This window comes from Rhodoferax sp. TH121 (genome assembly GCF_002251855.1).
Taxonomy (GTDB): domain Bacteria; phylum Pseudomonadota; class Gammaproteobacteria; order Burkholderiales; family Burkholderiaceae_C; genus Allorhodoferax.
Genome location: NZ_NOXW01000014.1, coordinates 1 through 55213 on the forward strand (window position 1 = coordinate 1; position 55213 = coordinate 55213).

Here is a 55213-nt window from a genome sequence, read left to right on the forward strand (position 1 = left end):
TTGACGTGCGGCTTGGTACGTGTGAATTTTTCCTTACCCATATATTGCTCCGAAAAGTAATGAGTTCAAACAATCAAAATTCGCACCACCGCTATCACCAACATGCCAGCGGCAACGCTTTAAAAATGGTGCCCTTTGCGGGAATCGGACCCGCGACCTCTCCCTTACCAAGGGAGTGCTCTACCACTGAGCCAAAAGGGCAAAAGTTTGTCGCAGACAAACTTTGAAAATCTGCTTCACATGCCAACAACAAACGAGTTCTTGGAGCGGGGTAGGAGAATCGAACTCCTCGCTTTAGCTTGGAAGGCTAAGGTATTACCACTATACGAACCCCGCATGGGCTCATTCCAAAAATTAGTTCGTCACTGGTGGAGAGGGCTGGATTCGAACCAGCGTACTCGTAAGAGGGCAGATTTACAGTCTGCTGCCATTAACCACTCGGCCACCTCTCCTTCGGTGAACCCCGGATTATGCCACTTTAATTAGCCTTCGTCATGAACTTCCTCAGAAATTTCATTTTTCTGAGCCCACGAGCTGGTCGCGCCAGTCCCGCGCCCGTGAGAAATGCCCACAGCCGATGAAGGGAGCGGGTGGGCGCAAGGCCGACAGCGGTGACGGATGGTTGGCCACGAGCACCAGATGGCGACTGGCATCGATCAGGGCCCGCTTGCTTTGGGCGTGGGCGCCCCAGAGCATGAAGACCGCAGGCTGGGCCTCCTGCGAGACCTGTCGGATCACTGCATCGGTCAGCACCTCCCAGCCTTTGCCAGAGTGGCTGGCGGGCTGCCCCTCCTCCACGGTAAGACAGGTGTTGAGCAACAGGACGCCCTTTTGGGCCCACTTCACCAGGCTTCCGCCGGGTTGGGGGAACGCCGGCGGTGGCGTACCTAGGTCGCGATGCAGCTCCTTGAAGATATTGCGCAAGGAGGGCGGAAAGGCCACACCGGGCGCCACCGAGAAGGCCAAGCCTTCGGCCTGGCCACGCCCGTGGTAAGGGTCCTGCCCCAGGATGACCACGCGCACCTCTTCGGGCGGGGTGAGCTGCAGCGCCCGCAAGGGCTGCGGCGGGAAGATGACAGCGCCCGCCTCCAGCCGCTGCCCCAGGAAGGCCAGCAAGCCCTGTCCCGCGTCAGAGGCAAAGAAATGGTCTGTCAGCCCCTGCCAGCCTGGCGCCACAGACCAGGCGGCGGGATCGGCGCCCTGTAGCTGGTCAGCCATAAGTCAAGCACCGAACAGTGCTTCCAACGCCTCGCCCGGCTCGGGCGCACGCATGAAGGCCTCGCCCACCAGGAAGGCATTGACACCGGCCGCCCCCATGCGCAGCACGTCGTCGCGCGTGTGAATGCCGCTTTCGGTCACCAGCAAGCGGTCCGCGGGCACCATGGCTTTCAGGGCCAGCGTAGTGTCCAGCGAAACCTCGAAGGTCTTGAGGTTGCGGTTGTTGATGCCGATCAGCGGCGTTTTCAGCTTGAGGGCACGCTCCAGCTCGGGCTGGTCGTGCACTTCCACCAGCACCGCCATGTCCAGGCTGCGGGCTATAGCTTCAAACTCCTTCATCTGCGCGTCATCCAGGCAGGCGGCGATGAGCAGGATCGCATCGGCGCCCATGGCGCGGGACTCGTAGATTTGGTAGACGTCGACCATGAAGTCCTTCCGCAGCACCGGCAGCTGGCAGCTGGCGCGGGCCTGCTTCAGGTAGTCGATTTCGCCCTGGAAAAACTGCACATCGGTCAGCACCGAAAGGCAAGCCGCGCCGTATTCGGCGTAACTTTGCGCAATGTCGGCGGGAATGAAATCGGCGCGCAACACACCCTTGGACGGGCTGGCTTTCTTGACCTCGGCGATGACAGCCGGCTTGCCAGCTGCCACTTTGGCGCGCAGGGCACCCACAAAGTCTCGCGTGAGTACGCGAGATTCGGCGTCAGCGCGTACTACCTCCAGCGATTTGCGCTTGCGGGCGGCAGCTACCTCCTGGTGCTTGACCGCCACGATCTTGTCGAGAATGTCGCTCATCTTGGTTCCTTTCAGGCCAGGCGTGCCGACAGGGCCACCAGCGCGTCGAGCTTGGCTTTCGCCGCTCCTGATTCAATAGCTGCTCGCGCAAGCGCGATACCGGCTTCCATGGTTCTTGCCACATTGGCGGCGTACAACGCCACGCCGGCGTTGAGGATCACGATGTCCTTGGCCGGGCCACTCTGGTTGTTCAGCACATCCAGCAGCATGGCGCGCGAGTCTTCCGCGGTTTCCACCTTCAGGGCGCGGTTGCTGGCCATGACCATGCCGAAGTCTTCGGGGTGGATTTCATACTCGCGAACCTCACCGTCCTTTAATTCGCCCACCAGCGTGCCAGCGCCCAAGCTCACCTCGTCCATGCCATCACGGCCATAGACCACCAGCGCGTGCTCGGCGCCAAGGCGTTGCAGCGCACGCACCTGGATGCCCACCAAGTCAGCATGGAAGACGCCCATGAGGATGTTGGGCGCACCAGCGGGGTTGGTCAGCGGGCCGAGGATGTTGAAGATGGTGCGCACGCCCATCTCCTTGCGCACCGGTGCCACGTTTTTCATGGCGGGGTGGTGGTTGGGCGCGAACATGAAACCAATGCCCTGCTCCGCGATGCACTGGGCGATCTGGGCGGGCTTGAGGTTGATGTTCAGGCCCAGGGCTTCGAGCACATCGGCGCTGCCGCTCTTGCTGCTGACACTGCGCCCGCCATGCTTGCTGACCTTGGCGCCTGCGGCGGCAGCCACAAACATGCTGCAGGTGGAGATGTTGAAGGTGTGCGAGCCATCACCGCCGGTACCCACAATATCCACGAGGTTGGTTTTGTCGACCACGTCCACCTTGGTGGAGAACTCGCGCATGACCTGCGCGGCGGCGGTGATCTCGCCGATGGTCTCTTTTTTGACGCGCAGCCCGGTAATGAGGGCCGCCATCATGACGGGCGTCATCTCGCCGGACATGATCTGGCGCATCAGGTGCAGCATCTCGTCGTGGAAGATTTCGCGGTGCTCAATGGTGCGCTGCAGGGCTTCCTGCGGGGTGATTTTGACGGTCTGGGGCATGTCCATGTCTCCTTAAGCCTTGGGCGCTGCGGTCAGCGCCAGTTTGATTCCGAATCCTACAAACATCGCGCCGGCGATGCGGTCCAGCCAGTGCATGCTCTTTTGCACCACACCGGCACGGCCCGCCAGCCAGGCCGCGGCTACGGCCCAGCCCAGGTTCACCCACAGGCCATTGAAGTTGAACAGCAGGCCAAGCAGCAAAAAGGCCAGCGGCTTGTGCTCCACCATGGGCGCGATGAACTGCGGCACAAAGGCCAAAAAGAACAGCGCCACCTTGGGGTTCAGCGCATTGGTCCAGAAACCACGCAGGAAGATGACTTTATAGTCAATCGCGCCACTAGCACTCGTGGAATCTGCGCGAACAGCTCCTAATTGGATAGCAGATTCCGCCTTGGCCAAGAGCAGACGTATGCCCACATAGACTAGGTAAGCCGCGCCCGCCCATTTGAGCAGGGTGAAGGCGGTGGCCGAGGCAGCCATCAGCGCGCTGACGCCTACGGCCGCTGCAATGATGTGCACAAAGCAGCCCGCCGTGATGCCCAACGCCGCCACCATCCCGGCCCGCGCACCGCTGCGCAAGGCGCTGCTCACGATGTAGAGCACGTCCGGCCCGGGCGTGAGGTTGAGCAGCACACCGGCCGCGATGAAGAGAAGTAGCTGATCGAGTGGCATGGCTACGCCTCAGTACACCGCCGCACCGCGGGGCCCCGCGGTGGCGCTGGCCGGCGCCGCGCTGCCAAAGAAGGCGCGGATGCAAGCCAGCGCATGGTCAATGCCGGCCGCGTCCACATCCAGGTGCGTGACAAAACGCAGGCCAATGAGGCCCGTGGCAAGCACGCCGTGCGATTTGAGGTGCGCCAGCAGGTCCGGGCCGTGGCCATCGGCCACATCCACAAACACGATGTTGGTCTGCGCAGAACGCACGGTCAGGCCCGCAATGCCCTGCAAGCCCTGCGCCAGGCGTTGGGCCAGGGCGTGGTCATCGGCCAGGCGCTCCACATGGTGGTCCAGCGCGTAGTTGGCCGCCGCGGCCAACAGACCGACCTGGCGCATGCCGCCACCCGCCATCTTGCGGATGCGATGGGCACGGGCGATCAACTCCTTGCTGCCGCACAGCACTGAGCCCACGGGTGCGCCCATTCCCTTGCTGAAGCAGACGGACACACTGTCAAAGTAACTGGCAATGCGCTTGGCGGCAGCCAGCCCGCTTTCGCCGTCCTGGCGGGATGCGATCGCGGCGTTGAAAAGGCGGGCGCCGTCCAAATGCACCGCCAAGCCTTTTTCACGGGCCAGCGCACTGGCCTGCTGCAAGTAGCTCTCCGGCATGGGGTGGCCGTTCCAGGTGTTTTCCAGGCACAGCAGGCGGGTGCGGGCAAAGTGGCAGTCGTCGGGCTTGATGGCGGCGGCAATATCCGCCAGCGCCATCTGTCCACTCGCGTCCTGTAGCAGCGGCTGGGGCTGCACGCTGCCCAGCACTGCGGCGCCACCACCTTCGTAGCGGTAGGTGTGGGCCAGCTGGCCGACGATGTACTCGTCGCCTCTGCCGCAGTGGGCCAGGATGGCGCAGAGGTTGCTCTGCGTGCCCGTGGGCATGAAGAGCGCCGCCTCGAAGCCCAGCAGCGCGGCCAGCCGCTCCTGCAAGGCGTTCACCGTGGGGTCGTCGCCAAACACGTCGTCGCCCAGCGGGGCGGCGGCCATGGCGGCGCGCATGCCCGCGGTGGGCTGGGTGACAGTGTCACTGCGCAGATCAATGATTTTGGTCATATTGGCACTTAGCCCCCGTATTTGTTGCGCGAGCAGCTATCAAAAGCATAGTGATGCATCGCCAGCCTCACTGCAAAAAGTTTTTCAGCATGGCATGGCCGTGCTCAGTGAGGATGCTTTCCGGGTGGAACTGCACGCCCTCCATGCGCACCGCGTGGGCCAGGCCCGTGTGGCGCACGCCCATGATCTCGCCGTCGTCGGTCCACGCGGTGACCGCCAGCTCCTTGGGGCAGGTGGCGCGCTCAATCGCCAGCGAGTGGTAGCGGTTCACGGTGAACTTTTCGGGCAGGCCGGCGAACACGCCTTCTTGCGCCGTGGTGATAACACTGGTCTTGCCATGCATCAGCTCCTGCGCGCGGATGATCTTGCCGCCCAGCGCAGCGCCAATGCTTTGGTGGCCCAGGCAGACGCCCAGGATCGGCAGCTTGCCCATGAAGTGTTGAATGGCGGGCACCGAAATGCCCGCCTCATTAGGCGAGCAAGGGCCGGGGGAGATCACCAGACGGTCGGCGCCACGTGCGGCAATGCATTCCAGCGTGATTTCGTCGTTGCGGAACACTTCCACCTCCGCGCCCAGCTCTCCAAAGTACTGGACGATGTTGAACGTGAAGCTGTCGTAGTTGTCGATCATCACGAGTTTCATAGTGCCCCCACGCTTGTCACGGTGTGTACTGCGCTGCCCCCCACGGGGGCGCTCGCGCCTTGGAACGGTCCGGCGTCGCTCATGCTGCTGCTCCTTCACGCAACCGGGCAAACTCCCGGTGCTCAAATGCAATGGATGCGTCCATCAGGGCGCGGTAGGTGGCTTCCAGCACATCAGGCTGGCCGCCCAGCTCAGTAGCGATGCGGCGTACGCGGGCGGCGATGAACTCGATGCGGTCCTGGTCATGCACCTTGGTCACATCCTGTTTGATGCGGGCCGCCTGGCTCATATAGTGGGTGCGCTCCACCAGCAGCGCGGTGATGCGTGTGTCCAGCGCGTCGATGTGGCTGCGCACCTCGGTCATGGTCTCGCAGTGTTGGGCTTGGGGCAGTGTGTGGTGTATGGCGCTCATTGCAGGCCCTCCTCCACCAGCTCGGCCGCGCGCAGGAGCGCACGCGCCTTGGCCTCGGTTTCTTTCCACTCCAGCTCGGGCACGCTGTCGGCCACCACCCCTGCCGCCGCCTGCACATACAGCGTCTGATCCTTGATGATGCCGGTACGGATGGCAATCGCCACATCCATGTCACCCGCGTAACTGAGGTAGCCGCAGGCGCCGCCGTAGATGCCGCGCTTGATGGGCTCCAGCTGGTCAATCAGCTCCATGGCGTGCACCTTGGGCGCACCGGTCAGTGTGCCGGCCGGAAAAGTGGCCTTGAGCACGTCCATGCTGGTCATGCCCTCGTTCAGGGTGCCTTCCACATTGCTCACGATGTGCATCACATGGCTGTAGCGTTCCACGATGAAGGCGTCGGTCACCTTGACCGAGCCGATCTGCGCGATGCGGCCAATGTCGTTGCGCGCTAGGTCGATCAGCATCACGTGCTCGGCGCGCTCTTTGGGGTCGTTGATCAGCTCCACCTCGGCGGCCTTGTCCAGCTCTGGCGTGGCGCCGCGTGGGCGGGTGCCGGCCAGGGGGCGGATGGTGACCTTGGTGCCGGGCTTGTCGCCCGTGGTGATTTGCTCTTGGCGCACCAGGATCTCTGGCGACGCGCCCACTACGTGGAAGTCACCAAAGTTGTAGAAGTACATGTACGGGCTGGGGTTCAGTGTGCGCAGCGCGCGGTACAGGCTCAAGGGCGACGCGGTGTAACGCTTTTTGATTCGCTGGCCCACTTGCACCTGCATGAAGTCGCCCCCGGCAATCAGCTCCTTGGCGCGCTCCACGGCGGCGATGTAGTCGGCCTTGGCAAAGTCGCGCTGGGCTTCAAAGCTTTGTGAAGGCTTGATCTCCGGCGCACTCACGGCCTGCGCCAGCTTGGCCTTCAGCTGCGCCAGTCGGGCCTGGCCTGAGACATAGGCGCCGGGTGTGTCCGGGTCCACGTAGACCATCAAGTGCAGCTTGCCGGACAGGTTGTCGATCACTGCCAGCTCCTCGCACTGCAGCAGCAGGATGTCGGGCGTGCCCAGCTCGTCGGGCGGGCAGGTGTTTTGCAGCTTTTTCTCGATGTAGCGCACCGCGTCGTAGCCAAAGTACCCCGCCAAGCCGCCGCAGAAACGCGGCATGCCGGGCTGCAGCGCCACCTTGAAGCGCTGCTGGTACTGGGCCATGAAGTCCAGGGGGTTGAGGGTGGAGGTTTCCACCACTACACCGTCCGTCACCACCTCGGTGCGGGCTGCGGCGCCGAATCCGCTGGCGCGCAGCAAGGTGCGTGCGGGTAGGCCGATGAAGCTGTAACGCCCGAAACGCTCGCCGCCCACCACGGATTCCAGCAAAAAGCTGTGGGCAGCGGGTTCGGCACTGCCCGGGGCACAGGCCAGCTTGAGGTAGAGGGAGAGCGGCGTTTCCAGGTCAGCAAAGGCCTGGGTGCTCAGGGGGATGCGGTTGTAGCCTTGCGCCTGCAGGGCTTGGAACTCGGATTCGGTCATGGGGGCGGAGCCTCTCAAATCACACTGTCATTTGGTTGCTGACAGCATTAGCTGCAGCCACAAAGGGTGCGCGCAATAGATCGGAGGGGAATCCGTGCCACTTGACCGCGCAAAGCTCATAAACCGTGCGCGTTGCCCACCCTAAAAGGCGGCCGGCAGGTGTTAGAGCCCAGGCACAACAGACAAGGTACGCCAGGGCCAGGCTCCCCGGTCGCTGAGACCCATTCTGCTGATGTGGTGGATAAACATGCGGCCAGTGTAGCAAACCCGACAGCTTGATTGGAAAGCAGACAAATTCACGTCACCCGCAGAAACCCTGATGTACATTGGGAATGGCCGTTGCAAAATCTCGTTACACAAAAAAAGAACGATCGTTCTATTAAGGATTTTCTTCATGACACTCAAGCGTTTCTGGGCTGCTGCCCTGTCCGTGACACTGTTTGCCAGCCCCATGGCCCAAGCGGCCACCCAAGAGATCCATGGGGTGAAGGTTGAGGACAGTGTCACTGTAAGCGGCACCAAACTGATGCTCAATGGCGCAGGTACGCGTTACAAAGGTCCATTCAAAGTGTACGTGGGCGACCTCTACACCAGCAAAAAAGTGAACTCGCTGGAAGAGTTGATGGCGGCCCCCGGCCCCAAACGCCTAACCATGACGTTTTTGCGCGAAATTGAAGCGGGCCCCTTTGGCAAGCTGCTGACGCGCGGCGTGGAAGACAACGTACCCAAAAACGAAATGTCCAAGCTGATACCAGGCCTGCTGCGAATGGGCGACATCTTCACCGTCAACAAAGTATTGCTGCCCGGCGATGTGATCACCCTAGACTGGATTCCCGGCACCGGCATGGTGGTGACCGCCAAGGGCAAAGTGCAAGGCGAGCCTTTCAAAGAACCCGAGTTTTACAAGGCCATCATGTCCATCTGGTTTGGCCCCGTCCCCGCAGACTTCAAACTCAAGGACGCATTGCTGGGTCAAAAGTAAGCCCCCTGCCCCATCCCCGAAAGGCCTGCAGCCGCCACGCTGCAGGCCTTTTTTGGTTTTTTGCACAGATGCCCCCATTCGGGGGATGACAAGCCTTCTTCCAGCCTGTAGTCTGGGCACCAAGTGAGCTTTTTGACAGTGACACCACCTGGAGACTGCGCAATGAAACTCAGCCTGAAGCTGCCCCTGGCATTTGCGATCGCCCTAACCTTGCTGTTTGTGGGGGGGATGTTCGGCATCAGCACCCTCAACAGCGCCGTGCGGACCTACCAAAACGACGTATTGGGCCACGTGGTCGCCAACAAAAAAGCAGCCGACATTGCAGGCCACTTTTCCACAGCGATCCAGGAATGGAAAAACGTGCTCTTACGCGGCAAAGAGCCCAAAGATCTGGACCGGTACTGGACTGCCCACCAAGCAGAGATGAAGGCTGTAACCCAAGGCCTGCAAGAGCTCAACAGCATGCTGGAGCCCGGCCCCTCCAAAGACACGGCGACCAAGCTCACCACGGCCATGCAGTCCGCAGCCCAGGGCTATGAGGCAGCACTGCAAGCCTACAAGGCCGCCGATGCCGATTACGTCGCAGGCGACAAGGCCGCGCGTGGCAAAGACCGGGATGCCGTCGCCTTTTTGGGAGAACTGCGCAAGCAACTTTCGGAACAAGAACGCCTGGCCTCTGAGGGCGCCAGTGCTGTGGCGGCCCGCGGCAGCCAGCTGGCCTATGGCGTCATGGTGCTGGTAACCCTGGCCGGGCTGGTGGGGAGCATTTTTCTGAGCCGGCAAATTGTGCGGCCACTGAATGAGGCCGTAACGGTAGCGGACCGTGTTGCCGGGGGTGATCTGACCGCCCAGTTGCAGACCCAGGGGCGTGACGAAGTGGCCGCACTGATGCGCTCGCTGCAATCGATGCAAAACAGCCTGTCCACCCTTGTGATCAAAGTGCGCGAAGGTTCCCAGGGCGTGGCGTTGGCAAGCTCCGAAATTGCCCAAGGCAACCATGACCTGTCGGCACGCACCGAGCAGCAGGCCAGCGCACTGGAAGAAGCCGCTGCCAGCATGGAGGAACTCGGCTCGGCCGTGAGTCACAGCGCCGACAACGCACGCCAGGCCAGCCAAATGGCGGCCAGCGCCTCCACCGTGGCACAGCAGGGTGGCGAGGTGGTGGCCCAAGTGGTGCACACCATGAAGGACATCAATGAGTCTTCCAGCCGGATTTCCGAAATCATCAGCGTGATTGACGGCATTGCGTTTCAAACCAACATCCTGGCGCTCAACGCGGCGGTGGAAGCGGCACGGGCCGGCGAGCAGGGCCGCGGTTTTGCCGTGGTGGCCTCTGAGGTGCGGGCGCTGGCCGGGCGCAGCGCCGAGGCTGCCAAAGAGATCAAGAGTCTGATCGGCGCCAGTGTGGCGCGTGTCGAGCACGGCACCACCCTGGTGGACCAGGCAGGCAGCACCATGGGCGAGGTGGTGAGCGCTATCCGCCGGGTCACCGACATGGTGGGTGAAATCAGCGCCGCCAGCACTGAGCAAAACACGGGAGTCGCTCAGGTCAGCGAAGCCGTCTCTCAGATCGACCAAGCCACCCAACAGAACGCAGCACTGGTGGAGCAGATGGCCGCAGCAGCCAGCGCACTCAAGCAGCAAGCCCAAGACTTGGTGTCGCTGGTGGCCGTCTTCAAAGTGGATGCCGGCCGCCCCACTCTGCTGGCCGCTTAGGCGGCCTACATCCGCTGCGCGGGCCTCAGTCCGCCCAGTGCAAGGCGTTCAGCGTGTCGGTGTACGCATCAGCGTCCACCGCCGCAATCGGTTCGCCGTGGTTGTAGCCATAACTCACCAGCAACACCGGACAGCCAGCCGCGCGTGCCGCCTGGGCGTCGTTGCTGGAGTCGCCCACCATCAGCGTGCGCGCGGGCACCGTGCCCAGCAGGGTGCAGGCAAGCAGCAAGGGCATGGGATCTGGCTTCTTGCGCGCCACCGCATCACCGCCCACCACGTGTAAGAAGAAACCGTCCAGCCCCTTGTGTCGCAGCAAGGTATTGGCAAAGGCCGTGGGCTTGTTGGTGACACAGACCAGGCGCAGGCCCGCCGCCTGCCATTGCTGCAGGCCCTCACGGGCGCCGGGGTAGACGGCGGAAAAGTCGCCATTGATGGCCTGGTAGTGGACCTGGTAGCGAGCCCAAGCTTGCTCGTAAAGTGCTACTGAATTTGTAGCTGTTTGCGCGGCATCTACATGGGCTAGAAGGCTTTTTATCAAGTTCTCCGAGCCTTTTCCCACCATGCGCTCCACCAAGGGGTGGGTGACGGTGAAGTCGGCAAAAGGCTTGGGGAGGTCGCGCAGCATGCGCTGCAGGGCCTCGACAAAATCACCCAAGGTGTCGACCAGGGTACCGTCCAGGTCCACGATCGCGGCGTCGAACTGGCGCAGAGGCCAGGGCATCAGAGTCACAAGGGTTCCTTTTCTTCTTGGAGAGGGGATGCCTGGGCAGGAACGCCACCGGACCGTATCCAGGCCACCAGCGCCTGGGCATCCAGGGGGCGACTGAACCAGTAGCCCTGGCCACGTTCGCAGCCCATGGCCAACATCAGGGCCGCCTGTTCGGGCGTCTCGATACCTTCCGCCACCGTGCCCAAGCCCAGCGCGCGTGCCATGCGCAAGGTTGCATCAATCAAGACGCGGTGGTATTCACTCTGGCCTGCCTGGCTCACAAACGACCGGTCCATCTTCACCGTGTCCACAGGCAGCTCGTGCAGGCAGGACAGCGAGGAATAGCCGGTACCAAAGTCATCGAGCGCAAGCCCCACACCCAGCGCGCGGATATCGCGCAAAGTCTGCTGCACGGCCTGGTCCTGTGCGGCCAGACTCTCGGTCACTTCCAGCACCAACTGCTGGGGCGCCATGTTGTGGGCGCGCACCGCTTCCAATATGTCGGCCACCAGCCTTGGCTGGCGCAGCTGCGCGCGCGACAGGTTGACGGCCACGCTGGGCGGCGCCAAGGCGCCGAGTTGTTGCTGCAACTGCTCAAAGGTGGTGCATGCCTGCTGCAGCACAAACTGGCCCACCGCATCAATCAGGCCGCAGGCCTCGGCCACGGGGATGAAATCCACCGGAGACACCAAACCACGCTGGGGGTGCTGCCAGCGCACCAGCGCCTCCACCCCCCGCAAGGTATGGCTGTCCAACTGCACCACGGGTTGGTAGACCACAAACATCTCCCCCAGCGTGAGCGCTTGGCGCAGGTCGTTCTCCAGCGAGACCGACGCGTTCACGCGCTGGCGCATCGCAGGGTCGAACATGGCATATCGTGCGCGGCCGCTACGTTTGGCCTCGTACATGGCGATATCCGCATCGCGCAGCACCGCGTCAGCGTCCAGTTCGGCGTGGGTACTGGTCACAATGCCGATGCTCACAGTGGAGCTGACGCGATGCCCCTCTACCTGGTAAGGCGCTGCCAGCACATCGAGCAGGCGGCTGGCTACGATCTCGGCATCCAGGTCCCCCCGGATGTCATCCAGCAAAACTACAAATTCGTCCCCGCCAATACGGGCCGCCATCTGGGCAAAGTCACTGGTGTGCACAAAGCTGTCGCCAGGGCGCAGGCTGTCTTGCAGGCGCCGCGCAATCTGGCGCAGCAGCGCATCGCCCACCGTGTGGCCCAGGGTGTCGTTGACCTGCTTGAAGCGGTCAAAGTCCATGAACAGCACCGCAAAGTTGTAGCCCGGCTGGACCTGACGCCTGTCAATGGCCAAACGAATCTTTTCCTGCACCACGGCCCGGTTGGGCAGCTCGGTCAGCCCGTCAGTGCGCGCGGCCACCCGCAGTTGCTGCTCCATCGCCTTCTGGGCATTCACGTCCATGGCCACACCGGCCATGCGCAGGGCGCGCCCCTGCCCATCGCGGTCGGCCACATTGCCGGTGAACAACATCCATACCCAGCGCCCGGCTCGGTGCCGGGCCCGTACAGACAACCGGTGCGGCGTATCCGAATCGCGCAAGTGCTGGCGCAAAGACTCCTGCCAGTGCGGCTGATCGTCCGGATGAATCAGCGCGAACCAGGTGGCAGCGGCCATGTCCAGCTCGCCGGGCTGGTAACCCAAGGTGGCCAAAAACCGGTCATTGCACTGGATGGTGTCGGCCACCATATCCCAATGCCAAATGCCCAGACCTGCGCCATCCACGGCCAAACGCAACACCTGTTGCTGGGCGCGCACTTCGGTCATGTCGGTGGCCACCAACACCCAACCGTTCAGGGTGCCGTCCTCGTCGCTGATGGGCTGCATGTCAACCAAGACCCAGCCCAGCTCGGCGGTACGGGTGGCGATGCGGATCTCGCGTTTGATGCCTTTGCTCTGGCGCAACGCCGCGTAGAACTCGGCAAAACGCACGGGATCTGCACTGCGCGCCTTCAACAGGGTGCCGATGCGCCGTCCCTGGGCCTTGGCCTGGGAATAGCTGGTCAGCCGGCTGAATGCCGCATTCACCCAAACAACCCGGTGAGCCCCATCCGTGATGGCAATCGCATTCGAGCTGAGCTCGGCCACCAGGGCCAGCCGTTTCATGTGGTCCGCCTGGCGGGCCAAGGTTTCGTACTGGCGGCGCACCGCCCTGGCAGTGGGCTCCACCACGGCGAAAGCCAGTACCCCGCCCAAAACCAAAATGCCCCCCAAGACCCCCCAAATCGTGGACACCACGCGACGGCTGCGGCGCAACACATCGGCGCCACTCTCCTGCACCAGCGCATGGGCGGAAAATTCAGCCCGTGTGATCGCTGCGTGTACGTCCTGCAGGTGGCGGGCCAAAGGCGTTCCGGCTGCGTCCCGCGGAACCTGCTCCAAGCGGGCCCACATGCCATCCCGGCTACCCTGCCAGTCCCGCAATGCTGCCAACACCTCGGGCGCGACAAAAGGCTCACGTTCCGCCTGTTGCTGCATCAACGCATCGAAGCGGGCAGCTTCGTCACGAGAGCGTTGCAAGGCTGCCGCAAGCGCTTCCTGCCCTGCGGGATCCGCGCCCTGGTGCTGCTGCAGCGCCGCAGTCACTACGCCGAGGCGCTGGGTCAACACTCGTTGCTCGCCCATCGACTGGAGTATTTCGATATCCAGCTGGCGAATATCCTGCCAATGCTGGGACAACCACGCCCGCATGCCACCCAGGACCACCAGCAGCAGCAAGACGCCATACATCGCCAGGCGCACCCGCACGTGCGCGTTGCGCCCCTCCACGCCGGACACCGCAAACCAATCGCCCAAAAAATTGGCCTTGTGTGGCTTCACATCCTTGGTGCTCACTGCGTCAGGCGCCACATGGAAGTCAGGCAGCCAATGCCAGGCGCATGGCGTCGATCACAGCCTTGTAATCGGGCTTGCCGAAGATGGCGCTGCCCGCCACAAAGGTGTCGGCGCCCGCGTCGGCCACGCGGCGGATGTTGTCAGTCTTGATGCCGCCGTCCACCTCCAGGCGGATGTCTTTGCCGCAGGCATCGATACGCTTGCGGACATCTTCGATCTTGCGCAGCGCCGAATCGATGAAACTCTGGCCACCGAAACCGGGGTTCACACTCATGATGAGGATGAGGTCGATGTCGTCGATCACCCAGTCCAGCACGTCCAGTGGCTCGGCGGGGTTAAACACCAGGCCGGCCTTGACACCCTTGCTTTTGATGGCCTGGATGCTGCGGTGCACATGACCCGAAGCGTCAGGGTGGAAGCTGATGTAATCGGCCCCCGCCTCGGCAAAGCTGGCAGCCAGGGCATCCACTGGCGAAATCATCAGATGCACGTCAATCGGCACCACCACACCGGCCGCCGTCTTGGCGTGCGGCTTCAAGGCGCTGCAAATCATGGGGCCGAAGGTCAGGTTGGGCACGTAATGGTTGTCCATCACGTCGAAGTGGATCCAGTCCGAACCCGCGTCAATGACGGCTTTGACCTCTTCCCCCAGGCGGGCGAAGTCGGCAGACAGGATGGAGGGGGCGATGCGGTACGTCATGGCAGGGGCTTGGAATGGGTGTTGACAGGGGCATTATTTTCGCAGGTAGCATTGGCCCATGGCCAAATACGAATTTCTGGTGGAAGTCAGCCCCCAGTACCTGCCCGACCAATCGGCACCCGCTGACGACCTGTATGTGTTCGCGTACACCATCACCATCACCAACACGGGGGACGTGCCAGCGCAGCTGATTGCACGCACCTGGAACGTCAACGATGCCAATGGCCACACCGAAAAGGTCAAGGGCCTGGGCGTGGTCGGCCAACAGCCCCTGCTCAAGCCCGGCCAGGCCTTTGAATACACCAGCGGAACCCGCCTGCGCACGCCCACCGGCACCATGCACGGCAGCTTTTTCTGCGTGGCTGAAGACGGCGAAAAATTCGACGCCGACATCCCCATGTTTGTGCTGGATGCCTTGAGCGATGCGGGTGGCTCCCGCACCTTGCACTGATGGCCACGCCCGCGGTGCCCAGCGACATCGCCACGCTGCTGGAGACACTGAACCCCGAGGCCGGGCTGGTGGAGCGCCATGTCTGGCTGATCGGCCTGCTGGAATGGATTCGTGGCAACCAGGGCGCACCTGCCGCCGCCGTGGCACGGGTAGACCTGCTGCTGGATCTGCTGGACGCCCGCCCGCAAACGGCCCAGAAGCTGCAAGCATGGTGGCGTGCCCTGCTACACACGGTGGACGGCAGCACGCTGCTCTCGGACTATGGCTTTGGCTCACGCAATGCCTTTGTCAGCGAGCTGGTGGACCGCCTGCACCACAAGCTGTTGCCGGCCACACCCGAGACGGCGGACGCCTCCGAGTTGTTTGGCCTGGTGCTGGACGATGCCCACGACGCGCAATGGCTGGCGGCGCTGCCCACCACCACCCTGCAGCGCCTGGCCAAGCTGCTGAGCTTGCCTGCCGTAGGCCCGAAGGCCGCGCAACACCCCGGCCTGACCCACTGGCACAGCACCCTGCTGGACGCCATGACCTTTTGCACCAGCCAGATCCGCGCCGCCGGTTTCTCACCGGAAATCCGCTTGCGCATGAGCCACCCGGCGCGTGAAGCCAGCCCCTTCCACCGCCTGGCGGCCGATCTGGACGCCGTGCGCGACGCTTGGCTGGCCGGACAGGACACACAGGCTGCGGTGCACCAGTTCCGCAGCCAGCTCGAAGCCTGCCGCCACGCCGCCGCATCGGTCTACACCCACCTGGACGCGCACGGCATCTCGGTGGACCTGGTGTTTCGCCTGCGCCAGCTGCGCGAGCGCGTGCTGCGCGTGCGCGCCCTGCTGGACTGTTTGCTGGACGACGACAGCCACCGCGCCAGCGCGCGCCTGCTTTCCCACCTGGCCAGCGTGAGCCAGGAGCAGCGCAGCATTGGCGCGCTGGTGGCCTCCAACTCCTCGCTCTTGGCCGCCAAGGTGGCTGAGCGCAGCAGTGAGACCGGCGAGCACTACATCACCCGCACCCGCGCCGAGTACCGCACCATGCTGGCCAACGCCGCGGGAGGGGGCGCACTGACTGCGCTCACCACCGCCATGAAGTTCGGCATCATGGCGCTGGGTCTGTCGGCCTTCTGGGGCGGCTTTTGGGCGGGGGTGTCATATGCAGTGAGCTTTGTGCTGATCCAGCTGCTGCACTTCACCTTGGCCACCAAACAACCCGCCATGACGGCACCAGCCATGGCCGCCAAGCTCAAGGACATTGCCGATGCGCAGGCGCTGGGCGCCTTTGTGGACGAAGTCACCCACCTGGTGCGCTCGCAGGTAGCCGCCGTCATTGGCAACGTGGCGGTGGTGTTTCCGGTAGCCATCGCCTTGTCGGCCGCCATGGTCCTGGCGCTGGGCGCCCCCATGATCAGTGAGGACCGCGCCCATTACGTGCTGCAATCGCTCACGCTGACTGGTCCCTCGCTGCTGTTTGCGGCCTTCACGGGGGTACTGCTGTTCTCCAGCAGCATCATTGCGGGATGGGTGGAAAACTGGTTTGTGCTGCACCGGCTGGACTCCGCCATCCGCCACAACCCGCGCATCACCGCATGGCTGGGGCTGGCCCGGGCCGACCGCTGGGCCCTGTTCATGCGGCGCAATATCTCGGGCCTGGCCGCCAACATCTCGCTGGGTTTCATGCTCGGCCTAGTGCCCCCCATCCTGGCCTTTCTGGGCCCGGCGCTGGACGTGCGCCACGTCACCCTGTCGGCCGGCCAGCTGGGGGCAGCCTGCGCCGCCCTGGGCTGGGAGGTCGTGAAGAACCCCGCCCTGTGGTGGGCCGCAGCCAGCATTCCCTTCATCGGCATGCTCAATGTGGGCGTGAGTTTTTACCTCGCCTTCCGCGTGGCGCTGCAAGCTCACAACGTGTCGGGTGTGGGGCGCTCGCGTATCCAGGGCGCCGTCTGGGCGCGCCTGCGCCAGGCCCCCGGCAGCTTCTTTTGGCCCGCCCGCGACAGCGGGGCCTGAGGCACCATGGCCGGGCTGGGCGAGTTTGAGCTGATTGCACGTTACTTCCAGCGCCCACAGCGGCCACTGGACGATGGCGTGGCGCTGGGCGTGGGTGATGACTGCGCCCTGCTGCAGCCCACGCCGGGCATGCAATGGGCCGTGAGCAGCGACATGCTGATCAGTGGCCGCCACTTCTTTGCCGACGTGGACCCGCGCACCCTTGGCCACAAGGCCCTGGCCGTGAACCTGAGCGACCTGGCCGCCTGCGGCGCCCGCCCGCGCGCTTTCACGCTGGCCTTGGCCCTGCCCGAGGCACGCGCAGAGTGGCTGCAGCCCTTTGCCGAAGGCCTGTTCGCGCTGGCCGATGCCCATGGCTGCGCGCTGATAGGCGGCGACACCACACGCGGCCCACTCAACATCTGCATCACCGTGATGGGCGAAGTCCCGCCCGGCCAGGCCCTGCTGCGCAGCGGCGCCCAGGTGGGCGACGATGTGTACGTGAGCGGCACGCTGGGCGATGCCGCGCTGGCGCTGCAGTGCCTGCAAGGCAAGGCCCACTTGCCACCTGCTCTGCTGACTGCAGCCCGGCAGCGGCTGGAGCAGCCCACGCCGCGCGTGGCCCTGGGTCTGGCGCTGTGTGGTGTAGCCACGGCGGCAGCCGATGTGAGCGACGGCCTGCTGGGCGACCTGGGCCACATCCTCACCCAAAGCGGCGTAGGCGCCACTGTGGAGGCTGAAATCGCTATTAAATTAATAGCTGCCTGCGCAGACAATACGGGCTCAAAAGGCCAATTTGATACAAAAATACCCGATGCACTGGCTTTGCAGTGTGTGCTGGCTGGCGGGGACGATTACGAGCTGGTCTTCACTGCGCCGCCCGCACGGGCAGCGGCAGTACAGGCAGCAGCACAGGCCAGCGGCACCCCGGTCACCCGCATCGGCCGCACCGAGGCGGCTGGCGGTGTGCGCGTGGTGGATGGCAATGGTGCCCAGCTGCCCGGCCCCTGGGCCAGCTTTGACCACTTTGCTGCCCCACCCTGAGCCATGGCGGCGAACAGCTACATCTTGCAACGCCTGCGCAAACTCGGGCTCAGCGACGTCGTGGCCGCGCATACGGCCACCCAAGTGAAAGTGCAGTCTTTGGATGCGGGACGCAAAATCTGGGGAAAGGGCGGCGAGGTGAGCCACTGGCACTACCTCATCAACGGCCTGGTGTCGGCCTCCATCTCCACCACCAACTCTGAATCCACGCCCCTGTCCATCTATGGCAAGGGCGCCTGGTTTGGCGAGCAGTCCATCATCAACCGAAAGCCCAGCTTTGCGGACTACGTGTGCCTCACTCCCACCGAGGTGCTCACCCTGCCAGCCGCCACTTTTGACACGCTGTTTGTGCAGGAACCGCACTTTGCGCGCTATGTGGCCAAGCTCATGGCCTGGCGGGTACAAAAGACCTCGGAAACGCTGACGCTCATGAAGCTGGGCAACCCCTGCCTGCGCGTGGTGATGGGGCTGGCCCAATTCGCCGAGGCCCTGGCCTACAAGTCCGACCGGCCGCCCACCATCGGCTTTGGCGAAGGGGTGGAGATTCCCATCGCCCAGACCACACTGGCCTCGCTCTGCGGTGTATCACGCACCTTGTTCTCGGAATACGTGCAGCAGCTGGCCCAGCACGGTTGGCTCAAAATTTCGTACGGCAAGCTGGAAATCCTGAACATCGGCACCTGGCACGCCTTTGCCCGCAGCCAACGCGAGAACAGCGTGAGCCACCTCAATGCCAGCATTGGCGAGCTGCTGCAGATGTTGCGCGACCTGGAAGCTGCGTGACACAACGCGTGGCGTCGCTGCGTGGCTTCAGCCCAGGCTGCTGAGCACCTGGCGGGCACGCACATTGAGCTGGTGGCAGGGCGCACTGTCGGGGCTGCCCAGAAAATACCCCTGCGCCCAGTTGACCCCCAGGTGGGCCACGGCGCGCAATGCGGCCTCAGACTCCACCGCCTTGGCCACCAGCAAGCTGTCGTGTTTGCGCGTCAGGCGCACCAAGCTCTCGACGGTCCTGGCCTGTTCGGGTTCGGCTGCCAGGTTCTGGGTCCAACGCGGGGCCAGTTTCAGCACATTGGGCAGCACCTTGGCCCAAGCCTGCATGCCGCGGTCCGAAGGCTTGAAGTCATCCAGCGCCACGACCACCCCGGCCGCGCGCAGGGGCTTGAGCGCCGCCACCAGGAGGTCCAGATCGGGCAGCAGTCCGTAGTCGGTCACGTCCAGACCCACGCGGCGCGCAGGCACCGCGTGTTTGCGCATGCGCTCTAGCAGCAAACCGCTCAGGTCCGAGGCGTGTAGCTGGATCAGCGTGGCCGCGCTCAGGTTCACAAACAGCTGGCCGCGCGGCCCTTGGGCCACCCACAACTCAAACGCCTGCTCGGCGCAGGCCAGCTCAAAATTCTTCTGGCAACGCTCTTCCTGCGAGGCCTGCAGCATGCGCTCTACCGTCAGGTTGGGCAGCGCCAGGGGCGCCCGGGCCAGTGCCTCATGTCCGACGATGACGCCGCTGCGGACATCGACCAAGGGTTGAAATACCGCACGCAGCGCGCGCCCCGCCAGCAAGGGCATGACGCGGGCCGGTGGTGTGGCGCGGCGCCGGTGCCACCAGGCGCGCAGGGTGTGGTGCAAAGACATGCGGGCATTGCATCCGAGCGACCAGATTGGCGCAAACCGAACCGTCCACCGCTGAACAATTAGGATAAGGGGCATGAGCGCCCTGTCCCTGACCCGCGAAAAGATCTACCGCACCGTGGCCCGCCAGTTGCATGGTGTGGTGCCCTGCTGGATCTGCGGCGAGCACGTGGCCCATGCCGATGCCACGTTGGAACACATCGTTCCGCGCAGCGAGGGCGGCAGCAGCCACCAGGAGAATCTGGCCATCAGCCACGACTTTTGCAACAACCAGCGCCATATCCACGGCACCACGCCCGAGAGCAAACGCCCGGCGCGCTCGGCCACACCCTGACGAAGCGCTGGTTTTGTAGGCGCCAGCCCTGTCAATCGAACCAGCGCATCCCCACCAGCTTTTGCAGGCCGGAGTCGGCTGCGCTTAGGTCGCCAGGCCGCGAAGGGGGCTCGGGCGGGGTCCATTTTTCGGCCAGCACATTGCGGGCGCGCAGGTTCAGCGTGTCCACCGCAGCGGGCGCCGGAAAGCCCAAAAAGTGCCCCTGCGCCAAATGCACCCCCGCATCCCGCACGATGCGCAGATCCTCCGCATCTTCCACGGCCTTGGCCACCAGGCTGGCGCCAGTTTTGAAGGCCAGGTTGGAGAGTGTGCGCAGCACCTTAGCCTTGTCCGGGTCGTTCTGCAAATCCTGGGTCATGCGGCTGTCGAGCTTCACCACCGAGGGCTTGAGGCGCAACCACAAATCCAGGCTGCGTCGCGAGGCCTTCACATCGTCCAGCGCGATGGCACACCCTAGTGCCTGCAGGGCTGTGGTGCAGCGCTCCAGTGCGTTGAATTCCTTGAGCTTGCGGTGCTGGGTGACTTCAACCACCACCCGCTTGGCGGGCACTCGGTGCACCAAAAACAGGCCTTCCAGACGCTTGAAGGATTTGGGCTCGCTGAGTGCCACCAGCGTGTGGGCGCTGAGATTGAGATAGATGCGACCAGCCGTATGCGGGTAGCCCCAGCTCTGCAACGCGCGCCCCATGCAAGCCAGTTCCAGCTCCATCTGCATCTGCGCCAATTGGGCGGCGTCCAGCAGCGCCTGGGGTGTTTCCATGTCGCTGTCCTTCTGGCCGCGCACCAAGGCCTCATGCCCATCGATGGCTCCGCTTTGCAGGGCAATGATGGGCTGGTACAGCGTCTCCAGTGCCCCCTGCTCCAGCACGGCCTGCAGCGGGTGGGGCGGCGTTTTGGCAGGCCAGCGCTTCAAGAGGCGTTGGACCAGGGAAACATCAGACATACATCGACCTCGGGCACTGAACAAAAAAAGGGGGAACGGCAAGCGTTGGGGAGCTTGGCCCAATTTACGCCCAAATTCCCAGCGGCGCCATCCCAAATTGTTCCCGTTTGCGCACGCCGGGCGGGCAAGCCCGTCTACCCACCGCTGCCCTGCAGGTGGGCGATGGCCTCTGGCGGCGCCGCCAAACGCAAATAATCGGCCAGGGTTTTGCCGGGTTCGTCGGCAAAGCGGGCGGCTGCATCTTGTAACAATTCAAGCCGCGCGATGCGGTCCAGCCGAAAGCTGCGGAAGTCTTGCCGCGCCTCGCACCAGGCCGCCAAGGTCCAGACCTTGCCCCAATAAAAGCAACCCAGCGGGCGCAGGGTGCGTTGGCTGGGCCGGTCAGCCGCGTCGCGGTAGACCACCCGCACTTTGCAGTGCATTTGTGCGGCTTCGCGCAGGGTTTGCAGCGTGGCTTGCACAGCAGACTCCAAGCCCACGGGTGGCGCGTACACCGCCATGCTTTGCGCTGCCACCCGTGCCGCTACGGGCAGCACCGACACAATCTTGCCCAGCGCCACCTGCGCGTTATGCGCCAGCACCGGGTCCTGCCAAACTTGGGCCATACGCACCGATGCCACCAGCGCACGCGCCTCGTCTGCGGTGAACATCAGCGGCGGCAGGTCAAAGCCCTGGCCCAGGCGGTAGCCCACGCCGGCCGCACCCTCGATGGGGACGCCTTGGTGCTGCAGGTCGGCCACATCGCGGTAGACGGTGCGCTGCGACACCTCCAACCGCCGCGCCAGAAACGCCGCCGTGGTGAGGCGGCGCCCACGGATGAGCTGGACGATCTGGAACAGGCGGTCGGCGCGACGCATACGATTTATAAGTGTTTTAGACCTCTAGCACTCATGATACTTGCGCAGGTAGCTATAAAAATAATAGCAACTACACCGACACATAGGCAGTATCCAGGTCCAGCGCCACCCTATCGGCCTGCATGGCGGTAGCAATCAGCGCCATGTCGTGGTCACTGACGGTGAACAGACCGAAGCGGAATTTGGCGCCCCAGCGGGTGCGGTCCTCCACAAACTCCAGCGCGTCCAGCAAGGGCAGGATAGATGCCTCCTGCGACTGCCGGTACGCCACATCCCTCCTGTACGGCACGAAGCCGTCACCCATATTGAAAGCGTAGGGATGTCCCGGCTGCACCACGCCAATGGACACAAAGGCCTGCAACCTGTCCTTGCCACCCATGGTGAGGGTGGGGCTGTAGTAGGCCACGCGGTCACCGGGAGCCACGCGCCGCAGCGGCGCGCACTTGCCGTGGCACACCTGCATATAGCCCTGCTCGGGCACGGCGCTGCCCAGGCGGGCGTGCGCCGCGCAGGCCACAGCAATCCAATTGTTGCGGGGACGCATGGCGGTTTATGCCAGCGCGTGCAGGCCAACGCGGTTGCCATCCAGGTCGGTGATGTGGGCAAAAAAGCCCATGCCCGGCGGCAGTGCTGTGCGCGGCTGGGCAATTTTTCCGCCCTGCTCCAGCACGCGCTGCAGCGCGGCATCCAGCGACGGCGTGGCATTCAGATAGACCAGCGTGCCGGCGCGCGAGACCTTGGGGGCTGACGGCCCCATCATCAGTGCGCCCCCTGTGCCGTCGGCCTCGTTGTCATAGGCAAACACTGCGCCCTGGCTGGGGCCCATGGCCTCGCGGCGCATGGGGCGCACCAGCACGGCTTCGTAAAAGGCCTGGGCGGCGTCCAGTTGGGTGGTTGGAATTTCGAACCAGCTGATGGCGTTTTTCATACGGAGCTCCTTGTTGCGTTGAAGAAGTCCGTATCGTGCTGCCCCCCTCCTGACAACGGAGTGTCAGGAGGGTGCGCGGGTGCCAGCCGCCGAGCCGAGCTACGGCGCTGCAGACGGCGGCGAGGCCAGACTGCTCGACTCCTCCATCGCATTCGCACGGCCACCCGGCGCCAGCACCGAGTGCGCTCGTTTCGAATGCACCAGCGGGTAGAACATTTCCACAAACCAGCGCTCCTTGCCGTGCAACAGGTCGTCCTGCAAGCCCACCTGGGGCGCATAACGGCGCGTGATCTTGGCCGAACCAAACAGCAGATCCCACACAAACAGCAGGTTGCCAAAGTTGCCCTTGTAGTGACCCACACCATCGGCATTGCTGAGCGCGTGGTGCGCCCAGTGCGTGGCAGGCGTGGAAAACACGCGCTCCACCACCCAAGCCACAGGGTGCAACCAGCGGTGGCGGTACAGCGGCGCGTCCCAGGGAACGCTGCAGTGCGCGCCCATGATGACCGTGAGCTTGACCACCACATAGACGAGGTAGACGTTGGCAAAACCCAGGTAGATCAGCAGGCCCGACACCCACAAGCCCGGCATCATGGCGTAGTAGAAAAAGTTGTTGCGGTAGGTGATGCGGATGCTCATGTAGTGCGCCGTGTGGTGGGCACGGTGCAACGGCCACAGCAGCGGCGTATGTGAAAGCCGGTGCCACCAGTACTGCGTCATGTCGTCGCCCACCAGCAAAATGGCCACCATGGCCCAGACCGGCAGGTTTGCCCAGGCGCCGCGGTACTCCGGCAGCAGCCAGGCACCCAGCGTGCCAGTGATGAAAAAGATCAGCGGCTGCAGCAGGCCCACCAGGGCCAGAAACATGGCGGCTTCCAGCTTGGTGTCGTCAGGCGTGGCATGGTGGTCTAGGTGGCGGCCCGAGCGCCACTCCAACAGGGCAAAGCCCAGAATGATGCCGATCAGCACCAGGTTTTGAATTGCGTTCATCGCGTCTGTCTCCAGCGGGTTGTGGTTTTCTGCCCATTGTTGGGGCCCACACGGATTGAGTCCAATGCAATTACGCGGTAATTTCAATGCATCCACTGCATTGCGAGCTAACCTATGGACATCAAACGACTGACCCACCTGGTGGTGCTGGCCGACAAGCGCAACTTTGCGCGTGCGGCCGAAGCCTTGGCCCTGAGCCAGCCTGCGCTCACGCGCAGCATCCAGTCCGCAGAGGCCGAGCTAGACATGCGACTGTTTGACCGCGGCACCCTGGCGGTGACGCCCACGCCGGCAGGCGAATTTGTGCTGGAGCGCGCACGCCGCTTGGTATTTGAGAGCCGTTGCCTCAAGCGCGACGTGGCGCTGTACCGCGAACGCAAGCTGGGCGACACCGCGTTCGGCGTAGGGCCCTACCCGGGCGCCACCTTTATCCCGCCGCTGTTGGGTGCCATACGCGCGGAGTTTCCCGACATCCATCTGCGGGTACGCACCGGCAACTGGGAACTGCTGGCGCACGACCTGCGCGCCGAGACGCTGGAATTCTTCGTGGCCGACACACGCGACCTGCCGGCCGACCCGGACCTGGTGGTGCGCCCGCTGGCGCAGCTTCACGCGGGTTTTTTTGTGCGGGCCGCCCACCCGTTGGCCGCCACGCCCGCTACTACTCTGGCCGAGATGTGGCGGCACGGGGTGCTGAGTGTGCGGGTACCCGCGACCGTGCAGCAATTGCTGGCGCCGCTTCTGGGCCTGCCGGAGGGCACATTGCCGCCGCAGGCGCTGGAGTGTGATGACGTGCCCACGCTGCTGCAGGTGGCGCTGGCCAGCGACAGCGTGCTGGCCGCACCAAGGGACGCGGTAGTCACCGCACTGGCTGCGGGCACTCTGGTGCCGCTGACGGTGGCCGGGCTGCCGCCGCTGTTCAGCGAGATGGGCGTAGTCACCCTGCGCGGGCGAACGCCCTCGCCCATGGCCGATCTGCTTATGCGGCGCCTGCCAGGGCTGAGCGCACAGGCGTAACAGTGGCCAGGCCGCGCGCCCGCGCCGCCTGCGTGTGGCCGCCATAGCCCCAGTCGGTGGCGGGTACCTCGCGCACCATGACGTAGCTGGCAGGTTCCAGCCCCTGGCCTTCGCCCAGCTGGTGCTCCAGCTCGGCAAACGCGGTCGCAATGAAGGCGGACTTCTGCTCGGCCGTGTTGGTGCCCTGGGTGATGCTGATCTCCAACAAGGCAGTAGGGCGCTGCACATCGGTGCCGCCCACATGCCAGCGCGCGGCGGGCACATCGTCAATCACCACGGCCGTCACTTCGGCACGCTTGCCCAGTTGTTCCTGGGTGATGCGCGTGAGCGCCTCGGCCAGCGCGCGATAACGCGAGGGGTTTTGCAGGGGCGAGATTTTGAGTTGCAAGGTGGGCATGGTCAGACTTTCGTAGCGGTGATGGTCGAGGCGTGGTTGCGACGGGCCAAGCGGGCTTGCAGGCGACTGGCGCTGCGCTGGGCAAGGTCTTGGCTGCGCTGCCAGACGGCATCGGCACAGCGCCAGAAATCGTCTATCGCCTCACGGCGCAGGCGCTGCGCTTCACGTTTGGCCTGGTCGTGCAACTGGGCAAGTGCTGTTGATTCGGGAGCGGGGGGAAACATGGTGGACTCCATTCAGTGCTTGTTGGTCTGAACTTTATTGATGCAACCCATCTCTGGAAACCGCAAAAAACTCATATTGGTTTTGCAGTATTTGCAAAACCAAACACAACCACCGCACAATGGAGCATGCAATTCCACCTTGACGACATCGCCCTGTTCACGCGAATTGCCCAGCTGGGCACGCTGTCTGCCGCCGCGCGCGAACGCAATGTGCCAGTGAGCCAGGTCACCCGCGCGCTGACCCGGCTGGAAGCCGCTTGCGGCGTGCGCCTGTTGCATCGAAGCACCCACGGTCTGAGCTTGACCGACGAGGGCGACACACTGCTCTCCTACGGACAGCGCTTGCTGGACACCACCGCCGAGTTGGACAGTGAACTCAGCGGGAAGCTCAGCGGCCCCAGCGGTTGGGTACGCATCAGCGTCAGCCCGCTGATGGCCGAATGCGTGATTGCGCCCAACCTAACGGGGCTGTACCAGCGCTGGCCCTTGCTGCACCTGGACATCAATGCCGACGACCGCATGGCCGACATGGCGCGCGACGGCATCGACATTGCAATCCGCACCGGCACACCGGCCAGCGACACGCTGGTGGCGCGGCAAATTGGCGAATACGGCCGCACGTTGTACGCCGCCCCCAGCTACTTGGCGCGCTGCGGCACACCACAGCACCCGGACGACCTGGCCTGCCACCACTTGATTGCCAACAGTGCCAGCCCCGGTCTCAACCGCTGGAGCCGCATCGGCAAGCCCGACCTGCAGATCCAGGGCCAAACACGCGCCGACAACACCGCCCTGCTGCTGAGCTTGGTGGTGCACGGTGTGGGCATTTCGCGCCTGCATGACCTGATGGCTGCGCCCTGGGTGCGACAAGGTGCGCTCGTGCCCATCCTTCAAGACCACTTTGCGAGTCCCCGCATTCCTATCTATGCGGTGATGCTGCAGGAGCGCCACCGCCTTCCCAAGATCCGGGCCTGCATTGACTACTGGTCCGAGTGTCTGTCCAAGTTGGCGCAGCCCGCGCCCCAGCCGGGGGCATAGCGCGACGCCAAGCCGCCGTTCACTCACCACACTGGTGCGCACATCTTGTATACCAGTGGCACGCTTCGTGCTGCTCCGGATGCCGTATGGCCAACGCATCCGACATCAGCACCCGCATCATCGAAGCCGTCATGGCACAAAAGCTCGCGCCTGGCGCACGCTTGGGCGAGCAACAGCTGGCCATGCTGTTCGACTGCAGCCGCACCATAGTCCGCGAGGCACTGACCCGCCTGGCGGCGCGCGGCATTGTGACCGTCAGCAGCCGGCGCGGCTGGTATGTGATTGAGCCCTCGCTGAGCGAAGCGCGCGAGGCTTTTGAGGCCCGCCGCGTGATCGAGATGGGCCTGATCCGCTGCACCACCGAGGTGAGCAAGGCTGCCATCAAGAAACTCAAGGCCCATATCAAGACCGAGCAGGCCGCCGTCAAGGGCACGGACGTGGGGCTGCGTAGTTATCTGTTGGGCGACTTCCATGTGTGCCTGGCTGAATGCCTGGGCAACAGCCTTCTGGCTGACACGCTGCGCGACTTCACCGCACGCACCACACTGATTGCCATGCTCTACCAATCCACCCACGACGCGGCGCACTCATGTGCAGAGCATGGCCGCATCGTCGAGGCGCTCGAAGCTTCCGACTGGGTGCTGGCAGAGCAACTCATGCAGGCCCATATCGGCCATGTTCAGGATGCACTCCGCCTGCAGACGGCCAGCGGCGATCCACTGGCCGAACTGCGCCAAGCGCTAAGCCCGGTGGGCGACAGCACCAAAACCAAAGTTCGTTTGGCACATGACTTGCATACAAGTCTTGGCGACAAATCTCCCAAAGACCCCTCAACCTACCTTGGAGCCCTGCTATGACCTTCCCCTTGAACAAACGCACTTTCGCCCTGGCGCTGGCCACCGGTGCCTTGCTGGCCGCTTCCGGCGTGCAAGCACAAACCGCGCTGGACGACATCCTGAAAGCCAAGGTGCTCAAAGTCGCGGTACAGACCGACTCCGCGCCTTACGGCTTTGTGGGCACAGACCTCAAGCCCATCGGCCTGGACATTGACATGGCCAATCTCATTGGCAAAAAGCTGGGGGTGCCCGTGGAGCTGGTGGTGGTGGTGAGTGCCAGCCGCATTCCCGCGCTGCAAACCAAAAAAGCCGACCTGGTGATTGCCACTTTGGGCAAAAACCCGGACCGCGAAAAAGTGATCGACTTCTCCTCCGCCTACTCCCCATTCTTCCAGGCCGTGTTTGGCCCCAAAAACATTGCCGTGAAGAGCTTTGCAGACCTGGCCGGCAAGTCGGTGGGGGTGACCCGCGGCGCCATGGAAGACCAAGAACTGGGCAAAGTGGCACCAGCGGGGGTGGACACCAAACGCTTCGAAGACAACAACGCCACCATCGCCGCTTTCACTGCCGGCCAGGTGCAGTTTGTAGCCCTGGGCGCATCGGTGGCCGGCAACATGATGACCAAGAACCCGCAGCTGTCTGCCGAGTACAAGCTGCTGCTCAAAGACAGCCCCAACTTCATCGGTATCGCCAAGGGTGAAGACAAGCTCAAGGCCAAGGTGAACGAAATCATTGCCGACGCCAAGAAGAGCGGCGAGCTCGAAGCCATGGCCAAGAAGTGGCTGGGTCGCGGTCTGGGTGAGTTGCCCCTGTAAGGCCTGGCGCGACTGACGAAAGCATTCCATGCGCATTCAACTCGACTTCGGGGCGGTACTGGCCGAGTGGCCGCTGCTGCTCACCGGTGTGGGCTGGACCCTGGCACTCACGGCCGTGGCTGTGGTGGCCGGCACCGCCCTGGGCGTAGGCTGCGCATGGGTGCGGGCACGCGGCTTCGGCGCGGACCATGCACCGCGCTGGCTGCAAGCGGTGGTGGGCGGGTATGTGGAGCTGATCCGCAACACGCCCTTCATCGTGCAACTGTTCTTTATTTTCTTCGGACTGCCGGCGGCGGGCTTCAAACTGTCTGCCGAAACGGCGTCTTTCATTGCCATGGTGATCAACCTCGGGGCCTATGCCACCGAGATCATCCGCGCCGGGCTGGAAGCGACGCCCAAGGGGCAGATCGAAGCCGCCGTGAGCCTGGCACTCAACCGCCTGCAAACCTTCACCTACGTGGTGCTGCCACCGGCCCTGAAGAAGATCTGGCCCAGCCTGGTCAGCCAGGTGGTGATCGTGATGCTGGGCTCCTCGGTCTGCGGGCAGATTTCCACCAAGGAATTGAGCTACGCGGCCGACCTGATCCAGAGCAACAACTTCCGCTCGTTTGAGGCCTTCATGGTGGTGGGCGCGGTGTACCTGCTGCTGTCCTTTGTGGTGCGCCATGTGCTCAACTGGCTAGGCGCCACCTTTGTGTTCGGGAGGCGCTGAGCCATGGTGGACTTTTCCCTCTGGGACATTTTTCGCAACCTGCTGCTGGCCCTGCGCTGGACGGTGGGGCTCTCGCTGATCGCCTTCATTGGTGGTGGTGTGGTCGGGCTGCTCTTGCTCATGCTGCGTTTGAGCAAGTTGCCGGGCGCCACCGTATTTGTGAGCTGCTACGTGCAGCTCTTCCAGGGCGTGCCGCTGCTGGTGCAGCTGTTTCTGGCGTATTACGGCTTGGGCCTGTTCGGCATCAACACCTCCCCCTGGGTGGCAGCGGGCATGGGGCTCACGCTGTACGCCAGCGCCTTCCTGACCGAGATCTGGCGCGGCTCTGTGGAGTCCATTCCGCGTGGGCAGTGGGAGGCTTCGCAGAGCCTGGCGCTGAACTTTGCAGAGCAGCTGCGCTACATCATCCTGCCGCAGGCTTGTCGGATTTCCGTGGCCCCTACGGTGGGCTTTCTGGTGCAGGTCATCAAGGGCACGGCGCTGGCCTCGGTGATCGGCTTCATGGAGCTGACCAAGGTGGGCAAAACGATTGCCAACGCCACCTTCAGCCCGTTCCTGGTGTTCAGCTGCGTTGCGCTGATGTATTTCGTGCTGTGCTACCCGGTGAGCCTGTACGCCAAATCTTTGGAGAGAGAGTTACATGCCCATCGTTGACATCCGCGCCCTGCGCAAATCCTATGGCAGCAACGAGGTGCTCAAAGGCATCGACCTAGCTGTGGAACCCCGCGAGGTCATTGCCATCATCGGCAAAAGCGGCTCGGGTAAAAGCACGCTGCTGCGTTGCATCAACGGCCTCGAAGAATTCCAGAGCGGCGAGCTCACGGTAGATGGCAAACCCCTGCTCCACAAAAACGCCGCTGCCATGCGTGCCCTGCGCCAGCGGGTGGGCATGATTTTCCAAGGCTTCAACCTCTTCCCGCACCTGACCGTGGGCAAGAACATCATGCTCGCGCCCAGCCTGGTGAAAGCCAAAGACACAGCCAGTGGCGAAGCCCATGCCCGCGCCCTGCTGGAGCGCGTGGGCTTGGCCGAAAAGTTCGATGCCTTTGCCGACCAGCTCTCCGGCGGGCAGCAGCAGCGCGTGGCGATTGCCCGCGCCCTGGCCATGGAACCCGCAGTGCTGCTGTGCGACGAGATCACCAGCGCCCTGGACCCCGAACTGGTGGGCGAGGTACTGCGCGTGGTGGAAACACTGGCGCAGGAAGGCATGACCCTGCTGATGGTGACGCACGAGATGAACTTCGCGCGCCGCGTCTCGAACCGGGTGATCTTCATGCACCAAGGGCGTGTGCACGAGATGGGACCGCCGGCAGAGTTGTTCGGCAATCCGCAAACGCCCGAGCTGCAGCAATTTCTGAAGTCGCTGCACGATTGAGCGCGCCAGCACCGCGGCGTCTTCGATAATCGGGGACATGAGTGAACCCGTGACCCTGATTCCGCTGGATACTGTCAGCGGTGCCCCGCTGACCCCACCGCCTTCCCGCCCCACCGCCAAATTCATGTTCGCGCACCTGGCGCATCTGCTGGCGCTGGGCTTTGGTTCAGGGCTCTCTCGCATCGCACCGGGCACCTCGGGCACGCTGTGGGCCTGGGTGGCCTTTGTGGCGCTGCAACCTTGGTTGGGCGATGTGGGATGGGCGTGGCTGATTGGGGGCGGCGCCGTAGTCGGCTGGTGGGCCAGCACAGTCACCGCACGCAACCTGGGCGTGCTGGACCCCGGCAATGTGGTGATCGACGAAATCATCGCCTTCTGGCTGGTGCTGTGGCTGGTCACGCCCACCTCCTTGGTCGGGCAGGTTCTGGCCTTTGGCCTGTTCCGTTTTTTTGATGCCGTCAAACCTGGCCCCGTGGGCTGGGCCGATGCCCTCTTCCACCACGTCGACCCGCAGACCGACCGGCGTGCCTGGGGCAAGGCCGGCTTTGGCATCATGCTCGACGACTTGGTGGCGGCGGGCTGCACCGTGCTGGTGGTGGCGTTGTGGAGATTCCTCTGAGCATGCCGAATTCGCTATCAAATCAGGAGCTATTAGCGCATTATCCACAAGGGCTAGTGGCCAATTTGATGCTCAAACACCAATGGATGCTGGCCACTGCGGAAAGCTGTACGGGCGGCCTGATTGCTGGCGCCTGCACCGACCTGGCGGGGTCAAGCGCCTGGTTTGAGCGCGGTTTTGTCACCTACTCCAACGCGGCCAAGACCGAGCAGCTGGGTGTGGACGCCGGACTGATTGCCCGCCATGGCGCCGTGAGCGAACCGGTAGTACGCGCCATGGTGCAAGGCGCACTGCGACATTCGCACGCCCAGGTGGCCGTGGCCGTGACCGGCGTCGCCGGGCCCACCGGTGGCAGCCCCGACAAGCCTGTGGGCACCGTCTGGTTTGGCTGGGCCACGCCGGCAGGTGTGCGCAGCGAAGTGCAGCACTTTGCTGGTGACCGCGCTGCAGTACGCGCCGCCACCGTGCACCATGCCCTCACCCAACTGGCCGAACTGCTGCACTAAGTTCCTGCCCGCCGCCAGCTACCGCCTACGCGCACTCAGGCTGCACCCCGGCAGGTGCAAGAGGTCAGCGTATTCGTGGGAGCCCTGCAATATCCGCAGTCCCTGGTTAAATGCCCGCATGCGCGCCGCACTCTGCGGAAGTTGGGCACTGAGCATGAGATGGGTGGTGAACTGACGGGTGAGCCAGCGCGGATGGGCCCGCAGCTGCGCGGACTCGGCCGGCACCAAGTGGGCCCCCATGAGGTGACAGGCTACATTGCGCTCCATGGGCACCACATCCAGTCGACCAGCCAGCAAGAGGCGCAAATTGGCCAGATCATCACCGGCCAGCGCCACATTCAAGACTCCTTCTTTGTGCAGACGCCAGAACTCCGGCGTGTAGGTGTAGGACGGGACGGCACCCACACGCAGGCCCCGCAAATCGCGCAGTTCTTTCCAGTCAAAGGGCTTGGCTGCAGGGTTGTCGCGGTACACGAATACCCACTGCTCCGTCAACACGTTGTCACTGATCAAAAAACCCACATCGCGCTGTGGGTTGCGCCCCCAGTAGGCGGTTCCATCCCAGTGCCCCGCACGCGCCTCTTCCAGTGAGCGCGTCCAGGGCTTGAAGGTGTACTGCACCTCATACCCCGCGTACGCAAAAGCACGGCGCACAATCTCCAGCGCAATGCCCTGGTCGGGGCGTGTCGAGGTGGCATAGGGCGGCAGTTCACCGGTCGCCAGGCGCAAAGGGGCAAGGCTTGCTTCGGGGGCACGCGCCGGAGGCGGCTGTCCCTGCGCCCATACCGCGCTACAGCCCGTCGCCAGCAAGCAAGACACCCTTGCAAAAAAGCGCCAATCCATGGCAGCCGCCTGAAGTGAAAGTGGGGAATTTCATCATAGGCCCTTTGACCCGCGAATGCACAAACAAAACCCCATGCTCCGCCGCCAAAAAGCACCAGGCGGCGAACTGGTTTACCCTGCCAATACAAAAACAGCCTGCGTGCCCCCATGCAAAACCCAGACGTCCCCCTGCAATCCGCCCCCAATGGTGGGCGCCAAGACGGGCTCGCCGTTGTCGTGGGGGCCCAAGGCGGCATTGGCCAGGCCGTGCTACACACCCTGCAGACTGACTCCCGTTTTGCACAGGTGCTGGGCTTGGGGCGCCACAGCACGCCCGCACTGAACTTGCTGGACGAAACAAGCATTCAACACTGCGCCCACGTTGTGCAGGCTACGGGCCTGCCCTTGCGCCTGGTAGTCGACGCCACCGGCTACTTGCATGGCGAGGGGCATCGCCCCGAGAAAAGCTGGCAGCATCTGGACCCTGCGCAGATGGCGCACCACTTCGCCATCAATGCCATTGGTCCGGCCCTGCTGATGAAACACTTTTTGCCGCTACTCGCACAGGATGGCACCACCGTGTTCGCCACGCTGTCGGCCAAGGTAGGCAGCATCGGCGACAACCGGCTGGGGGGCTGGTACAGCTACCGCGCAAGCAAGGCGGCTCTCAACCAGTTGGTGCACACCGCCGCCATTGAGTTGCGCCGCAGACATCCCAATGCCGTGTGTGTCGCACTACATCCGGGCACCGTAGCAACGGTCCTGTCCGCCCCCTTTGCCAAAACGGGACTGGACATCAAAACACCTGACGAAGCCGCGCGGCGTTTGCTGCAAGTCATAGACGGCCTCAGCGCAGCGCAATCCGGCGGCTTCTTCCACCACGACGGGACACCCATACCTTGGTAAGGGGCTTGAACGCACTAGTAGAATCCCTATGGGCTTTTCGGGAGGAGAGTCCGTTTTATCCACTTATCAAACCAGAACCATGAAAAAACTTTTGATCGCATCGGCCATCATCGCCACCTTCGCAGCACCCCAAGCATTTGCACAGGCCAAGAATTTCGAAGGCTTTAGCGTTGGCCTGAATATCAACGCCAACTCCAGCGACACGGACATCACCAACACTGGCGGTTTCGTCAAGGCTACGGGCCAAACATCGACCAATGCTTCCGTGCAAGCGCAATACAACCTGGCGTTGGGCAGTGCGTTTGTACTCGGCTTAGGTGGTGCATTCGAAATGGGAGACGCTGACCTTGGAAGCTCTGGAACCACCTTCTCTGGCAAGCGTAAGAATGCCTATTCTGTTTTCATTGCACCAGGTATTGCACTGGACGACAGCTGGCTGATCTACGGCAAAGTTGCGAGCATTGCTGCCTCGTTTGAAACGACTGGCGCTGCCATTTTCACTGGAAAAACTGATACAACCGGTATTGGCTACGGTATTGGCTTCCAGAAGATGCTCAACAAAAACGTGTATCTGCAAGCTGAATTCATGCAAAACAAATACAACGACAAGACTATCGTGACAACCTTGACGACACAAGCCAAGGCAGAAGCTCGCGCCTTCTCCTTCGGAGTCGGCTACAAGTTCTAATCTTGTAGGTCCCAAAGAAAAACCCGCAGTGATGCGGGTTTTTTTATGGTGTCAGAGAGGGCTATTCAAATGCCGTGACACTTCTTGTATTTCTTGCCGCTACCGCAATGGCAAGGGTCGTTTCGGCCGGGTTCGGCCTCCTTGCGCACCGTCTCCACACGGGGGCCAAAGCTGGCCCAGAGTTCGCGCAGGTCGTAAACCGCCCAGACGGCATCGGCGAAGTCGTTGATGCGCTGCTCGCTCACGCTGGGCGGGCCATCGTCGTCAAACACCGAGATGGTGGGTTCCTCGGTGTCGTCTTCGGTGAGCGCCACGATGGACTGCAGGGCAGCGTCCAGCCACTTCTCGGCCTCCTTGTCGCGCGGTGCGGCCCATTCCTCGGGCCAGGTTTCCACAGCAAACATGAAACCCAAAGCCCAGACCTGGGCAAATGAAGGCAGCTCTTGGTCGCTCATGGCGGCGCGGTCTTCCTCGGGCAATACCGCAACTGCGCCACGCACGTCCATCACCTCGGGGTGGTAAGCAGTCTCGTCGTCCAGGCTTTTCACCTCCACGCTGAGGCTGCGCACCACGTCGTTCCAGCGGCGGGTCCACAGCACCACAAACTGCTGCGCCTGCTCCACGCTGGCAAAACCACCGGCTTCGCCCGGGGCTGGGTAGTCCAGGTCCAACAACGCGGGGAAGGCCTCAGCCGCATCAATTGGACGACGGCAGACGGCCAGCGCCGCCATGAAGCCCTCGCAAAACTCCCATTGGGGAATTTCTTCGTGGCGGCTACGCAGGTCATCCAGGATGGCGTCCAGGGCATCGAAGTCGTCCGGGCTCAGGGTATCTACCGGGGCGGCGTCGGTGGCCGCAGGCGTGGGGTTTGGCATAAGCTGTGCAAAAAGAGGGCGGGCTGCTATTGTCCCCCCGAAGAAAGGCTTTTCATGCTCCACACGCTCAATTCCATCTTCCCCGTCCGTTACACCGTCATGGGGCTGTGCGTGTTTGGGTTCTTGCTCAGCACTTTCAGCCTGCTCGCGCTGGGGGTGGGCTTGGGTGCGTTTGCCCTGTGTGCGCTGCTGGTGGGGATTGGGGTGTACGACCTGCGCCAGAGCAAGCGCTCCATCCTGCGCAACTACCCCATCATTGGCCACTTGCGCTTCATGCTGGAGTTTGTACGGCCCGAAATTCGCCAGTACTTCATTGAAAGCGACAACGAAGCCACACCCTTCTCCCGCGCACAGCGCTCGCTGGTGTACCAGCGGGCCAAGGGCGAGCCTGACAAGCGCCCGTTTGGTACCCAACTCGATGTGCATGCCGAAGGTTATGAATGGATGAACCATTCGGTGGCGCCCACCAAGCTGGCGTCGCACGACTTCCGCATCACCATCGGTGCGGACACGGCCCAGCCCTACAGCGCCAGCGTGTTCAACATCTCTGCCATGAGCTTTGGCGCGCTGAGTGCCAATGCCATTTTGGCACTCAATGCGGGTGCCAAGCGTGGCGGCTTTGCGCACGACACCGGCGAGGGCTCCATCTCCACCCACCACCGTGTCCACGGCGGCGACCTGATCTGGGAAGTGGCCTCGGGGTACTTTGGCTGCCGCAACGAGGACGGCAGCTTCAACCCCGACAAGTTCGCGGCCAACGCGCGCGACCCGCAGGTCAAGATGATTGAGCTCAAGCTCAGCCAAGGTGCCAAGCCTGGCCACGGCGGCATGTTGCCCGGCCCCAAGGTCACGCCAGAAATTGCGCAGGCCCGTGGCATACCGGTGGGGGTGGACTGCATCTCTCCCGCCGCCCACAGCGCCTTCTCCACCCCGGTGGAAATGATGCAATTCATTGCCCGCCTGCGCGAGCTGTCAGGCGGCAAGCCCACCGGCTTCAAGCTCTGCATTGGCCACCCCTGGGAATGGTTTGCCATGGTCAAGGCCATGCTAGAGACCGGCATCACGCCCGACTTCATCGTGGTGGATGGCGCCGAGGGCGGCACGGGTGCGGCGCCGCTGGAGTTCACCGACCACGTGGGTGCGCCCCTGCAAGAAGGCCTGCTGCTGGTGCACAACACCCTTCGTGGCGCTGGCCTGCGTGAGCGGGTCAAGGTGGGCTGCGCAGGCAAGGTGGTGAGCGCCTTCGACATTGCGCGCCTCATGGCGCTGGGGGCGGACTGGTGCAACAGTGCGCGCGGCTTCATGTTTGCGCTGGGCTGTATCCAGGCCCAGCACTGCCACACCGGCCACTGCCCCACCGGCGTGACCACGCAGGACCCGCTGCGCCAGCAATCGCTGGTGGTTCCTGACAAGGCCGAGCGCGTCTACAACTTCCACCGCCAGACACTGCATGCCTTGCAGGAACTGGTACAGGCCGCCGGACTGAAACACCCCAGCGAAATAACGGCGCACCACATCGTGCGGCGCTCCACCGACCACAAGGTCAAGTCACTGGCACAACTGATCCTGACACAGCTGCCCAACCGCGCACTCATCGACCAAGAACTCAATACCCTGCCCCTGATCTACCGGCACAACTGGCCACGCGCCAGCGCAAAGTCATTTGCACCAGATTTCACTTGATTTTTTCCGCTTTTGCTTTTGGGCACTTCGGAGTAAAGTGGCTTGTATACAACTTGACGGAGACACCACATGATTGGAAGCAACCTTCGCATTGGCGCCCGACTCGGATTGGCGTTTGGAGTCGTCTTGTTAATTACTGCTTTGATGGCCCTGACGGGCATGTGGCGTTTGGGCTCACTCAAGGACGAGGCCCGTAAACTGGCCTACGAAGAGGTGGAGCGTGCGTCGCTCACCCAGAAGTGGGTAGAGAACATCCGCATCAATTGGGTACGCACCGCGGCGGCCCTGCATGCAGATACCCCTGAACGCGTCGGCCTTCTGCAAAAGGAGATGGACGGGACCTCCAAAGTCATCAGCGATTTGCAAAAGCAACTGGAGCCGATGATCAACGATGACAAGGGCAAGGCTTTGTTCACCGACATTGGGAAAACACGCGAGGCTTACCGTGGCCCGCGCGCGGACCTGCTCAAGAAGAAGCTGGCCGGGGAAGACGTGAGTGCGGCAGTCGACGCCACCTTGCTACCTTTGGCCAACGCCTACCTCAAGTCACTGGATGTGCTTATTGAACACATGGATGACCAGCTCAAGGCTGGTGTGGTCAAAACCGAATCCGTTGCGGTCAGCGGACAGTGGATTCTGGGAATCGGTGCGGCTATTTCGGTCGCCGTCGGCTTGCTGTTCGCCGTGTTGTCAACGCGGTCCATCATCCACCCGATTCGGCAGGCGGTGGATTCAGCCCAGGCTATCAGCCAAGGGGATTTGAGCATCCATATTCAACCCCATGGCCGGGACGAAGCAGCTGACATGATGCAGGCACTGCGCAATATGCGCGACAACTTGGCACGCATGGTGGGTGGGGTGCGCAGCAGTGCCGAAGGAGTTTCCACCGCTAGCGCAGAGATTGCACAAGGCAATAACGACCTCTCGGCCCGCACCGAGCAGCAGGCCAGTGCCTTGCAGGAGACCGCGGCCTCCATGACCGAGCTGAGCTCCACAGTGCGGCAAAACGCTGACAGCGCATCCCAGGCCAACCAGTTGGCCATGACGGCATCCACCGTCGCCATGCGGGGTGGTGAGGTGGTGGGCGAGGTCGTGGAGACCATGAAGGGCATCAACGAAGCCTCCCGCAAGATTGCCGACATCATCAGTGTGATTGATGGCATCGCCTTCCAGACCAACATCCTGGCGCTGAACGCCGCCGTGGAGGCCGCCCGAGCAGGCGAACAGGGCCGTGGCTTTGCCGTGGTGGCCAGCGAAGTGCGCAGCCTGGCCGGACGCAGTGCCGAAGCCGCCAAGGAAATCAAAACCCTGATCAACGACAGCGTCAGTCGTGTCGAGCAAGGCACTGCCCTGGTCGATCAAGCCGGCAGCACCATGGCCGAAGTGGTGGGTGCCATTCGCAGGGTCGCTGACATCGTGGGCGAAATCAGTGCCGCCAGTAGCGAGCAGGCGTCCGGCGTCACCCAGGTGGGCCAAGCGGTCGACCAGATGGACCAGGCGACCCAACAAAACGCAGCCTTGGTGGAAGAAATGGCTGCTGCCGCCAGCAGCCTGCGCACCCAGGCCCACGACTTGGTGGAGGTCATGGCGGTATTCAAACTGTCGCCCGAACACGCGGCCAACAGCCACTCGCTGGCCCTCTCCGCCTGAAGGCCATTTTGCCTAAGGCCCCCCAGCAGCGAAACACCCAAGCTGCACGCCCCCACGGCGCAGCCTGGTGGAGGTGGGTCTGCGCGATGATGCTGTGGTGGGCGATGGCGCCGACCCAGGCGCTAGAGTTGGGACGGGTGCAAATGATTGCGTCCTACCACGCCGGCATGGCGTGGAGCGACGCGCAGATTGCCGGGGTACGTGAGCAACTCTTGGCCCGCGACCCGCCTATTGAGATAGACCTCGACTTTTTGGACACCAAACGGGTCGTTCCCAATGCACACTATTACCAGCTGACCGAGGCGCTGTTGCTGGCCAAGTACGGTACAAAGCCGCCTGCCGTGCTGATCGCCGCGGATGACGATGCGCTGGACTTCGCATTGCTCCTGCGCGAGAAACATTTCAAGGGTACGCCAGTCCTGTTTTCCGGTGTGTCCAGCAGCCGACGCGCTGCTCTGCAACAAGTACCCGCCGTGGGGGGGGTGTTCGACGACCTGGATGTGGGGGAAAGCCTGCAGCAGATGCTGCACATGCGCCCGCAAACCCAGCGGATCGTCGTTATCCACGACCAAAGTCGCACCAGCCTCGCGCAGGTGGAGACCTTGCACAGCCGCATGGCTGCCCAAGCGGGTGCCACCGTCGAATACCTCACCAATCTGTCCGTGGCCGCTATGCAGCAGCGCCTGGGCCAGCTCAGCGCCAAAGACCTGGTGTTTGCACTTCCGTTCAACCGCGATGCAGAGGGCCGCGTGCTCACCCACGAAGAAGCCACCGACCTATGGACAGCTGCCGCCAAAGCGCCCGTTGCCGTTACCCGCGACGTGGCCATGCGCCCCGGCGTTCTGGGCGGCTTTCTTGTATCCGGGATGGATCAGGGGCAAACCGTGGGCCGACTGGCAGTACAGGTACTGGACGGCAAGGCCCCGACTCCCTTGCCCTTTGTGGATGGCAGCTCCCATGCCACGTTTGACTATCCCCAGATGCAACGCTGGGACGTCGACCTGGACCGTTTGCCTGCGACTGCCACCGTGCTACAGCGCCCCAAGGACACCATGGAGTCCCTGCGGCCCCACATGCCTTGGCTCAGCGTGTTGTTTGGCAGTTTGCTGGTGATCATCGGCCTGCTGCTGCACGGCATCCGCGTGCGCCACGCGGCCGAGGCGGCACAGCGCCTGAGCGCGCGCAACTACCAAGCTTTGTTTGACCACAGCCCCGACGCCATCATGGTGCGCGATGCAGACACCGGCAAAATCGTGCAAATCAACCCACGCTTTGGGCAGCTGTTTGGCTACCAGGGCCACGAGGTGGCCGATTTACGCCCCGGTGACCTTAGCGCACAAGAGCCTGGGTATGGCCCCACCGAAGCGCAGGAATGGATTGAGAAGACACGACGTGAGGGGGCTCAGTTTTTCGAGTGGCGATCGCGGCGCAAAGACGGGACGGTGTTCTGGTCAGAGATCTCAATGACGCGCTTCGAGATGGCGCAGGGCCAACGCACGGTATCCACCGTGCGGGACATTACCGACCGCAAGCAGGCCGAGGTGATGGCCAAGGAGTTTGAGCACAGATTGCAGCAGGTCTACCAAAACTTGCCAGTGGCGGTGTTCGCCATCGACGCTCAGCACCAGATTACCTTCTGGAACGCCCACATGACGCGCTTGACCGGCATTGATGCCAGTACCGTGGTGGGTACCACCGATACCTGGCGCGGCATTTACCCCAGCCCCCGGCCCTGCCTGCTGGATGTGTTGGTGGATGGCGCGCACCCAGCCGACTTGGAACGCTATTACGGGCAAAAACTGCGCGAAAGTCCCATCATCCCCGGAGCCTTGGAAGGGCAAGACTATTTTGGCGACATGGAACGCGGGCGTGGCATGTGGATCCGCTACTGCGCGGCCCCCCTGCGCGATGCACAAGGTCGGATCACCGGGGCCATCCAGACGCTCATCGATGTCACCCGCCTCAAACGGACCCAAACCACACTGGAAGAACTCAACCGCGATCTGGAAGCCCGCGTGCAGACGCGCAATGCCGAGCTCAAGCTCGCCATGGGGCAGTTGGTGCAATCCGAAAAGCTGGCCGCTTTGGGCAGCCTGGTGGCTGGGGTGGCGCACGAGCTCAACACCCCGATTGGCAATGTGATGTCCGTAGCCACGACCCTGACCGATGAAGTGGCAGACTTTAGCCAGAAACTGCTCTCCGGAAGCGCCCGCCGCTCCGACGTTGAGAAAACAACCACCCGCCTGCAAGAGGCCAGCGTGCTGATAGAACGCAATGCCACCAAAGCCGCCAAATTGATCAACGACTTCAAGGAAGTCGCGGTCGACCAAAGCAGCACACGCAGACGCCGTTTTGCGCTGCTCGATGTGGTGAATGAGATGCTCACCACCACACGCCCCCTGTTCAAGAATGCCAAACACCAGGTGTCACTGGCCATCCCCTCCGATCTGGAGATGGACAGCTACCCCGGCCCGCTGGAGCAAGCCCTGACCAACTTCCTGACTAACAGCCTGAACCACGGGTTTGAGGGCACGGCACAAGGCCAGATCCACCTGCAAGCCAGCCTGGAGGGCAACGAAGTGGTACTGGAATACGCCGACAACGGCTGCGGCATCGCGCCCGGCAACCTGCAACATATCTTTGAGCCGTTTTACACCACCAAGCTCGGACGCGGGGGCAGCGGACTGGGGCTCTACATCGTCTACAACCTGGTCAGCAATGTGCTGGGAGGCAGCATCACGGTGCATAGCAATGTGGGTGAAGGTACGCGCTTTGTGTTGCGCCTGCCAGCCGACGCGCCCGCGCACAGCGCCCCTGCGCCTCTGCATTGATTGCTATCTACTCGATAGCAGCTTGCGCAGATGCGCCAAGGGCTAGAAGTCGTTTTGCCATACAAAGCACGGCCTGATCCTTGCTCAGCACAGTGCAACGCCGCGCCACGGCGAGGTCAATGAACTTCTGATCGTCCGCGTCCTTGCAGGTCACGCTGGCCTTGGGCGGCACGTCCACGGCCAGCACATGGGCATCGCGCGCGGCCAGCACCTGCTCCGCGGTCAACGCGTAGAAAGCCAGGCGCTTGGCGATCTGCGGGTAGGCCAGCACGCGCTCCAGCTCATCGCGCATGGGGGCCGTGGCTACCCATTGCAAGCGGCCGGTGTGCAGGGCTTCGCGCAGCGGGGCGGTTGCGGCATCGTTGAAGACCAGCAGGTCCAGCACGATGTTGGTGTCCAGAATGATCTGGCTCACCCCATCGACCGCCGCCTCAGTCATTGGGCTCTTGCGCTGCAGCACCCTTGGCCAGGCGGCCCTTGACCATGTCAAACTTGAACAGGCGACACTCCAGTGGGCCGTTCCACATGGGCACGCGGCGCGACTCTTTCAGGCGCATCTTGCTGGGCAACTTCAGGTCGGGCGTCAGCACCCAAGCGGTCCAACCGCTGTAATTCTTCTTCCAGTGGCTGGCCAACTGGTTGAAGAAGTCCACGCCCTCGTCGGTCTGTACCACATCGCGTGCCCCGAAACGGGCGCCCTCGCCTTCACCGGCCACACCACCTATGCCAATACGCTCGCCATAGGGCGGGTTGAGCACCATCAGGCCGCCGCCTTCGATCGGTGGCATGCGCTGCAGCGCGTCTCCGCCGCGGAACTCGATCACGTCGGCCACACCCGCGCGCTGTGCATTGCGCTGCGCAAAGTCCACCATGCGGTGGGACACATCGCTGCCGTAGATCAACGCTGTCTGGCCTGGCTCGGGCTTGACCACGTTGGCCGCGGCCTCGGCCTTCATGTCCGCCCATTCCTGGCCACGAAAGGGGCGGTATTTCTCAAACGCAAAGCGGCGCAGCGAACCAGCCGCGATGTTGCAGGCAATCTGCGCTGCCTCGATGGCGACCGTCCCGCTGCCGCAGCAGGGGTCGTACAGCGGCATCAGGTCGTCATCGCCCGAGGCCCAGCCGCTGGCCGCAATCATGGCAGCAGCCAGGGTCTCTTTCAGCGGCGCATCGCCCTTGTCCTCGCGCCAGCCACGCTTGAACAGCGGCTCACCCGAGGTGTCGATGTAGAGCGAGCAGGCGTCGGTGGTCAGGTGGGCATAAATGCGCACATCGGGCCATTGCGTATTCACGTCGGGGCGCACACCGTTGGCCACTTCGCGGAAGCGGTCACACACGGCATCCTTCACCTTCAGCGCGGCAAAGTTCAGCGAGGTTAGTGGGCTGTGCTGTGCCGTTACTTCGATTTTGATACTCTCGCGGGGCGTAAACCATTGCTCCCACGGCACCTGCATGGCGGCACGGTATAGGTCCTGCTCACTGCGGTATTCGGTGTACGACACCAACACCAGCACACGCTGAGCGAGGCGGCTATAGAGGTTGAGCAGCATGGCGTGTGCGAACGAGGTGCGCACCGCCACACCGCCGCGCTGCTTGGTCACGCAGCCGGGGGGCAGGCCGGTGATCTGCAAAATCTCCGGCGCCAGGTACTCCTCCACGCCAGCGGCGCAGGGGAGAAAAAGGGTCAGTTGGTTCATAGCGCTTTGCGAAGGGACGCGGGGGCAATCTTCAGGCCCTCGCGGTATTTGGCCACGGTGCGGCGGGCGCACTCAATGCCCTGCTCTTTGAGCATGTCAGAGATCTGGTTGTCGCTCAAGGGCTTCTTGGCGCTCTCGGAGGCAATGAACTGCTTGATGAGCGCGCGTACCGCAGTGCTGGAGGCATTGCCCCCGCTCTCGGTACCCAGGCCGGATCCAAAGAAGTACTTGAGCTCGAAGGTGCCAAATGGCGTGGCCATGTACTTGGCCGTGGTCACCCGGCTGATGGTGGATTCATGCAGTCCCAACTCGTCGGCAATCTCGCGCAGCACCAGCGGGCGCATAGCCAGCTCGCCGTGGGTAAAGAAGTTCTTCTGACGCTCCACGATGGCGGTGCTCACACGCAGGATGGTGTCAAAGCGCTGCTGGATGTTCTTGATGAACCAGCGTGCCTCCTGCAGGCGCTGCTGCAGGGCGGCATGGCCCGCACCATCCTTGCCACCCCGGTGGTTACGCAGCACGTTGGCGTAGATGTCGTGCACCTTGAGGCGGGGCATCACATCGGGATTGAGCTGCACGCGGAACTTCGGAATGCCACCGGCCTTGCCGATGGACACCACCAGCACGTCGGGCACGATGATGTTGCGTTCCACGTCCACAAAGCGGCGGCCCGGCTTGGGCTCCAGCCGCGCGATGAGTGCAATGGCTTCACGTACCAGCGCATCGCTCCCCACGCCCATTTGCACCAGACGTTTGATGTCGCGGCGCGCCAGCAGGTCCATGGGCTGGCGGCAAATGCCCAGGGCCACCTGCAGCACCTCCACCTTGTCGTCCTCGCCATTTTCATCGGCCAGGATCAGCAAGTGGCTCAGTTGGAGGCGCAGGCATTCGCCCAGGTCGCGCGCGCCCACCCCCACAGGCTCCAAGCTTTGCAGCAAGCCCAGCGCCACAGTGAAGTGGTGCACCAAGTCTTGCAACTGCTCCTCATCGGAGGGGTTCAGGCTGCGCGCCAGGTCTTCCAGCGGGTCTTCCACATAACCGTCATCATTGAGCGACTCAATGAGAAACCGCAGTGCCGCCGCATCGGTGGCGTTGGCACGCAGGCCCAAGGCTTGGCGATGCAGAAACGATTGCAGCGACTCCCCGGAACGCGCCAGCTCGGTGGCATCTTTCTCGTCGTCGCCGTCCAGGTTGTTGGCCTTGGCTTTGGCGTCCACGCCCCACTCGCCGTCGTCAGGCGCCATTTCGGTGGTGCCGTCACCCTCCCAGCTGGGCTCGTCATTGCTGCTTAGCGGCGTGGACTCATCTTCATTCGTGCCGCTAGCCACCGTAGATACAGCGTAATCAGCTACTGAATTAGTAGCATAATCAATCTCGCTGCTTTCGGACAGGCGGTCGCCCTCGCTCACCGGGGCATCCGATGCATTGAGGCCAAAGTCCTCGCGCTCAGCCCGATCCTCGGTCAGCTCCAGAAACGGGTTTTCGTCCAGCATCTGCTCCACCTCCTGGCTCAGCTCCAGCGTGGAGAGTTGCAGCAAGCGGATGGACTGCTGCAACTGGGGCGTGAGCGCCAGATGCTGCGAGACACGTAATGACAGCCCTTGCTTCATTACATCTTGAAGTGTTCGCCGAGGTAGACGCGCCGTACATCGGCGTTGTTCACAATCTCGGAGGGAGTGCCCTGCGCCAGCACATGGCCGTCGCTGATGATGTAGGCGTGGTCGCAGATACCCAAAGTTTCGCGCACGTTGTGGTCGGTGATGAGCACCCCGATGCCACGGCCCTTGAGGAAGTTGATGATGCGCTGGATCTCGATCACCGCAATCGGGTCAATACCTGCAAAGGGCTCATCCAGCAGGATGAAGCGAGGCCGCGTGGCCAAGGCGCGAGCAATCTCCACCCGGCGGCGCTCGCCGCCCGACAGGGCCAGCGAAGGCGATTCGCGCAGATGCTCCACGCGCAAATCCTGTAGCAGTGCGGTCAGGCGTTTTTCAATCTCGACGGACGTGAGCGGGTTGCCCGCCTCGTCGCGCTGCAGCTCCAGCACGGCACGCACGTTGTCTTCCACATTCAGCTTGCGGAAGATGGACGCTTCTTGCGGCAAATAGCCCAGCCCCAGACGCGCGCGGCGGTGGATGGGCATGTGTTCGATGGACTGGCCGTCGATGGTGATGTCACCCGCGCTGGCGCGCAACAGACCCACAATCATGTAGAACGAGGTGGTCTTGCCCGCGCCGTTGGGGCCCAACAGACCCACCACTTCGCCGGTGCGCACGGCCAGAGACACGTCCTTGACCACCTGGCGCTTGCCATAGGACTTTTGCAAATGCCGGGCTTCCAGCCGCCCGGTGCTGGTGTCCGGGGCTTCTTGGGAGGTATCGCTCACTGGGCAGGCTTCTCAAGTTGCGGCGTGGTGCGCAGGGCCGGGCCGGGCTGCGGCGCGGCAGTGGGTGCCGCCGTGTCGGGCTTGGGCGTCAGCATGGCGCGCACGCGGCCGGCGGGAGCCGTCGCGCTCTTGGGCGCGCCGTCCACGGTGAATTTATCGCTGAGGTTTTCGTAGAGGATGACGGCACCCGTCACCTCATCGGCCAGGGTGGCCCCACGCAGACGGCGCAGCTGGGCTTTCTTGATGAAGCGCACGGTGTCCGCACGGCCGTCGTACTCGATGGTTTCCCCGTCCCCTTCGATGAACTCATCAATGCCGTCGCGCTTCTGGCGGAAAAAAGCGGGCGTGCTAGCCGAGCCGGTGACCACACCAAACTGGTAACCATCAGGGTCCTGCCGCACTTCCAGCTGGGCGCCACGGATGATGATGCTGCCTTTGGTCAACACCACGTTGCCTGTAAAGATACTGACTTGCTTGAGGTCGTCGTATCGCAAGGCATCCGCTTCCACATTCATGGGCTTGTTGCGGTCGGCCTTTTCGGCCCAAACGTGCCCCGCCAGGCTGGACAACACCAGGCCCAAGGACAACGACAGAAGGGTATTTTTCATAAAGGCACGAAACTTGCTGAATAGCACTTCGGCCATTGTACCGAGCGCTGGCACGCTTCGTGCCTTGGCGGACTCAGCCGTCGGCGTTAATTTTGCTTATCAAGGCCTGCAGCACTTCCGCCGCGCGGTCGTTCTCCACCTGGCAGGTGCCCGCATTGGCATGGCCACCGCCACCGTACTGCAGCATCAGTTCGCCAATATTCGTTTTGGACGAGCGATTGGTGATGGATTTTCCGGTGGCAAATACCGTGTTCTGCTTTTGCAGGCCCCAAAGCACGTGGATAGAAATATTGGTCTGCGGAAACAGGGCATAGACCATGAAACGGTTCACCGCAAAGATGGTGTCCTCGTTGCGCAAATCCAGCACCAGCAGCTTGCCGTGAACGGTAGAGCAGCGCAGCAGCTGCTCCTTGGCCTTGGCGGCGTGGTCAAAGTAGAGCTCCACGCGCTCCACCACGTCGGGCAGTTGCAGGATCTCATCAATGCCGTGGTTGCGACAGTACTGGATGAGATCCATCATCAACTGGTAGTTGCTGACGCGGAACTCGCGGAAACGGCCCAGGCCAGTGCGTGAGTCCATCAGGTAGTTGAGCAACACCCAGCCCGTAGGGTTCATGATCTCGTCGTGGCTGAACCGGGCGGAATCACCCTTGTCCACGGCTTCCATCATGTCGTGGAAGCGGGCTGGGAAGCGGCTGGCGCCGCCGTAGTGGTCAAACACCACGCGCGCAGCCGAATCGGCATCGGGCAGGATGATGTGGTTGGGGCGCTCACCCGTATTGCGCACGGTCTCAGACTCATGGTGGTCAAAGGCCAAGTGCACACCGGGTACGTACGGCAGGTTGGTGGTGATATCGCGGTCGGACACCTCCACCTTGCCATCCTGCATGTCCTTGGGGTGGACGAACTTGATGTCGTCGATCAGGTCCAGCTCGTTAAGCAGGACTGCACACACCAGTCCATCGAAATCGCTGCGGGTAACAAGCCGGTATTTCAGGTGCGCCATGGAAACAGTCTCCACAAAGTTTGGAACAGGGCCCAAACCATTCTAGCCCCGCACTTTGCCAGCGAGGCCTGTCCCCGGCGCAAAAAAAGTTCGCTCAGCGGCCCGCGCGCACTTCCGTCACCAAGGCATCCACCACCTGCAGCGCACGCTGCATATTGCCAGCCATGGAGCCATCGGTATAGAAACGGCCTGCCACGCCCAAAGCTGGTACGCCTTCGACCTTGTAGGCGTTTTGCAGCTGGGTGGCTTTGGTGACCTTGGTGACCACGGTGAAGGAGTTGTACTGCTGCACAAACTTGGCCTTGTCCACGCCCTGCTGGCCCACCCACTCCAGAATCGCCTCGCCACTGGCAAGGTTCTTTTTCTCCACATGGATGGCCGCAAACACCTTGGCGTGCAACTTCTCGACCAGCCCCATGGCTTCGAGTGTGTAGTACAGACGTTGCTGGGGCGCAAAACTATCCTGAAAGGCAACAGGCACGCGGCGCAACACGACGTCCTTGGGCAACTTGCCAATCCACGCTTGCAGCGTAGGCTCAAACGCATTGCAGTGCGGGCAGTTGTACCAAAAGAACTCCACCACCTCGATCTTGCCAGCGCCTGCCTCTACGGGGGCACGGGGATCCAGGGGCAGGTAGTCGGTACCGGCCTTGGGCTTGAAGGCTTGCGCTTGCGCCACGCTGCCCCACATCACAGAAGAAGCTACGGCGGCACCACTGGTCAATTGCGTAAATTCGCGTCGTTTCATGTCCGTCTCATTAGGTAAAGAATCTGGTGGGACGGGCGCCCACCGGGAAAGTTCCTGTGCGTGCTGCGCTTAGCGCTGCACTCGAACCAAAGCGGTGTCCATGCCAGCCTTGTCCAGCTTGTCCTTGGCCTTGTCGGCCTCGTCCTTCTTTTCAAACGGGCCCACACGCACCCGGAACACCGGACGGCCCGACTGCTCACGCTCCGAAATCTTGGTTTCGATGCCGCTCAGCGACAACTTGGCGCGGTGGCTCTCGGCATCCTCAGCCTTCTGGAAAGCACCCACCTGCACAAAGTAGACAAAGGCATCAGCCTCTGCAGGGGGTGCCGTCTTGGCCTTGGCCAAGTCACCCAAGGGATCGGCAGATACAGCAGGTTTGACTTCCCCCTTGGCGTCGGCTTTGGCGGCCTTGGGGTCCACCTTGCTTTCAGCTTTGGCCTCGGCTTTAGGGTCTGCTTTCGCCTCAGTTTTGGCCTTGGCGGCCGAGGCAGCGGACGCCGGCACGGTAGCCGGAGGCACCGCAGGCGCGGGGTTCTTGCCATAGAGCATGGCGTTGGGGTCCCAGTTCTTGTTCTTCTGGGCCTCGGCGGCATCCTGGTCGGCGCTGCGGCTCTGGCTCTTGTTCATAAATGGCACAGGCACCTTGGTGACGTAGACCGCCACCGCCAGGGCAGCGCCAAGGCCGACTACCACGCCCACAATGAAACCCACGACGGTCCCGCCACGCTCGTACTTCATGCGTCTCTCTCTCGGTTGACTCTGTTGACCCGGTCGGGCCGCTTACATTTTCTGCGGCGCACTGACACCCAGCACCGCCAGACCATTGTGCAACACGCGTGCGGTTGCGGCTACGAGCGCCAAGCGCGCCAGCTTCACGGCTTCGTCGTCCACCAAGATGCGTTCGGCATCGTAGTAGCTGTGGTAGCTAGCAGCCAGTTCGCGCAGGTAGAAAGTCACATCGTGCGGGGCCTCGCCCTCTGCGGCAGCTGCCAGCATCTCGGGGTACTTGGCGAGTAGCAGCATCAGGGCCTGCGCCTGCATGCTGTCCAGCGCCCTCAGGTCCACCCCCTGGAGGCTGGCCACATCTCCGCCCCAGCTGGCCAGCACCGAGCAGATGCGTGCGTGTGCATACTGCACGTAGTAGACCGGGTTATCGTTGTTCTTCTGCACCGCCAGGTCCACGTCGAAGGTGTACTCGGTGTCGGGCTTACGGCTGAGCAAGAAGAACCGCACCGCGTCCTTGCTGGTCCACTCAATCAGGTCGCGCAGCGTCACATAGCTGCCGGCGCGCTTGCTGATCTTGACCTCTTCGCCGCCCTTGACCACGCGCACCATGGTGTGCAGCACGTAGTCGGGGTAGCCCTGCGGGATGCCCACATCGGCCGCCTGCAGGCCGGCGCGCACGCGGGCGATAGTGCCGTGGTGGTCCGTGCCCTGGATGTTCACGACCTTGGTGTAGCCTCGCTCCCACTTGGCGATGTGGTAGGCCACATCAGGCACAAAGTAGGTATAGGTACCGTCCTTCTTGCGCATAACCCGGTCCTTGTCGTCGCCGTAGTCCGTGCTTTTGAGCCAGAGCGCTCCATCCTGCTCGTAGGTCTTGCCATTGGCCACAAGCTTGCCCACTGCAGCCTCGACACGGCCGCTGGTGTACAGGCTGGACTCCAAGTAGTACTCATCGAACTGGAGGTTGAAAGCCTGCAGGTCCTTGTCCTGCTCATTGCGCAGGTAGGCCACCGCAAACTGGCGGATGTTGTCGTAGTCGTCCACATCGCCATTGGCGGTGAACTCGCGGTCATCGGCCTTGACGGTGGCCTTGGCTTTGAAGGCCTCGGCGATGTCAGCGATGTAGTCGCCGTTGTAGAAATTCTTGGCCAGCGGGTTCTCGCTGTCAGTGGGCCAGCACTCATCGCCAGGTTTGAAGCCCTTGGCACGCAACTGCGTACTCTTGGTCAGCGTCTCAATCTGCACACCGGCGTCGTTGTAATAGAACTCGCGGTGCACTTTCCAACCCTGGGTGCTGAACAGGTTGCAGATCGCATCACCCAGCGCGGCCTGGCGACCATGGCCCACGTGCAGCGGGCCTGTAGGGTTGGCGGATACAAACTCCACCAGCATGCGCTGGCCATTGGACGGCTGAAAACCGAACTGCGCGCCCTGGCCCAGCACCTCGCGCAACACTTCCTGCTTGGCAGCGGGCCTGAGGCGGATGTTGATGAAGCCGGGGCCGGCGATCTCGATGTCCTGCACCCACTGGGCGTAGACCTGGGTGGCCAACAGCTCGGTACGCAGGGTCTCGGCCAGCTGGCGCGGGTTCATCTTCAGAGGCTTGGCCAGCTGCATGGCGGCCGTGGTGGCAAAGTCGCCATGGGCAGCCACCTTGGGGGATTCAAAGGCAGCCTTGGCGCCTGAGCCGGGGGAGAGTTTTTCCAAGCAGGCGGCCAGCGCCTGCAGGAGATCATGTTTGACGGTGAGCATCGTCCGATTTTACGGGGCCCCCGGGAAAGCCCGGGGGCCCGACCGTCAACGGTACAGACATCTTTTCGTTATATGCTGCAAACCACTGGGGTTTTTTCTGCAACGGCGGCCCTGCTGCCACTTTTTGATTGGACGACTGATGAAACAACTGATCTCCCTCGTGGCCCTGGGTCTGGCTTTGGCAGTGGGCGGCGCACATGCCGCAGACGAAAAAGCCCCGACCGCCCAGCAGAACAAGATGAAAACCTGCAACGCCGATGCAAAAACCAAGGACCTCAAGGGCGACGAGCGCAAGAAGTTCATGAGCGAGTGCCTGAGTGCCAAACCCGCTGCAGCAGACGCAGGCACTAGCCAGCAAAGCAAGATGAAGACCTGCAATGCCGATGCAAAAACCAAGGACCTCAAGGGTGACGAGCGCAAGAAGTTCATGAGCGAGTGCCTGAGCGCCAAATAAGGGCAGCAGCCCCCTCTGCCCCGGCCCGCCATGTGCGGGCCTTTTTTATGCCGCTTCAGAGAGGAGCAGGCGCCGCCCGAAGGCCTCGGCCGGTTCGGGCCGGGCAAACCAGTAGCCCTGCCCCTGCTGACAACCCATCGCTCGCAGCGCATCGCGAATGCGCTCTTCTTCAATGCCTTCGGCATGGGACACTAGGCGCAGGCCTTTGGCCATTTGCACGATGGCGGCCACCATCGCCTGCTGGGTCTCGCTGTCCAGCATGCCTTTCACAAACGACTGGTCGATCTTCAGCTTGTGCACGGCAAAACGCTGCAAGTAGCCCAGATTGGAATATCCGGTCCCAAAATCGTCGATGGCGATCGACACGCCCAAAGCCTTGATGCGCTGCAGCGACACGACAAAACGCTCAGTGTCTTCAATCAGGGTGGACTCGGTGATCTCCAGCTCCAGGCAGCTGCCAGGCAATCCCGAGCGGCGCAAGGCATCCTCCACCACCTGCTCCACATTGCCCCGCCGAAACTGCACCGGAGACAGATTGACTGCCAGCACCAGCGGCGCCCCAGTCCTCTGCCACTGGGCCGCTTGCTGGCACGCTTGCAGCAGCACCCACTCCCCCATTTCCACCACCACGCCGGACTTTTCGGCTGCACCGATGAAATGGCCCGGCATCAACAGCCCCTGCTCAGGGTGTTGCCAGCGGACCAGGGCCTCGGCTCCCACCAGTATCCCTGTGGCAAGGTCAAACACCGGCTGGTAGTGCAGCACCAACTCCTGACGCGCCAAGGCCAAACGCAAGCTCGCCACCAACTGCAGGTTCTGCTGCAGGTCCGCTTGCATAGCGCTGTCAAAAAAACGCAGGGCATTGCGGCCGGACTCCTTGGCACGGTACATGGCCACATCGGCGTGGCGCATCAAGGTTTCGTAGTCTTCCCCGTCGTCAGGGAAAAGCGCAATGCCAATCGAACACGAGGTCGACACCTCGGTATCCTTGAGCGTGAACGGCATCTCCATACACTGCAATACCTCCCTGGCCACCACCGCCGCGTCGTCCGCACTGCCCACATCACACAGGCCAATGACAAACTCATCCCCGCCATGGCGGGCCACGATGTCGGCCCGGCGCAGGGCGTGGTTCAGGCGCTGTGCCACTTGCTTGAGATAGTCGTCCCCGGCTGCATGGCCCAGCGAATCGTTGATGACCTTGAAGTTGTCCAGGTCCACAAACAGCAGGGCCACCCGCAGATGTTGGCGACGCGCCAGCGCAATTGCACGCTCTAGGCGCTCGCGCCCCAGGCCCCGATTGGGCAGGCCGGTCAATCCATCGTGCTGGGACAGGTAAGTCAGCTGCGCCTGCGACTCGCGGTAGCGTGCAATTTGCAGCTGGAGGCTGGCCAGCGCTTTTTGCAGATCGTTCAATATCAGCCAGATGGCCAGGCCGCTGACCACCAGAATCGTCAGCACATCGCGCAGCTGCTCGTTCGGCGGGCTGATGTAACCGGTGCTGCGCCAGTGCAGCACTTCGGTGGCCAGACTCAGGAACATGAGGTACACGACCATGCACCCCAGCAGCAGAAAAAAGGCGCGTGTGGTCACCAGCAAACCGGCCATGATGAGCAGGGCCGGAAAAGACAAAAGCGCCACGTCCTTGATACCTTCGCTGACCCAGGTCAGCGCACACACCACGGCAGTCAGTGAAAACAGGAACAGCAGGTTGGCGATGTCAACACGCCCCCGGTGACTGAGCCACAGGCACACCAGCATGAGCCCCATACCGGGCAACAAGAGCCATACGATGGCCCAGTTGCGGTCAATGACATAGCCGGTCGTGGCCACCAGCAGGCCGGCGAACACCAAGCCCGAGATTTGCCGCAAACGCCGCGCACGCAGCTGGGCAATGGAATCGGGGTCCTGTGCGGCGGGCTCGTTCATGGATGCGGGGCTCCAAGCGTTGGCGTAGATTCATGCTAACGCAAAGCCCGCACCCCGTCACGCTCACACGCCCAGCATCACCCCGCCAAACACTGCGAACCCCACCCAGTGGTTGAGGCGAAAGGCCTTGAAGCACCCCTCGCGCGCCCGATCGGCAATCAGCGTTCCATGCCACACCACCTGGGCGGCGGCCACCGCCACGCCAAGCCACCAGGCCCAGGTGCGACTGAGTGCGGGCAGCACCAGCCAAGACCACAAAGCGAGGTAGACGACATAGAACGCCAGCACCGCCGGCACATCCCAGCGCCCCAGTGTGATGGCCGAGGTTTTCATGCCAATCTTGAGGTCGTCATCGCGGTCCACCATGGCGTATTCGGTGTCGTAGGCCAGCACCCAGAACAGGTTGCCCAGCAACAGCGCCCACGCCAGCAAGGGCACGGCGCCTTGCACCGCGGCGAAGGCCATGGGAATGCCAAAGCTGAACGCCACGCCCAGCACCGCCTGCGGCATGGAGACATAGCGCTTGGCGTAGGGGTAGACCAAGGCCACCGCCAATGCGGCAAACGACCAGGCGATGGTTGCGGTATTTGTCGTCAGCACCAGACCAAAGGCTGCCAGCGCCAGCACGGCGCCGACCAGCAGCGCCTCCCGCATGCCAATGCGCCCGCTGGTGACCGGGCGTTGCGCCGTACGTTTGACGTGTTTGTCGAACTCACGATCGGCCACATCGTTGACACAGCAACCCGCGCTGCGCATGAGGATGGTGCCCAGGGTAAACACCGCAACCAGATGCCAACCGGGGAAGCCCCCCGCCGCCAGCCACAGCGCACTCAGCGTAGGCCACAGCAGCAGCAGCCAGCCTGCGGGCCGGTTCCAGCGAATCAGGTCCAGGTAAAGAGAGAGTTTGGCGGAGAACACAGGGGCATCCATTTGCTATAAAACCAGGAGCTGCTCACGCAGCATCCACAATGGCTAGAGACCTAATTAGCTCAAGAATCAGGACAGCCGCGTGACACCGGGCAGCTCACAGCCATAGACCGCATTGCGCAGCGCGGCAATGGCCTCATATCGCGTGAAGCTGCGCCGCCACACCAGCACCACCCGGCGCGTTGGCGGGGGCAGACTGCTGCCATCGGGTTTGTGGTCCTGCACCGGCAGGTACTTCACGAAGGGCTCCTCGCCTTTGCGCTTTTTGGGCTCAAGGGCCTCCTTGGGCACGGACAGGCGCGGCACCAGGGTGATACCCATGCCCGCGGCCACCATGTGCTTGATGGTCTCCAGCGAGGAGCCTTCGAAACTCTTGCGGATGCCCTCGGCATCGCTGGAGAAACGCGCGAACTCGGGGCATACCTCCAGCACATGGTCGCGGAAGCAGTGGCCGTTGCCCAAGAGCAGCATGGTTTCGCTCTTGAGGGCATCGGTGGTCACGTGGTCCTGGGCGGCCAGTGCGTGGCTGGTGGGCACGGCGGCAAAAAAAGGCTCGTCGTACAAGGGCGCCACGGCCAGCCCGGTATCGGGGAAAGGCTCGGCCAGGATGGCGCAATCGATCTCGCCGGTGCGCAGCATTTCCAGCAGCTTGACGGTGAAGTTCTCCTGCAGCATCAGCGGCATCTGCGGGCTGTGGGTGATGACCTGGCGCACCAGGTCAGGCAACAAATACGGCGCAATGGTGTAGATCACGCCCAGCTTGAGCGGCCCGGCCAGCGGGTCCTTGCCACGTTTGGCAATGTCCTTGATGTTGGCGGCCTGCTCCAGCACGGCCTGCGCCTGGCGCACGATCTCCTCGCCCAGCGGCGTCACGCTCACCTCGTTGGCGCTGCGCTCGAAAAGCTTGACGTCCAGCTCCTCTTCGAGCTTCTTCACCGCCACCGACAGCGTGGGCTGCGAGACATAGCAGGCGTCCGCCGCCTTGCCAAAGTGCCGCTCACGCGCCACGGCCACGATGTATTTGAGTTCGGTCAGGGTCATGGCGCTATTCTCCTCTTACCCGGCCCGTGGGTTCCACAATCACCAGCGCAATCCCGCACACCAGCAGGCCTGCGCCCAGCCAGAAGGCCAGATCCGGCACCTCGGCAAAGACCAGCCAACCCAGCGTGGGGCTGAACAGCAGCAGCGAGAAACTGCCCGCCTCCACCGCCGAGGCATCGCCCGCGCGGTAGGCAAAAAAGTAGCACAGGTAAATGCCGGCCGCCGCCACACCCACCACCGGCAGTAGCGGCCACAACGCCACCGGCACACTGGGCAAGCTAAAGCCTGTGAAGACGCCAAAGGTGAGCCAGCACGCCACCTGGCTCCAGGTCAGCACCGCAATCGGGTGTTCTTGGCCTGAGTATTTTTTGAGGACTACGCCCAGCATGCTCTCCATCAGTGCACCCAGCAGCGCCACCAATGCGGCGGGGTGAAAGGCCTCGGCGCCGGGCTGGAGGATGACCAAAACCCCGCCAAAACCCACCAGCACGCCACTCCAGCGCAGCCAGTGGGGCTGCTCGCCCAACAGCCATACGCCCAGCGGCAGCATAAAGAGCGACCCCGTCATCAGGTAGGCACTGGCCTCGGCCAGCGGCAGGTGCGACACGGCATAGGCGGCGCACCAGGCGGAGGTAACGATAAAGCCCGCGCGCAGCAGATGGATGCGTGGCTGACGCGTGGCCACAATGCGCCCGCGCGTCCACGCCACCACGGGCGCCAGCATGGCCAGCACCACGGTGGCCTGCAAAAACAAGACCTGTTTGGGGGCAATGCCAGTCGCCAAGAGCCGCTTGTTGCAAGCGTCCAGCACGGCCCAGCAGGCCATGGCCAGCACCACCAGCAGCACGCCACGCGTATTGCCAGCCAGCGCGCACCAGCGTGTGTGTAAAAGTGACAGCATCCGCACTCTGAGGAAAAAGCGGGCCACTATACCCGCCCGCCAAGGCCTCAGGGGCTGGCGATCTCGCCGTTGCGCAACTTGCCGATCAGGATTTCCAGGCGTTCTTTCCAGGCACGGCGCACTTCCGAGTGCGCCCCCTTGAAGAGCCGGAAATTTTTGAGCTCGGGCTCCGCTTCGCTCCAGTATTCATCGCGCACCGCCACCTCCAGCTCCCCCGCCAGACTGGACACCGTGGCCCCCAGCAAGGTGGTGTGGACGGTACGGCGGTCGGCGTGCAGCGTGATGCGCCCGCGCGGATCCAGGTCGATGAACCAATCAATCTTGCCGTCATCGCTGTAGCCCACCTCGCTGGTACCGCTGAAGCCCGCGACCTTGCGCCAGTGCGCAATCTGGGCTTCGGGTTCCAAATCTTGCACTACAGGTTGTTCGGCCGCCTTCTTGGCCCGGGCAGCGGCCCGGGCCTCGGCTGCCGCTTCGGCCTCCAGGCGTTGCTGGCGCTGCAGCACCTGCTGGGCCAGATTCCGGT

The 55213-nt window shown here is 63.0% G+C and carries 57 protein-coding genes and 3 tRNA genes (1 of these 60 cut by a window edge); 22 read left to right on the forward strand and 38 right to left on the reverse strand.

Annotation, left to right across the window (positions count from 1 at the left end; genetic code table 11):
- Window positions 1-126 precede the first annotated feature (126 nt).
- The 11 genes from CHU94_RS01205 to CHU94_RS01255 form a co-directional block, all read right to left on the reverse strand.
- Window positions 127-201: transfer RNA gene (locus CHU94_RS01205), tRNA-Thr, on the reverse strand.
- Between the two features lie 61 nt (window positions 202-262).
- Window positions 263-336: transfer RNA gene (locus CHU94_RS01210), tRNA-Gly, on the reverse strand.
- A gap of 30 nt (window positions 337-366) precedes the next feature.
- A tRNA-Tyr gene (locus CHU94_RS01215) sits at window positions 367-452 on the reverse strand.
- Between the two features lie 61 nt (window positions 453-513).
- On the reverse strand, window positions 514-1218 hold the full coding sequence (locus CHU94_RS01220) for a uracil-DNA glycosylase (protein WP_094475924.1): 705 nt from the start codon (window positions 1216-1218) through the stop codon (window positions 514-516).
- Between the two features lie 3 nt (window positions 1219-1221).
- Entirely contained in the window at window positions 1222-2013 is a 792-nt protein-coding gene (gene trpC, locus CHU94_RS01225; protein WP_094475926.1) for an indole-3-glycerol phosphate synthase TrpC, read from the reverse strand.
- Window positions 2014-2024: 11 nt separating this feature from the next.
- Window positions 2025-3065, reverse strand: a complete 1041-nt coding sequence (trpD, locus tag CHU94_RS01230) for an anthranilate phosphoribosyltransferase (RefSeq protein ID WP_094476042.1) — start codon at window positions 3063-3065, stop codon at window positions 2025-2027.
- Window positions 3066-3077: 12 nt separating this feature from the next.
- The gene (locus CHU94_RS01235; protein WP_094475928.1) at window positions 3078-3737 is read right to left on the reverse strand and encodes a LysE family translocator; all 660 of its coding nucleotides are present in this window, start codon (window positions 3735-3737) and stop codon (window positions 3078-3080) included.
- 9 nt (window positions 3738-3746) lie between these two features.
- Complete coding sequence (gene ltaE / locus CHU94_RS01240) at window positions 3747-4829, reverse strand: low-specificity L-threonine aldolase (RefSeq protein ID WP_094475930.1); 1083 nt, start codon at window positions 4827-4829, stop codon at window positions 3747-3749.
- Window positions 4830-4896: 67 nt separating this feature from the next.
- Complete coding sequence (locus CHU94_RS01245; RefSeq protein ID WP_094475932.1) at window positions 4897-5472, reverse strand: aminodeoxychorismate/anthranilate synthase component II; 576 nt, start codon at window positions 5470-5472, stop codon at window positions 4897-4899.
- Between the two features lie 79 nt (window positions 5473-5551).
- Window positions 5552-5884 carry a chorismate mutase gene (locus CHU94_RS01250; RefSeq protein WP_094475934.1) on the reverse strand — a complete coding sequence of 111 codons (333 nt, stop codon included), beginning with the start codon at window positions 5882-5884 and terminating at the stop codon, window positions 5552-5554.
- The gene (locus tag CHU94_RS01255) at window positions 5881-7398 is read right to left on the reverse strand and encodes an anthranilate synthase component I family protein (protein ID WP_094475936.1); all 1518 of its coding nucleotides are present in this window, start codon (window positions 7396-7398) and stop codon (window positions 5881-5883) included. The genes CHU94_RS01250 and CHU94_RS01255 overlap by 4 nt, the downstream gene beginning before the upstream one ends.
- 394 nt (window positions 7399-7792) lie before the next feature.
- Between CHU94_RS01255 and CHU94_RS01260 the strand changes: the two genes are divergently transcribed.
- Both CHU94_RS01260 and CHU94_RS01265 read left to right on the forward strand, forming a co-directional pair.
- Entirely contained in the window at window positions 7793-8380 is a 588-nt protein-coding gene (locus CHU94_RS01260) for a chalcone isomerase family protein (protein ID WP_094475938.1), read from the forward strand.
- A gap of 162 nt (window positions 8381-8542) precedes the next feature.
- On the forward strand, window positions 8543-10096 hold the full coding sequence (locus CHU94_RS01265) for a methyl-accepting chemotaxis protein (RefSeq protein ID WP_094475940.1): 1554 nt from the start codon (window positions 8543-8545) through the stop codon (window positions 10094-10096).
- A 25-nt stretch (window positions 10097-10121) separates the two neighbouring features.
- On the opposite strand, the gene gph is transcribed toward CHU94_RS01265, so the two are convergent.
- From gph to rpe, 3 genes are read right to left on the reverse strand one after another with little or no spacing between them, the layout of a single operon-like run.
- Window positions 10122-10817, reverse strand: a complete 696-nt coding sequence (gene gph, locus CHU94_RS01270) for a phosphoglycolate phosphatase (protein ID WP_176451898.1) — start codon at window positions 10815-10817, stop codon at window positions 10122-10124.
- 5 nt (window positions 10818-10822) lie between these two features.
- Entirely contained in the window at window positions 10823-13681 is a 2859-nt protein-coding gene (locus CHU94_RS01275) for an EAL domain-containing protein (RefSeq protein ID WP_094475944.1), read from the reverse strand.
- Between the two features lie 7 nt (window positions 13682-13688).
- Window positions 13689-14366: a ribulose-phosphate 3-epimerase gene (rpe, locus tag CHU94_RS01280; protein ID WP_094475946.1), complete on the reverse strand. Its 678-nt coding sequence runs from the start codon at window positions 14364-14366 to the stop codon at window positions 13689-13691.
- Window positions 14367-14424: 58 nt separating this feature from the next.
- Between rpe and apaG the strand changes: the two genes are divergently transcribed.
- Genes apaG through CHU94_RS01300 form a run of 4 tightly spaced genes read left to right on the forward strand, consistent with a single transcriptional unit; the run spans window position 14425 to window position 18620 of the window.
- Entirely contained in the window at window positions 14425-14817 is a 393-nt protein-coding gene (gene apaG, locus CHU94_RS01285) for a Co2+/Mg2+ efflux protein ApaG (protein WP_094475948.1), read from the forward strand.
- A complete protein-coding gene (locus tag CHU94_RS01290; protein ID WP_094475950.1) occupies window positions 14817-16814 on the forward strand; it encodes a site-specific recombinase in 1998 nt (665 codons plus the stop codon). Before apaG ends, CHU94_RS01290 begins: the two co-directional genes overlap by 1 nt.
- 15 nt (window positions 16815-16829) lie before the next feature.
- On the forward strand, window positions 16830-17837 hold the full coding sequence (thiL, locus tag CHU94_RS01295; protein WP_094476044.1) for a thiamine-phosphate kinase: 1008 nt from the start codon (window positions 16830-16832) through the stop codon (window positions 17835-17837).
- A 3-nt stretch (window positions 17838-17840) separates the two neighbouring features.
- Window positions 17841-18620 (forward strand): Crp/Fnr family transcriptional regulator, encoded by a 780-nt coding sequence (locus CHU94_RS01300; RefSeq protein ID WP_094475952.1) that lies wholly within the window; start codon window positions 17841-17843, stop codon window positions 18618-18620.
- Between the two features lie 27 nt (window positions 18621-18647).
- Here the strand turns inward: CHU94_RS01300 and CHU94_RS01305 are convergent, their stop codons facing one another.
- A complete protein-coding gene (locus CHU94_RS01305; protein ID WP_176451894.1) occupies window positions 18648-19469 on the reverse strand; it encodes an EAL domain-containing protein in 822 nt (273 codons plus the stop codon).
- A 73-nt stretch (window positions 19470-19542) separates the two neighbouring features.
- Between CHU94_RS01305 and CHU94_RS01310 the strand changes: the two genes are divergently transcribed.
- Complete coding sequence (locus CHU94_RS01310) at window positions 19543-19800, forward strand: HNH endonuclease (protein ID WP_094475956.1); 258 nt, start codon at window positions 19543-19545, stop codon at window positions 19798-19800.
- 31 nt (window positions 19801-19831) lie between these two features.
- Here the strand turns inward: CHU94_RS01310 and CHU94_RS01315 are convergent, their stop codons facing one another.
- From CHU94_RS01315 to CHU94_RS01335, 5 genes are all read right to left on the reverse strand, one after another.
- Window positions 19832-20743, reverse strand: a complete 912-nt coding sequence (locus CHU94_RS01315; RefSeq protein ID WP_094475958.1) for an EAL domain-containing protein — start codon at window positions 20741-20743, stop codon at window positions 19832-19834.
- Between the two features lie 134 nt (window positions 20744-20877).
- Entirely contained in the window at window positions 20878-21600 is a 723-nt protein-coding gene (locus CHU94_RS01320; RefSeq protein WP_094475960.1) for a YafY family protein, read from the reverse strand.
- 70 nt (window positions 21601-21670) lie between these two features.
- Window positions 21671-22144, reverse strand: a complete 474-nt coding sequence (locus CHU94_RS01325; protein WP_094475962.1) for an EVE domain-containing protein — start codon at window positions 22142-22144, stop codon at window positions 21671-21673.
- Between the two features lie 6 nt (window positions 22145-22150).
- The gene (locus CHU94_RS01330) at window positions 22151-22528 is read right to left on the reverse strand and encodes a VOC family protein (RefSeq protein ID WP_094475964.1); all 378 of its coding nucleotides are present in this window, start codon (window positions 22526-22528) and stop codon (window positions 22151-22153) included.
- A gap of 99 nt (window positions 22529-22627) precedes the next feature.
- Window positions 22628-23518: a sterol desaturase family protein gene (locus CHU94_RS01335; protein WP_094475966.1), complete on the reverse strand. Its 891-nt coding sequence runs from the start codon at window positions 23516-23518 to the stop codon at window positions 22628-22630.
- 114 nt (window positions 23519-23632) lie between these two features.
- Between CHU94_RS01335 and CHU94_RS01340 the strand changes: the two genes are divergently transcribed.
- The gene (locus CHU94_RS01340) at window positions 23633-24535 is read left to right on the forward strand and encodes a LysR family transcriptional regulator (RefSeq protein WP_094475968.1); all 903 of its coding nucleotides are present in this window, start codon (window positions 23633-23635) and stop codon (window positions 24533-24535) included.
- Here CHU94_RS01340 and CHU94_RS01345 read toward each other — a convergent pair.
- Both CHU94_RS01345 and CHU94_RS01350 read right to left on the reverse strand, forming a co-directional pair.
- Window positions 24498-24932, reverse strand: coding sequence for a tautomerase family protein (locus CHU94_RS01345; protein ID WP_094475970.1), 435 nt, complete (start codon window positions 24930-24932; stop codon window positions 24498-24500). The genes CHU94_RS01340 and CHU94_RS01345 overlap by 38 nt on opposite strands.
- A 2-nt stretch (window positions 24933-24934) precedes the next feature.
- Window positions 24935-25156: a hypothetical protein gene (locus CHU94_RS01350; RefSeq protein ID WP_141211352.1), complete on the reverse strand. Its 222-nt coding sequence runs from the start codon at window positions 25154-25156 to the stop codon at window positions 24935-24937.
- A gap of 126 nt (window positions 25157-25282) precedes the next feature.
- Here CHU94_RS01350 and CHU94_RS01355 point away from each other — a divergent pair, with 126 nt between their 5' ends.
- From CHU94_RS01355 to CHU94_RS01390, 8 genes are all read left to right on the forward strand, one after another.
- A complete protein-coding gene (locus CHU94_RS01355; RefSeq protein WP_094475974.1) occupies window positions 25283-26194 on the forward strand; it encodes a LysR family transcriptional regulator in 912 nt (303 codons plus the stop codon).
- Between the two features lie 86 nt (window positions 26195-26280).
- Window positions 26281-27051, forward strand: coding sequence for a GntR family transcriptional regulator (locus CHU94_RS01360; protein ID WP_094475976.1), 771 nt, complete (start codon window positions 26281-26283; stop codon window positions 27049-27051).
- Complete coding sequence (locus CHU94_RS01365) at window positions 27048-27845, forward strand: transporter substrate-binding domain-containing protein (RefSeq protein ID WP_094475978.1); 798 nt, start codon at window positions 27048-27050, stop codon at window positions 27843-27845. The genes CHU94_RS01360 and CHU94_RS01365 overlap by 4 nt, the downstream gene beginning before the upstream one ends.
- 28 nt (window positions 27846-27873) lie before the next feature.
- Window positions 27874-28557, forward strand: a complete 684-nt coding sequence (locus CHU94_RS01370) for an amino acid ABC transporter permease (protein WP_094475980.1) — start codon at window positions 27874-27876, stop codon at window positions 28555-28557.
- Window positions 28558-28560: 3 nt separating this feature from the next.
- Window positions 28561-29211, forward strand: a complete 651-nt coding sequence (locus CHU94_RS01375) for an amino acid ABC transporter permease (RefSeq protein ID WP_094475982.1) — start codon at window positions 28561-28563, stop codon at window positions 29209-29211.
- A complete protein-coding gene (locus CHU94_RS01380; protein ID WP_094475984.1) occupies window positions 29198-29932 on the forward strand; it encodes an amino acid ABC transporter ATP-binding protein in 735 nt (244 codons plus the stop codon). Before CHU94_RS01375 ends, CHU94_RS01380 begins: the two co-directional genes overlap by 14 nt.
- Before the next feature lie 124 nt (window positions 29933-30056).
- The gene (locus tag CHU94_RS01385) at window positions 30057-30551 is read left to right on the forward strand and encodes a phosphatidylglycerophosphatase A (RefSeq protein WP_255033733.1); all 495 of its coding nucleotides are present in this window, start codon (window positions 30057-30059) and stop codon (window positions 30549-30551) included.
- Window positions 30552-30553: 2 nt separating this feature from the next.
- The gene (locus tag CHU94_RS01390; protein WP_094475988.1) at window positions 30554-31057 is read left to right on the forward strand and encodes a CinA family protein; all 504 of its coding nucleotides are present in this window, start codon (window positions 30554-30556) and stop codon (window positions 31055-31057) included.
- An 18-nt stretch (window positions 31058-31075) separates the two neighbouring features.
- On the opposite strand, the gene CHU94_RS01395 is transcribed toward CHU94_RS01390, so the two are convergent.
- Entirely contained in the window at window positions 31076-31786 is a 711-nt protein-coding gene (locus CHU94_RS01395) for an ABC transporter substrate-binding protein (RefSeq protein ID WP_176451895.1), read from the reverse strand.
- A gap of 261 nt (window positions 31787-32047) precedes the next feature.
- Between CHU94_RS01395 and CHU94_RS01400 the strand changes: the two genes are divergently transcribed.
- Together CHU94_RS01400 and CHU94_RS01405 are read left to right on the forward strand one after the other, a co-directional pair.
- A complete protein-coding gene (locus CHU94_RS01400; RefSeq protein ID WP_094475990.1) occupies window positions 32048-32785 on the forward strand; it encodes an SDR family NAD(P)-dependent oxidoreductase in 738 nt (245 codons plus the stop codon).
- A gap of 79 nt (window positions 32786-32864) precedes the next feature.
- Window positions 32865-33473 carry an outer membrane protein gene (locus tag CHU94_RS01405; protein WP_176451896.1) on the forward strand — a complete coding sequence of 203 codons (609 nt, stop codon included), beginning with the start codon at window positions 32865-32867 and terminating at the stop codon, window positions 33471-33473.
- A gap of 65 nt (window positions 33474-33538) precedes the next feature.
- Here CHU94_RS01405 and CHU94_RS01410 read toward each other — a convergent pair whose 3' ends face one another.
- Window positions 33539-34348 carry a YecA family protein gene (locus CHU94_RS01410; protein ID WP_094475994.1) on the reverse strand — a complete coding sequence of 270 codons (810 nt, stop codon included), beginning with the start codon at window positions 34346-34348 and terminating at the stop codon, window positions 33539-33541.
- Window positions 34349-34402: 54 nt separating this feature from the next.
- Between CHU94_RS01410 and CHU94_RS01415 the strand changes: the two genes are divergently transcribed.
- The 3 genes from CHU94_RS01415 (at window position 34403) to CHU94_RS01425 (ending at window position 40512) form a co-directional block, all read left to right on the forward strand.
- Entirely contained in the window at window positions 34403-36031 is a 1629-nt protein-coding gene (locus CHU94_RS01415) for an FMN-binding glutamate synthase family protein (protein ID WP_094475996.1), read from the forward strand.
- Window positions 36032-36100: 69 nt separating this feature from the next.
- Window positions 36101-37681 carry a methyl-accepting chemotaxis protein gene (locus CHU94_RS01420; RefSeq protein WP_094475998.1) on the forward strand — a complete coding sequence of 527 codons (1581 nt, stop codon included), beginning with the start codon at window positions 36101-36103 and terminating at the stop codon, window positions 37679-37681.
- 86 nt (window positions 37682-37767) lie between these two features.
- A complete protein-coding gene (locus tag CHU94_RS01425) occupies window positions 37768-40512 on the forward strand; it encodes an ABC transporter substrate binding protein (RefSeq protein WP_094476000.1) in 2745 nt (914 codons plus the stop codon).
- 7 nt (window positions 40513-40519) lie between these two features.
- On the opposite strand, the gene CHU94_RS01430 is transcribed toward CHU94_RS01425, so the two are convergent.
- The 9 genes from CHU94_RS01430 to argS all read right to left on the reverse strand — a co-directional run bounded on the left by CHU94_RS01430 (window position 40520) and on the right by argS (window position 49435).
- Window positions 40520-40951, reverse strand: a complete 432-nt coding sequence (locus CHU94_RS01430; protein WP_094476046.1) for a putative toxin-antitoxin system toxin component, PIN family — start codon at window positions 40949-40951, stop codon at window positions 40520-40522.
- Window positions 40944-42209: a class I SAM-dependent RNA methyltransferase gene (locus CHU94_RS01435; RefSeq protein ID WP_094476002.1), complete on the reverse strand. Its 1266-nt coding sequence runs from the start codon at window positions 42207-42209 to the stop codon at window positions 40944-40946. Before CHU94_RS01435 ends, CHU94_RS01430 begins: the two co-directional genes overlap by 8 nt.
- The gene (gene rpoN, locus CHU94_RS01440; protein ID WP_094476004.1) at window positions 42206-43819 is read right to left on the reverse strand and encodes an RNA polymerase factor sigma-54; all 1614 of its coding nucleotides are present in this window, start codon (window positions 43817-43819) and stop codon (window positions 42206-42208) included. The genes CHU94_RS01435 and rpoN overlap by 4 nt, the downstream gene beginning before the upstream one ends.
- Window positions 43819-44595 (reverse strand): LPS export ABC transporter ATP-binding protein, encoded by a 777-nt coding sequence (lptB, locus tag CHU94_RS01445; RefSeq protein ID WP_094476006.1) that lies wholly within the window; start codon window positions 44593-44595, stop codon window positions 43819-43821. The genes rpoN and lptB overlap by 1 nt, the downstream gene beginning before the upstream one ends.
- Entirely contained in the window at window positions 44592-45203 is a 612-nt protein-coding gene (gene lptA, locus CHU94_RS01450; RefSeq protein ID WP_094476048.1) for a lipopolysaccharide transport periplasmic protein LptA, read from the reverse strand. The genes lptB and lptA overlap by 4 nt, the downstream gene beginning before the upstream one ends.
- 73 nt (window positions 45204-45276) lie before the next feature.
- Window positions 45277-46209: an exopolyphosphatase gene (locus tag CHU94_RS01455; RefSeq protein WP_094476008.1), complete on the reverse strand. Its 933-nt coding sequence runs from the start codon at window positions 46207-46209 to the stop codon at window positions 45277-45279.
- A gap of 94 nt (window positions 46210-46303) precedes the next feature.
- A complete protein-coding gene (locus tag CHU94_RS01460) occupies window positions 46304-46957 on the reverse strand; it encodes a thiol:disulfide interchange protein DsbA/DsbL (protein ID WP_094476010.1) in 654 nt (217 codons plus the stop codon).
- A 69-nt stretch (window positions 46958-47026) separates the two neighbouring features.
- Window positions 47027-47695, reverse strand: coding sequence for an SPOR domain-containing protein (locus CHU94_RS01465; protein WP_094476012.1), 669 nt, complete (start codon window positions 47693-47695; stop codon window positions 47027-47029).
- 42 nt (window positions 47696-47737) lie between these two features.
- Window positions 47738-49435: an arginine--tRNA ligase gene (gene argS, locus CHU94_RS01470; protein WP_094476014.1), complete on the reverse strand. Its 1698-nt coding sequence runs from the start codon at window positions 49433-49435 to the stop codon at window positions 47738-47740.
- Window positions 49436-49574: 139 nt separating this feature from the next.
- On the opposite strand from argS, the gene CHU94_RS01475 reads away from it, so the two are divergent.
- Window positions 49575-49889: a PsiF family protein gene (locus CHU94_RS01475; protein WP_094476016.1), complete on the forward strand. Its 315-nt coding sequence runs from the start codon at window positions 49575-49577 to the stop codon at window positions 49887-49889.
- A 45-nt stretch (window positions 49890-49934) separates the two neighbouring features.
- Here the strand turns inward: CHU94_RS01475 and CHU94_RS01480 are convergent, their stop codons facing one another.
- The 5 genes from CHU94_RS01480 to CHU94_RS01500 all read right to left on the reverse strand — a co-directional run.
- On the reverse strand, window positions 49935-51818 hold the full coding sequence (locus CHU94_RS01480; RefSeq protein ID WP_094476018.1) for a bifunctional diguanylate cyclase/phosphodiesterase: 1884 nt from the start codon (window positions 51816-51818) through the stop codon (window positions 49935-49937).
- Between the two features lie 63 nt (window positions 51819-51881).
- The gene (gene ubiA / locus CHU94_RS01485; RefSeq protein ID WP_094476020.1) at window positions 51882-52748 is read right to left on the reverse strand and encodes a 4-hydroxybenzoate octaprenyltransferase; all 867 of its coding nucleotides are present in this window, start codon (window positions 52746-52748) and stop codon (window positions 51882-51884) included.
- 66 nt (window positions 52749-52814) lie between these two features.
- Window positions 52815-53786 (reverse strand): LysR substrate-binding domain-containing protein, encoded by a 972-nt coding sequence (locus CHU94_RS01490; protein ID WP_094476022.1) that lies wholly within the window; start codon window positions 53784-53786, stop codon window positions 52815-52817.
- A gap of 4 nt (window positions 53787-53790) precedes the next feature.
- Entirely contained in the window at window positions 53791-54687 is an 897-nt protein-coding gene (locus CHU94_RS01495; protein ID WP_094476024.1) for a DMT family transporter, read from the reverse strand.
- A gap of 47 nt (window positions 54688-54734) precedes the next feature.
- A protein-coding gene (locus tag CHU94_RS01500) for a hypothetical protein (RefSeq protein WP_141211353.1) crosses the window boundary here: on the reverse strand, window positions 54735-55213 show its end. Its footprint extends 520 nt past the window's final position; only the last 479 of its 999 coding nucleotides appear in the window; its start codon lies beyond the right edge, outside the window — the gene reads right to left on this strand; its stop codon occupies window positions 54735-54737.

What these genes read in the sequence shown, in the direction of transcription:
- CHU94_RS01435 (WP_094476002.1), bottom strand. Translation starts at nt 42,209, where the DNA reads ATGAACCAACTGACCCTTTTTCTCCCCTGCGCCGCTGGCGTGGAGGAG.
- CHU94_RS01365 (WP_094475978.1), top strand. Translation starts at nt 27,048, where the DNA reads ATGACCTTCCCCTTGAACAAACGCACTTTCGCCCTGGCGCTGGCCACC.
- CHU94_RS01400 (WP_094475990.1), top strand. Translation starts at nt 32,048, where the DNA reads ATGCAAAACCCAGACGTCCCCCTGCAATCCGCCCCCAATGGTGGGCGC.
- ubiA (WP_094476020.1), bottom strand. Translation starts at nt 52,748, where the DNA reads ATGGATGCCCCTGTGTTCTCCGCCAAACTCTCTCTTTACCTGGACCTG.
- apaG (WP_094475948.1), top strand. Translation starts at nt 14,425, where the DNA reads ATGGCCAAATACGAATTTCTGGTGGAAGTCAGCCCCCAGTACCTGCCC.
- CHU94_RS01330 (WP_094475964.1), bottom strand. Translation starts at nt 22,528, where the DNA reads ATGAAAAACGCCATCAGCTGGTTCGAAATTCCAACCACCCAACTGGAC.
- CHU94_RS01405 (WP_176451896.1), top strand. Translation starts at nt 32,865, where the DNA reads ATGAAAAAACTTTTGATCGCATCGGCCATCATCGCCACCTTCGCAGCA.
- gph (WP_176451898.1), bottom strand. Translation starts at nt 10,817, where the DNA reads ATGCCCTGGCCTCTGCGCCAGTTCGACGCCGCGATCGTGGACCTGGAC.
- CHU94_RS01255 (WP_094475936.1), bottom strand. Translation starts at nt 7,398, where the DNA reads ATGACCGAATCCGAGTTCCAAGCCCTGCAGGCGCAAGGCTACAACCGC.
- CHU94_RS01475 (WP_094476016.1), top strand. Translation starts at nt 49,575, where the DNA reads ATGAAACAACTGATCTCCCTCGTGGCCCTGGGTCTGGCTTTGGCAGTG.
- CHU94_RS01345 (WP_094475970.1), bottom strand. Translation starts at nt 24,932, where the DNA reads ATGCCCACCTTGCAACTCAAAATCTCGCCCCTGCAAAACCCCTCGCGT.
- CHU94_RS01305 (WP_176451894.1), bottom strand. Translation starts at nt 19,469, where the DNA reads ATGTCTTTGCACCACACCCTGCGCGCCTGGTGGCACCGGCGCCGCGCC.
- CHU94_RS01315 (WP_094475958.1), bottom strand. Translation starts at nt 20,743, where the DNA reads ATGTCTGATGTTTCCCTGGTCCAACGCCTCTTGAAGCGCTGGCCTGCC.
- CHU94_RS01355 (WP_094475974.1), top strand. Translation starts at nt 25,283, where the DNA reads ATGCAATTCCACCTTGACGACATCGCCCTGTTCACGCGAATTGCCCAG.
- CHU94_RS01310 (WP_094475956.1), top strand. Translation starts at nt 19,543, where the DNA reads ATGAGCGCCCTGTCCCTGACCCGCGAAAAGATCTACCGCACCGTGGCC.
- CHU94_RS01410 (WP_094475994.1), bottom strand. Translation starts at nt 34,348, where the DNA reads ATGCCAAACCCCACGCCTGCGGCCACCGACGCCGCCCCGGTAGATACC.
- CHU94_RS01235 (WP_094475928.1), bottom strand. Translation starts at nt 3,737, where the DNA reads ATGCCACTCGATCAGCTACTTCTCTTCATCGCGGCCGGTGTGCTGCTC.
- CHU94_RS01415 (WP_094475996.1), top strand. Translation starts at nt 34,403, where the DNA reads ATGCTCCACACGCTCAATTCCATCTTCCCCGTCCGTTACACCGTCATG.
- CHU94_RS01375 (WP_094475982.1), top strand. Translation starts at nt 28,561, where the DNA reads ATGGTGGACTTTTCCCTCTGGGACATTTTTCGCAACCTGCTGCTGGCC.
- CHU94_RS01495 (WP_094476024.1), bottom strand. Translation starts at nt 54,687, where the DNA reads ATGCTGTCACTTTTACACACACGCTGGTGCGCGCTGGCTGGCAATACG.
- trpC (WP_094475926.1), bottom strand. Translation starts at nt 2,013, where the DNA reads ATGAGCGACATTCTCGACAAGATCGTGGCGGTCAAGCACCAGGAGGTA.
- CHU94_RS01325 (WP_094475962.1), bottom strand. Translation starts at nt 22,144, where the DNA reads ATGCGTCCCCGCAACAATTGGATTGCTGTGGCCTGCGCGGCGCACGCC.
- CHU94_RS01370 (WP_094475980.1), top strand. Translation starts at nt 27,874, where the DNA reads ATGCGCATTCAACTCGACTTCGGGGCGGTACTGGCCGAGTGGCCGCTG.
- CHU94_RS01455 (WP_094476008.1), bottom strand. Translation starts at nt 46,209, where the DNA reads ATGGCGCACCTGAAATACCGGCTTGTTACCCGCAGCGATTTCGATGGA.
- CHU94_RS01250 (WP_094475934.1), bottom strand. Translation starts at nt 5,884, where the DNA reads ATGAGCGCCATACACCACACACTGCCCCAAGCCCAACACTGCGAGACC.
- CHU94_RS01380 (WP_094475984.1), top strand. Translation starts at nt 29,198, where the DNA reads ATGCCCATCGTTGACATCCGCGCCCTGCGCAAATCCTATGGCAGCAAC.
- CHU94_RS01335 (WP_094475966.1), bottom strand. Translation starts at nt 23,518, where the DNA reads ATGAACGCAATTCAAAACCTGGTGCTGATCGGCATCATTCTGGGCTTT.
- ltaE (WP_094475930.1), bottom strand. Translation starts at nt 4,829, where the DNA reads ATGACCAAAATCATTGATCTGCGCAGTGACACTGTCACCCAGCCCACC.
- CHU94_RS01420 (WP_094475998.1), top strand. Translation starts at nt 36,101, where the DNA reads ATGATTGGAAGCAACCTTCGCATTGGCGCCCGACTCGGATTGGCGTTT.
- trpD (WP_094476042.1), bottom strand. Translation starts at nt 3,065, where the DNA reads ATGCCCCAGACCGTCAAAATCACCCCGCAGGAAGCCCTGCAGCGCACC.
- CHU94_RS01260 (WP_094475938.1), top strand. Translation starts at nt 7,793, where the DNA reads ATGACACTCAAGCGTTTCTGGGCTGCTGCCCTGTCCGTGACACTGTTT.
- CHU94_RS01385 (WP_255033733.1), top strand. Translation starts at nt 30,057, where the DNA reads ATGTTCGCGCACCTGGCGCATCTGCTGGCGCTGGGCTTTGGTTCAGGG.
- CHU94_RS01290 (WP_094475950.1), top strand. Translation starts at nt 14,817, where the DNA reads ATGGCCACGCCCGCGGTGCCCAGCGACATCGCCACGCTGCTGGAGACA.
- CHU94_RS01460 (WP_094476010.1), bottom strand. Translation starts at nt 46,957, where the DNA reads ATGAAACGACGCGAATTTACGCAATTGACCAGTGGTGCCGCCGTAGCT.
- rpoN (WP_094476004.1), bottom strand. Translation starts at nt 43,819, where the DNA reads ATGAAGCAAGGGCTGTCATTACGTGTCTCGCAGCATCTGGCGCTCACG.
- CHU94_RS01390 (WP_094475988.1), top strand. Translation starts at nt 30,554, where the DNA reads ATGCCGAATTCGCTATCAAATCAGGAGCTATTAGCGCATTATCCACAA.
- CHU94_RS01465 (WP_094476012.1), bottom strand. Translation starts at nt 47,695, where the DNA reads ATGAAGTACGAGCGTGGCGGGACCGTCGTGGGTTTCATTGTGGGCGTG.
- CHU94_RS01360 (WP_094475976.1), top strand. Translation starts at nt 26,281, where the DNA reads ATGGCCAACGCATCCGACATCAGCACCCGCATCATCGAAGCCGTCATG.
- argS (WP_094476014.1), bottom strand. Translation starts at nt 49,435, where the DNA reads ATGCTCACCGTCAAACATGATCTCCTGCAGGCGCTGGCCGCCTGCTTG.
- CHU94_RS01425 (WP_094476000.1), top strand. Translation starts at nt 37,768, where the DNA reads ATGATGCTGTGGTGGGCGATGGCGCCGACCCAGGCGCTAGAGTTGGGA.
- CHU94_RS01430 (WP_094476046.1), bottom strand. Translation starts at nt 40,951, where the DNA reads ATGACTGAGGCGGCGGTCGATGGGGTGAGCCAGATCATTCTGGACACC.
- CHU94_RS01320 (WP_094475960.1), bottom strand. Translation starts at nt 21,600, where the DNA reads ATGCGTCGCGCCGACCGCCTGTTCCAGATCGTCCAGCTCATCCGTGGG.
- CHU94_RS01340 (WP_094475968.1), top strand. Translation starts at nt 23,633, where the DNA reads ATGGACATCAAACGACTGACCCACCTGGTGGTGCTGGCCGACAAGCGC.
- CHU94_RS01245 (WP_094475932.1), bottom strand. Translation starts at nt 5,472, where the DNA reads ATGAAACTCGTGATGATCGACAACTACGACAGCTTCACGTTCAACATC.
- CHU94_RS01265 (WP_094475940.1), top strand. Translation starts at nt 8,543, where the DNA reads ATGAAACTCAGCCTGAAGCTGCCCCTGGCATTTGCGATCGCCCTAACC.
- CHU94_RS01300 (WP_094475952.1), top strand. Translation starts at nt 17,841, where the DNA reads ATGGCGGCGAACAGCTACATCTTGCAACGCCTGCGCAAACTCGGGCTC.
- CHU94_RS01220 (WP_094475924.1), bottom strand. Translation starts at nt 1,218, where the DNA reads ATGGCTGACCAGCTACAGGGCGCCGATCCCGCCGCCTGGTCTGTGGCG.
- CHU94_RS01480 (WP_094476018.1), bottom strand. Translation starts at nt 51,818, where the DNA reads ATGAACGAGCCCGCCGCACAGGACCCCGATTCCATTGCCCAGCTGCGT.
- CHU94_RS01490 (WP_094476022.1), bottom strand. Translation starts at nt 53,786, where the DNA reads ATGACCCTGACCGAACTCAAATACATCGTGGCCGTGGCGCGTGAGCGG.
- rpe (WP_094475946.1), bottom strand. Translation starts at nt 14,366, where the DNA reads ATGACGTACCGCATCGCCCCCTCCATCCTGTCTGCCGACTTCGCCCGC.
- lptA (WP_094476048.1), bottom strand. Translation starts at nt 45,203, where the DNA reads ATGAAAAATACCCTTCTGTCGTTGTCCTTGGGCCTGGTGTTGTCCAGC.
- CHU94_RS01350 (WP_141211352.1), bottom strand. Translation starts at nt 25,156, where the DNA reads ATGTTTCCCCCCGCTCCCGAATCAACAGCACTTGCCCAGTTGCACGAC.